Origin of the sequence: Stenotrophomonas sp. (genome assembly GCF_035634915.1) — a bacterium.
GTDB lineage: Bacteria > Pseudomonadota > Gammaproteobacteria > Xanthomonadales > Xanthomonadaceae > Stenotrophomonas.
The window spans coordinates 167,761-223,386 of the sequence record NZ_DASQCB010000002.1 but is presented as its reverse complement, the minus strand read 5'-3'; the positions used below and the strand labels follow the sequence as shown (position 1 = coordinate 223,386).

Genomic DNA, 55,626 nt, shown 5'->3' with positions numbered 1-55,626 from the left:
ACTGATGGCAGCTGCACCCCGCCAAGGCTGCGCATCACCTCTTCATCGGCGCAGAAGGCCAGGTAGGGCTCAAGATCCTGGGCCTGCGGCGGACGCAGGATCAGCCGCTCGGTTTCGATGCGCAGGTCGAAGATGCTCATGGGTTTCCTGCAGGATGCGATGGCCGACCATCATCGTCGATCAACCCGCGCAAACGAAACAGGCCGGCAAACGCCGGCCTGTCGTAAACATGCTGCAGGCAACGCGTTACTGGCGGTTGGCCGCTGCGTCACCGGCCGCAGCGGTCTGCGTGACCAGCTGGCCGTCCACCACCGGCAGGCGGTCGCTGGCCGGCTTGTTGTCCATGCGCACGGTCTTCTCGGCGCCATCGTAGCGGTAGGTCACGTTGTAGCCCTTGACCACATCGTTGGTGCCCATCGGGATGCGGGTGCCGGGCTTGCTGGCCATGCGCATCGTACCGGTGGTGCCGTCTTCGTTGCGGTAGGTCACGTTGTAACCGGTCACGCGACTCGACTCGGAGGTCGCGGTTTCAGTGTGGCACTGGCGCTCGGTACGGTTGACCACGCGGCCCCCCACGTGGCGCTTGTCCACCTGGTTGCCGATGATGCCACCGGCCACGGCGCCGGCTGCAGTGGCAGCCTTCCTGCCGTTGCCGCCGCCCACCTGGTTGCCCAGCAGGCCACCGACCACGGCGCCGACCACGGTGCCGCCGACGTTGCCGTCACGCTCGGGCAGGCGCTCCTGCACCACCACGTCCTCGCAGACTTCATGCGGGGTCTGGGTGGTGGAGGTCTCGCGCACCGGCTCGGTGCCGATGACCGTCGCGTAGGCCTTCTGCTTCTCGGTCAGCGGGTCGACCTTCAGCACGTCGGCGTATTCCAGGCCGCGCGGTGCCGAGGCATCGACCGCGTCACCGCGCGCGCCGTCATCGGCAGCGCTGCCATCGACCAGGCGCGATTCCGAAGGATTCGCGGCGCCCAGTGCATCCGGGGTCTTGTCACCGCTCTTCATGAAGGCGGCCGTTGCGATGCCACCCACCAGCAGCGCGCCTGCTGCGACCAGGACAGTTGTAGTTGTGCTTTTCATGACCTGCTCCCTGCGGACCGTCCGCAACGTTCTCGATGCAGATTGCAGCATGCGCTGCCTGAACGGAATCTCCACAATTCGTACTCACGGCCGTAACCCATTCAGCATCGGGAAATGCAGGGTCCGTGGTAGCGTTTGCACCTCGCCCACGAGGAACCCCGCCATGGCCAACCCGATGCTGCTGCCGGTCCTGCAATGGGCACGCCGGCTGCGCTACCCCACCCTGTTCAAGCTGACCGCCGGCCTGTTCGCGCTGACGCTGGTCATCCCTGATCCGCTTCCGTTCGTGGACGAACTGGTACTGGGCCTGGGCACCCTGCTGCTGGCCAACTGGAAGAACCGCAGTACGGCAACGCCACCACCGCTGGAACAGCGTTGAACATGCTGATCGACAGCCATTGCCACCTGGACGCCAGCGAATTCGACCCCGACCGCACGGCGGTGATCGAGCGCGCCCGTGCGGGCGGTGTGCAGGCCCAGATCGTGCCGGCGGTGACCGCCGCCAGCTGGCCGAAGCTGCGCGAGGTCTGCCAGCAGGCGGCCGGGCTGTACCCCGCGTACGGCCTGCACCCGATGTTCCTGGCCGACCATCGTCCTGAACACCTGGACCAGCTGCGCGACTGGATCGAGCGCGAGCGCCCGTACGCGATCGGCGAGTGCGGCCTGGATTTCTTCGTCGAGGGACTGGACGCGGAGGCGCAGCAGGACTATTTCATCGGCCAGCTGAAGCTGGCGCGCGACTTCGACCTGCCGGTGATCGTGCACGCGCGCCGCGCGGTGGACGCGGTGATCGCCGCGATCCGCCGCATCGGCGGCCTGCGCGGGGTGGTCCATAGTTTTCCCGGCAGCCCAGAACAGGCCGCGCAGCTGGACAAGCTGGGCTTCCTGCTCGGCCTCGGCGGGCCGCTGACCTATGAACGCGCGCAGCGCCTGCAGAGGCTGGTGCGCGAGATGCCACTGGAACAGCTGCTGCTGGAAACCGACGCGCCGGACCAGCCCGATGCCGGTATTCGTGGCCAGCGCAACGAGCCGGCGCGACTGTCGGTGATCGCCCGCCACGTGGCCGCGCTGCGCGGTACCGACGTGCAGACCATCGCACAGGTGACAAGCGGGAACGCCCGGCGGCTGTTCGCGCTGCCGGCCGCCTGATCGCCGTTTCGCCGGGCATGGTCCGGCGCTGCCGGTCAAACCTCGGCGGCTTCGGCCTTGACCTTCTTTGGTTCCAGCAGCATCTCCAGCGCCTTGCCCACCGCAGCGAATGCAAACGCACCGGTGATGTGGGTCGCTGCGCCCAGCCCGGCGCCACAATCCAGCTTCAGCGCTGCGTCGGCGCCCAGGTTCGGACGCAGGCCGCAGACGCTGCCATCGGCCTGCGGGTACTTCACGTTCTCCAGCGAATACACCGCCGGTACGCCGAAATAGCGTTTGGCGTTCTTCGGGAAGTTGAATTCGCTGCGCAGCTTCTTGCGGATCAGCGCCAGCATCGCGTCGTGCTCGGTGCGGGACACATCGCGGATGCGCACCAGGGTCGGATCGGTACGTCCACCGGCCGCGCCCACGGTCAGCAGCGGCAGCTTGCGGCGGCGGCACCAGGCGATGGTCTCCACTTTCACCCGGAAGCTGTCGCAGGCATCGATGACCAGGTCGAAGCCCCGGTCCAGCAGTTCGGCCATGTTGCCGGTGGTCAGGAAGGCCTGCACGGCATCGACCTCGATCTGCGGATTGATCGCGCGGCAGCGCTCGGCCATCGCCTCGGACTTGTTGCGGCCGTAGTTGCCTTCCAGCGCCGGCAGCTGCCGGTTGGTGTTGGACACGCAGATGTCATCGGCATCGATCAGGGTCAGGTGGCCGACCGCCGAACGGGCCAAGGCCTCCACCACCCACGAGCCGACGCCGCCCATGCCCACCACCGCCACGCGGCTGCCCTGCAGGCGCTCGAGCGCACCTACGCCATACAGCCGTTCAATGCCGGCGAAGCGTTGTTTGACCTGTTCGTTCATCCCGCTATTTTAACGTGCAGGCAACGGCGGCCATAGCGGGCTGCCGTGAACCCACCGTTGCACGCCAGGAGCGCACGCATGAACGCCAGCCCATCCCGCCGTCCCTCCGCCGCCCAACGCTACCTGTTCGTGCTCGGGCTGGGCCTGCTGATCGGCCTGGTCGCCACGATCATGGTCGGCCGCGCCCTGCAGGCCGGCCGCGATCCCTTCCCGCACAGCCTGATGCACGTCATGCAGCGGCAGGCGGAACTGCTGCAGCAGGCCCAGCAGCAGAACCGTTGCAGCCTGGCCGACAGCCAGCCGCGCCTGCAGTCGCTGCGGCTGCTGTCCAACGACCTCGACCTGGCGTTTCCCAAGCTGAAGGACGATACGCGCTTCCAGCAGCATGCCAGCCAGTACCGGGCCAGCCTGAATGCCGCGCTGGCCGCGCCACCCAGCGACTGTGCCGCCCTGGCCAAGGTGGTGCAGACGCTGCAGGACGATTGCCGCGCCTGCCACCAGGACTTCCGCTGATTCATCCTGCAGCCGGGGAAGATGGACGCGATTGGCACCTCGTTCACATTGAAAAGTGGACGATTCGATCACCCTGCTGCATGACGCAGTACCACCCCTTCCACCCGCCTTCACGGCCAGGAGACGCCCCATGAAGATCCAGCTCATCGCCGCCAGCGCCATCGCTACGCTTGCCCTGGCCGGCTGCGCCACCTCGCCCGGTTACGGCGGTGGTGGTTACAACAATGGCGGTTACAACAATGGCGGCTATGGCAACAACGGCTACAACCAGGGGCGTTGCGCCGACTGCGGCATCGTGACCCAGATCAATACGGTCGCCTCAGGCCGCACCGCGCCCAGCGCGACCGGTGCCATCCTCGGCGGCATCGTCGGCGCCGTGGCCGGGCATGAAATCTCCGACCACACCGGTGGCAGCCGCGGCAACAAGAATGTCGCCGCCGCCGCAGGCGCGGTCGGTGGCGCCCTCGCCGGCAACCAGATCCAGAAGAACGTAACCAGCGATACCTACGACATCACCGTGCGCATGGATGATGGCCGCACCATCGTGGTCAACCAGCGCGATCTGGCCGGCATCCGCGAAAACACCTACGTCCGCGTGGTCAACGGCCGGGTTGTCCTGCGCTGATCCGGCAGGCGCCACCGGCAATGAAAAAGGCCCGCTTGCGCGGGCCTTTTTCGTGCGATGCACTGCGGTCGGATCAGACCGGCTGCACTGCGTCGGCCTGCAGGCCCTTCTGGCCCTGCACGACGGTGAAGGTGACCTTCTGGCCTTCCTTCAGGCTCTTGAAGCCCTGGGTCTGGATGGCACGGAAATGCACGAACACGTCTTCGCCGTTTTCACGGCTGATGAAGCCGAAGCCCTTTGCATCGTTGAACCACTTGACGGTACCGGTCTCGCGATCAGACATCTCACTCACTCCCTGGTGACTCTCTCTTGTTGTTGGATACGCCTGGTTGGGCGGCTGACAAGCAAGGGGGAAGCGAGGTGCAACGATGCAGCGGATCGAAGAGATCTTGCTTCATCAGGCCACGATCCACGGTGACCTTGCCAAGCTCAGCGTCTGCAACTTAACCCGACCAAAACGAAAAAGCAACTGGCAAAATCCTTCACTGTCAACCCCAAAAAGGCCACCATACGGGACAGCATGGACCTCTCATTCATCTTGTATCTGCTAGCCGCCGTTCTGGTCCTCGTGGGAATTGCCGGCATCGTGCTCCCCGCCCTGCCCGGCGTGCCCCTGGTCTTCATCGGCCTGCTGTGCGCGGCATGGGCTGACGGCTTCGCTCATGTCGGCTGGCCGACCCTGCTGGCCCTCGGCATCCTCACCGCCCTGTCCCTGCTGGTCGATGTGCTCTCCACGGTGGTCGGCGCACAACGGGTGGGCGCCAGCCGCAAGGCCTTGTGGGGCACCTTCGTGGGCAGCATCGTCGGCCTGTTCTTCATGCCGGTGGGCCTGTTCGCTGGTCCATTGCTCGGCGCGCTGCTGGGCGAGTACTGGCACACGCGCGAACTGGGCCGTTCAACCAAGGTCGGCCTGGCGACCTGGCTGGGCATCCTGCTGGGGCTGGCACTGAAACTGGCCGTGGTGATCGCCATGCTGGGCCTGTTCGCCTTCGCCTGGTTCCTGTGATGCAGTGGCCTTCACGCCACGCGCACACCTGCGCCGGGCATAAACCGAAGGGCTGGCCGTTGCCGCGGGCAGCCGCCACACTGTGCGTCTTCCCGTATTCATTCTCTGAAGGGCCTGCTGCAATGACCCTCCCCACGCTGCTCCCCCGCTTCGCGCCCCTGGCCCTCGCCCTTGCAAGCGCGCCCCTGGCCGCGCAGGAAATCGCGCCAACGGCGACCACCACGCCGGCCGGCTGCGCCGCGATCGACACCGATGCGGCGCGCCTGTCCTGCTACGACCGCCTGTTCGGCCGCAATGCCCAGGCCACCGCAGAAGCCGATGCCGCCGCCCAGCAGGCCGCCCAGACCCTGCGTGAACAGCGCCGCGCCGCACGCCTGAGCCAGGGTGAGGAGAACCTGCGCGCACGCGTGGGCGACATCTTCCGCCCGGCACCGGATGACAGCGCCCTGGCCAATGCCGGGCGCGGTTCACTGCTGGACAGCCGCTGGGAGCTGGCTGAGGATTCCAAGCTGGGCCCGTTCCAGCTGCGCGCCTACAAGCCGGTCTACCTGCTGCCGGCATTCTGGACCAGCGACAAGAACCAGATGCCGCAGTCGCCCAACCCGGCCAACAGCGTGACCACGCCGCAGGTGCTGGACAGCACCGAACTTAAATTCCAGATCAGCTTCAAGACAAAGATTGCCGAGAATCTGTTCGGCGACAACGGTGACATCTGGGCCGGTTACACCCAAAGCTCGCGCTGGCAGGCCTACAACGCCGAAAACTCGCGTCCGTTCCGTGAAACCAATTACGAGCCGGAAGTGATGATGGTGTTCCGCAACGGCTATTCGATCGGTGGCTGGCGTGGGCGGATGACCGGCATCAGCCTCAACCACCAGTCCAACGGCCGCGCCGATCCGCTCTCGCGCAGCTGGAACCGGGTGATGCTCAACATCGGCCTGGACCGCGAGAACTGGGCACTGGTGCTGCGCCCGTGGTACCGCATTCCCGAGTCGCGCGGCGATGACAACAACCCGGATATCGAGGATTACATGGGCCGCGGCGACGCGACCCTGATCTGGAACCGCAATGGCCATGAAGTAGCGCTGATGGCACGCCATTCGCTGCGCACCGGTGACCGTTCGCACGGCGCGCTGCAGCTCGATTACGGCTTCCCGATCAGCAACCTGCTGCGCGGCCACATCCAGGTCTTCGACGGTTATGGCGAAAGCATGATCGACTACAACCACAAGGCGACCTATGTGGGCGTGGGTGTATCGCTGCTGGAGTGGTTCTGATGGCAGTGACGATCTGGCACAACCCGGCGTGCAGCAACTCGCGCGGCGCGCTGGCGCTGATCCGCGCCGCCGGGATCGAGCCGGTGCTGGTCGACTACCTGGGCACCCCGCCTGACGTAGCGACACTGCGCACAGTGCTGGGCGAATCCGGCCTGGCCGCCAGCGACCTGGTGCGCAGCAAGGAAGCCCAGTTCGCCGAACTGGGCCTGGCCGGTGCCGATGAAGCCACCCTGCTGGCCGCCATGGCCGAGCACCCACGCCTGATCAACCGCCCGATCGTGCGCACCCCCAAGGGCACGCGCCTGTGCCGGCCGCCGGAAATCGTGCTGGAACTTCTGTAACCCGCCCTGCTTGGGTAGAGCCGAGCCATGCTCGGCTGCTGTTCACGGGCACCCCATGAATGAAGCCGAGCATGGCTCGGCTCTACAGAACGGGTTACCGCCAGTCGGTGATGCCTTCGCGGCGGTAGGTCTCAGCGAAGGATGGGCGCGCCTTCAGCCGCTGCGCATGCACCTTGAGCACCGGCCAGCTGTCGGTGGGCGTGGGCATGTTGCGCGACCAGCGCATCAGCATCACCAGCATGAAGTCGACCACACTGGGCGAATCACCCAGCACGTAGGGCCCCTGGGCCTGCAGATGGTCGGCCATCTGCTGCCAGGCGGCCTCCAGACGCTGGCGGGCCATCGCCTGGGTCGCGGCCACGTTTTCCTCACCCGCGGCTTCGTGCGGGTAGAACCACGCGCGGTAGGCGGGCTGCAGGGTGTTGGCACACCAGAACATCCAGCGATAGGCGGCGCCACGTGCAGGCGTACCCGGCGCCGGCAGCAGGCCTGCTTCCGGATGGCGGTCGGCCAGGTACAGGGCAATGGCGGCCGCCTCGGTCAGCACCTGGCCATCGATCATCAGCGTCGGCACCACGCCAGCCGGGTTCAGCGCCAGGTACGGCGCGGCTTTGTGCTCATGCTTGTCGAAATCCAGCAGCACCAGCTCATGCTCGATGCCCAGTTCGATCAACAGCCAGTGAACCACCAGCGAGGCGGTGCTGACAGACCCATACAGCGTAGTGCGCATGCGACGACTCCGGTTGCGGGAAGCGCCGATTATGCGCCCAATGGCTCAGCCACCACCGCAGGACGCCATGCAGCTGTCCGCGTTCTGGCTGCAGCTGATCAGCGGCGACTGGTCCATGCAGGCCTGCGCCTGGGACATGCAGGAACGCCGCAGCTCGTCATCCTTGATCCGGTCGCACCTGCTCGCCGCCTGCGCATCGCAGGTTGAACGACGGTCCGAATCCGAACGGGCCAGGCAGGCATTGCGGTACTGCTGGCACGCCATCACGCATTGCGCGCTGGCGTTGTTGCCGGGTGCGCCGTCGTACAGATCGCCGCCGCTGCTGCAGGCGGCAAGGGAAACAACACACAACAGCGCAAGGCATCGAAACAATGACATTGGACACTCCCTGTTCACTACATCGGAAAACCCAGCGAAGCCTGGCAGTGCCGACATTACCGTGGCGTCAAACGGAAAACGGCACCTTGCGGCGCCGTTTCCCTGCAACCGGTGGGGATTACTCCACCACCACCGGAATCTTGCCGATGCGGGCCTGCCATTCGCGCGGGCCGGTCTTGTGCACCGATTCGCCGGTGGAATCGACCGCTACGGTGACCGGCATGTCCTGCACGGTGAACTCGTAGATCGCTTCCATGCCCAGATCGGCGAAGCCGACGACCTTGGCCGCCTTGATCGCCTTGGACACCAGATAGGCCGAACCACCGACAGCCATCAGGTAAGCCGACTTGTGCTTCTTGATCGCCTCGATCGCGGCCGGGCCACGCTCGGCCTTGCCGACCATGCCCAGCAGGCCGGTCTGTGCCAGCACCTGTTCGGTGAACTTGTCCATGCGGGTGGCGGTGGTCGGGCCGGCCGGGCCCACCACTTCATCGCGCACCGGATCGACCGGGCCGACGTAGTAGATGAAACGACCCTTCAGGTCGACCGGCAGTTCCTCGCCCTTGTTGAGCATGTCGACCATGCGCTTGTGGGCGGCGTCGCGGCCGGTCAGCAGCTTGCCGTTGAGCAGCAGGGTCTGGCCCGGCTTCCAGTTGGCCACGTCTTCGGGGGTGATCGTGTCCAGGTCCACGCGGGTGCCCTTGGACGCGTCGTAGGTCAGCTTCGGCCAGTCTTCCAGCGACGGCGGGTCCAGCATCACCGGGCCGCTGCCATCCAGGGTGAAGTGCGCATGGCGGGTCGCGGCGCAGTTCGGGATCATCGCCACCGGCAGGTTGGCCGCGTGGGTCGGGTAGTCGTTGATCTTGATGTCCAGCACGGTGGTCAGGCCGCCCAGGCCCTGCGCGCCGATGCCCAGCGCATTGACCTTCTCATACAGCTCCAGGCGCAGTTCTTCGATGCGGTTGGATGCACCACGCGCCTGCAGCTCGGTGATGTCGATCGGCTCCATCAGCGCTTCCTTGGCCAGCAGCATCGCCTTTTCAGCGGTACCGCCGATACCGATGCCGAGCATGCCCGGCGGGCACCAGCCAGCACCCATGGTCGGCACGGTCTTCAGCACCCAGTCGACGATCGAGTCGGACGGGTTGAGCATGGCGAACTTGGTCTTGGCTTCGGAACCACCGCCCTTGGCGGCGACGATGACGTCGACGGTGTTGCCCGGCACCACCTTGACGTTGACCACGCCCGGGGTGTTGTCCTTGGTATTGACGCGCTTGCCCGCCGGATCAGCCAGCACCGAGGCGCGCAGCTTGTTGTCCGGGTGCAGGTAGGCGCGGCGCACGCCTTCGTTGGCCATGTCTTCCACGCCCATGGTCGCGTCGTCCCAGCGCACGTCCATGCCGATTTCCAGGAACACGGTGACGATGCCGGTGTCCTGGCAGATCGGACGGTGGCCTTCGGCGCACATCCGCGAATTGATCAGGATCTGGGCCATCGCTTCCTTCGCGGCCGGCGACTCCTCGCGCTCGTAGGCGGCAGCGAGGTTCTTGATGTAATCGACCGGGTGGTAGTACGAGATGTACTGCAGCGCGTCGGCGATGGACTGGATGAGGTCTTCCTGCTTGATCGATGTCACGGCTTGCTCGCTTGCTCAAGGCTGGCGGGGGTAATCCCCCATTTTACCCCCTCCCCCACCCGCAAGGGGGGGTGGTAGTGCCGGCCGCTGGCCGGCAATCGCACGACGCACGTGTCACGCTTGCTCCCTCCCCCGGCGTCCTGGTCGACATGAACACTGAATCCGCCTTCCAGACCCACCGCCCGCGCCTGATGGCGCTGGCCTACCGCCTGCTGGGCAGCCGCAGCGATGCCGAGGACGTGGTCCAGGATGCCTGGCTGCGCTGGTCCGGCACCGATCCGGCCGCCGTGCGCGACCCCGAGGCCTGGCTGGTCACCATCACCACCCGGCTGGGCCTGGACCGGCTGCGTGCGGCCCGGCGCGAGCGGGTCCACTACGTCGGCCCGTGGCTGGCTGAACCGCTGGAGATCCGCCTGGCGGCAGAACCGGCCAGCGATCCCGCCGTGGCCCATGCCCGCACCGACGAGGTGTCGGTGGCCTTCCTCACCCTGCTGGAGCACCTGGGCCCGGAGGAACGCGCCGCCTTCCTGCTGAAGGAGGCCTTCGACCACGACTACCGGCAGATTGCCGCGCTGCTCGGCCTGAGCGAGGCCAACTGCCGCCAGCTCGTGCATCGGGCCAAACAGCGCCTGCAGGCCGGACGGCCGCGCTTCAACGCCGATAGCGGCCAGCACCGGCAGCTGCTGGCGCGCTTCATGGACGCCACCCAGCGTGGCGACAGCGAGGCCATCCAGGCGCTGCTGCATGCCAACGCGCGGCTGGTGTCCGACGGCGGCGGCGTGGTCACCGCGGCGGTGCGCCCGCTGCTGGGCGCCGAACGCATCGGCCGCCTGTTCTGGGCCATCGCACGCCGCGGCCTGGGCCAGACCGCGCAGCTGGGCTGGGTCAATGGCGAGCCGGCGATCCTGCGCTTCCTCGGCGACCAGCTGCACTCGGTGACCACCATCGAGGTGGCCGAGGGCCGCATCGCCAACGTGTACAGCGTGCTCAATCCGGAAAAACTGCGCGGGCGTGTCACGAACGCGGACGGCACGGCGTCCTTGTAGTGAAAGACGGCCACCGTGGCCGTCGTGGAGCTGAAGATGTCCGACCATGCCTCTCCCCGCGTCCCCTACACCCGCCTGGCCGCCGATGCGTTCAAGGGCCTGCTGGCCACCAGCAAGGCGGTGCATGACAGTTCGATCGACCCGACGCTGATGGAACTGCTGTTCCTGCGCGTATCCCAGCTCAATGGCTGCGGCTACTGCATGGACATGCATGCAACTACGCTGCGCAAGGGCGGCATCGAACCGCGCAAGCTGGACACCCTGCCGGCCTGGCACGAGAGCCGCTTCTTCGATGCACGCGAACGTGCCGCGCTGGGCTGGGCCGAGGCCCTGACCCGGCTGACCGAGGGCGCGCCCTCGCAGGCGGCATTCGATGCACTGGCACCGCACTTCGATGAGAAGGGCATCAGTGACCTGAGCATGGGCATCGCGGTGATCAATGCCTGGAACCGGCTGGGTGCCGGGCTGCTGCCGCCGCTGCCGTAAAGGGCCGGAACGCTGGATTGACAACTGCGCGGGTGACCGGCACCTTCGCCGGTCACCCACGGATGGAAACCACCGATGCCGCCAGGAACCGACGGCCCAATCAGCAACGCCGCCCTGAAGGCCCTGCGCCAGTACTGCAGCCGGGAGGACGCGCGCCCCGATCTGCTGGCCACGCTGGAGCAGCATGGACTGCTGTGGCCGGTAGAGACACCCGACCATGCCACGCTGCAGGCGCGCATGTTCAGCGCTTACGCACAGGCCAGCCAGTCGCACGTGGTGGACAACTTCATCCTCGGCATGGAGGAGAACCGCCCCGATCTGCGCGCCGGCTTGTCCGCGTACTCGTTCATGCAGCACTTCCCGCGCCACGACGAAGTGCCTCATCCATCGCATGCGTGCCACGTGTGCGGGCGGCAGAGCAATCAAACCTTCGACCCTACCTGGCTGAGCACGGTGACATACGTGGCAGGGGCGGTGATCGCCGGCGGGATGGACATCATCACCTTCGTGCTTGAGCACCAGAACCGTACCCCGCATCGGCGTCCCGCCTCGACCGACACGCTGGTCGCGCTGCTGCGGTTGCTGCACCACGATACGGCCCCGGATGACACCCCCACCCGCCTGCTCAAGAGGGTGCGCAGCGTGCCTGGCCTGAAGGTAACGGTGGAACAGGCCGGCCATCTGCTCGAGGTGCTGGGCCATGCCGGCTTGCTGCGCACGCCCGAGCATGCAGGTCTGGCGCAAAGCTTCGTCAACGTAGGGCTGGTGCCATCCAAGTCGCATTCCTCCAACTGGAGCTACCCGGTGGATTTCTGGACCGGCAGGCACGGCATCGATGCCGAGGCCCTGCAGCACTGGTTCGGCGGCTATCCCGAGGTCATTGGCGCGCTGGAACCCTGAAACCGTCGTTCATCGCTCCGCCACGGCGCAGCTGGGCACAATGACGGACATGCCAGCCTCCTCCGCCGCCACCAAGCCCAGCATGCGCCAGCGCTTCAAGGCGATGCGCAACCTGCCGCCGTTCCTGCGCCAGGTGTGGCAGACCAGCCCCGCGCTGACCCTGACCAGCCTTGGCCTACGCCTGATCCGGGCACTGCTGCCGGTGGCGATGCTGTACGTGGGCAAGCTCATCATCGATACCGCCCTGCACCTGAGCCAGCACGGGGCCGGCTTCCCGCCGCTGGGCGAGGCGCTGTCCAGTGGCCTGTTGAATCCGCTGCTGGGCCTGCTGGCGCTGGAATTCGGCCTGGCCATCGCCTCCGACCTGCTCGGACGGCTGGTCAGCTATGCCGATGCGCTGCTGTCGGAGCTGTTCGCCAACGCCACCAGCGTGCGCCTGATGGAACACGCCGCCACCCTGGACCTGGAGGACTTTGAAGACCCCGACCTGCAGGACAAGCTGGACCGCGCGCGGCGCCAGACCATGGGCCGGATGAATCTGATGAGCCAGCTGTTCGGCCAGGTGCAGGATGCGATCACGGTGGCCAGCCTGGCGGTCGGCCTGCTGGTCTATGCGCCGTGGCTGATCCTGCTGCTGGCGCTGGCGCTGGTGCCGGCTTTCATCGGCGAATCGCATTTCAACGCCGCCGGCTACAGCCTCAATTTCCTGTGGACGCCGGAGCGGCGCCAGCTGGACTACCTGCGCCAGCTCGGCGCCAGTGTGGAAACAGCCAAGGAAGTGAAGATCTTCAACCTGCACCGCTTCCTGGTGGACCGCTACCGGCGGCTGTCGGCGGCGCTGTTCCTGGCCAACCGGGCGCTGGCGCGGCGGCGCGCGTTCTGGGGGACGGTGCTGGCGGCGCTGGGCACGCTGGGTTACTACACCGCCTATGCCTATATCGCCTGGCGCACGGTGCGCGGTGATTTCTCGATCGGCGACCTGACCTTCCTCGCCGGCAGCTTCCTGCGCCTGCGCCAGCTGCTGGAAGGCCTGCTGATCGGCTTCTCGCAGGTGGCCAGCCAGGCGCTGTACCTGGACGATCTGTATTCGTTCTTCCAGATCGAACCGGAAATCCACTCACGCGAAGGCGCAGTTGCCGTACCGCGCCCGATCCAGCAGGGCTTCGTGTTCGAGAACGTGGGCTTCCGCTACCCCGATGCGGAGCAGTGGGCGGTGCGCCACCTCGATTTCCAGCTGCACGCCGGCGAGGTGCTGGCCCTGGTGGGCGAGAACGGTGCCGGCAAGACCACCCTGGTCAAGCTGCTGGCACGCCTGTACGAACCGGACGAGGGCCGCATCCTGCTCGATGGCCGCGACCTGCGCGACTACGACCTGGACGACCTGCGCGCCAACCTGGGCGTGATCTTCCAGGACTTCGTGCGCTACAACCTCACCGCCGGCGAGAACATCGGCGTGGGCCAGGTCGAGGCGATGGCCGACCAGGAGCGCATCGCCGACGCTGCGCGCCGCGGCATGGCCGAAGAGGTGATCGATGCCCTGCCCGGCGGCTACGGGCAGCTGATCGGCCGCCGCTTCAAGCAGGGCGTGGACCTGTCCGGCGGGCAGTGGCAGAAGATCGCCATCGCCCGCGCGTGGATGCGCGATGCGCAGGTGATGATCCTCGACGAACCCACCGCCGCGCTGGATGCCCGCGCCGAATTCGAGGTGTTCCAGCGCTTCCGCGAACTGGCCGACCAGCGTACCGCCGTGCTGATCTCGCACCGCTTTTCCTCGGTGCGCATGGCCGACCGCATCCTGGTGCTGGCCGAGGGCCGGCTGGAAGCCAGCGGCACCCACGACGAGCTGATGGCCCAGGGCGGGCGCTACGCCGAACTGTTCGAACTGCAGGCCGCCGGCTACCGCTGAACGGCCCTGAGAACGCCTCTCGTTACGGATAATGAGAACCCCTCTCATTTGAGGTAGAATGACGGGGACGACTCCATTGCCTGAATGTGCCCCCATGTCTTCCGCTTTCGGCGCCGAAACGGTGCTTGAGGTCCGCCACTGGACCGATGCCTACTTCAGCTTCACCCTCACCCGCGACAGCGGCTTCCGTTTCGAGAACGGCCAGTTCGTGATGATCGGCCTGGAGACCGAGGCGCGGCCGCTGCTGCGCGCGTACTCCATCGCCAGCGCCAACTGGGAAGAACACCTGGAGTTCTTCAGCATCAAGGTGCAGGACGGCCCGCTGACCTCGCGCCTGCAGCACATCAAGCCGGGCGACAAGGTGCTGGTCGGCAGGAAGCCCACCGGCACCCTGCTGATCAGCGATCTGCACCCGGGCAAGAACCTGTACCTGCTGGGTACCGGCACCGGCATGGCGCCGTGGCTGTCGGTCATCAAGGACCCGGAAACCTACGAGCGCTTCGAGAAGGTGATCCTCTGCCACGGCGTGCGCTACGAAAAGGACCTGGCCTACCGCGATTATTTCGAGAAGGAACTGCGTGAGCACGAGTTCCTCGGCGAGATGATCGGCGAGAAGCTGCTGTACTACCCGGCCGTGACCCGCGAACCGTTCGCCAACCAGGGCCGCCTGACCCAGCTGATGGAAAGCGGCGAGATGCAGCGCACCCTGGGCCTGCCGGAACTGAACCCGGAAAACGACCGCGCGATGATCTGCGGCAGCCCGCAGATGCTGGCCGACCTGCGCACCGTGCTCGACGCGCGTGGCTTCCAGGTGTCGCCGCGTATCGGCCAGCTCGGCCACTACGTGTTCGAACGCGCCTTCGTCGAAAAATAATCTGCAACGGTAGCGCCGGCCGCTGGCCGGCTCTCCTTTATAGTGGGCGGCCGCTGGCCGTCCGGCCGGCACCTGCCCGGAACGATGCAGATGATCAGGATGATCCGCTCCCCCCTTGCCGCCCTGCTGCTCCTGCTGGCCACCAGCATGGCCGCCGCCGCCGCGTCACCGAAAGCCGGCGAGATTCCGCCGCAGCTGCTGGGCAAGGACCGCAAAGGCGACATGGTCGACCTGTCGACCCAGCACGGCAAGGTCGTCATCGTCACGTTCTGGGCGTCCTGGTGCGGCCCGTGCCGCAAGGAACTGCCGATCCTGGCCAAGCTGCAGTCGGTCATCGGCCACGATGCGCTGCAGGTCTACGCGGTGAACTTCAAGGAACCACGCGCCGATTTCGCCGCACTGGTGCGCAACCGCAACTGGCCGGTGCTGGACTACATCCACGACGGCAAGGGCACTGTCAGCGAGCAGTACGGCATCCAGGCCATCCCACACATGTTCATCATCGGCCACGACGGCGTCATCGCCCACGTGCACCGCGGCTATTCGGAAGACAGCCTGCCGCAGATCATCGACGAGATCATGGCGGTGCTGCCCGAGGACGTGCGCACCCGCCCGGCGGGCGACCGCTCCTGACCGTTCACAGACCTGCACCGGTAGTGCCGGCCGCTGGCCGGCGCTCAGGCCGTCATGGGGTTGCCGGCCAGCGGCCGGCACTACCCGTTACAGCAGTGCTTCGATCCCGCTGCGCAGCTGTTCCGGCTTGGTGGTCGGCGCATAGCGCGCCACCACCTGGCCCTGGCGGTCGACCAGGAACTTGCTGAAGTTCCACTTGATGCGGGCAATGCCCAGCAGGCCGCGCTTCTCGTGCGACAGCCAGTGCCACAGCGGGTCGGCACCGGCGCCGTTGACCTCGATCTTCTGCGAGATCGGGAAGCTGACCGGATAATCCAGCGAACAGAACTGGCGGATCTGCGCCGCATCGCCTGGTTCCTGCCCGCCGAACTGGTTGCAGGGGAAGCCCACCACCACCAGGCCACGATCACGATAGTCCTGCCACAGCTGCTCCAGGCCGGTGTACTGCGGGGTGAAACCACAGCGGCTGGCGACGTTGACCAGCAGCAAGGGGCGGCCCTGGTACTGCGCCAGCGCCCGCGGCTGGCCGTCCAGGTCCACGAAAGCGAAGTCGAAAGCGTTGGGCATGGCGGGCGGTCCGGGTGGGAAGCCCCATGGTAATCGCAGGCCGCACCGGTGGGCGGCACCGGGCATGCCTTTTGACACAAGTGGCACCCGGGCGGGGCGGGTTACCCTCGGGCACTTGTCTGTCTTACCGGAGTACCGCCTTGACCACCCGCCTTGCCCTTGCCGTGGCCATGACCCTCGGCCTTGCCCTGCCCGCCTATTCGGCCAGCGCCGCCACCCCGGCCGCTGCCAACGCGCAGCAGGCCAATCCGTTCTTCGCCGAAAGCCCGCTGCCGCTGCACTTCCCGCAGTTCGACAGGATCAAGGACAGCGATTTCGCCCCGGCCTTCGACGCCGGCATGGCGCAGCAGCTGAAGGAAGTGGAGGCGATCGCCAACAACAAGGCCAAGCCGACCTTCGACAACACCATCATCGCCCTGGAAAAGAGCGGTGACGTACTGGACCGCGCGACCACCGTGTTCTTCAGCCTGGTCGGCGCCGACACCAACGATGCGCGCAAGAAGCTGCAGGCCGACTACTCGGCGAAGTTCGCCGCGCACAGCGATGCGATCGCGCTGAACGGCAAGCTGTTCGCCCGCATCCAGGCGCTGTATGACAGCCGTACCCAGCTGGGCCTGGACGCCGAAGGCGTGCGCCTGGTCGAGAAGTACTACGACAACTACGTGCGTGCCGGCGCCAAGCTGTCCGAGGCCGACAAGGCCACGCTGAAGACCATGAACGCCGAGCTGGCCAACCTGGGCACGAAGTTCAGCCAGAACGTGCAGTCAGAAGTGAATGCATCGGCGATCACCGTCGACGACGTCAAGCAGCTCGACGGCCTGTCCCAGGAGCAGATCGCCGCCGCCGCCGAAGCCGCCAAGGCCCGTGGCCTGGACGGCAAGTACGTCATCACCCTGCTCAACACCACCGGCCAGCCGCCGCTGACCAACCTGGCCAACCGCGAGCTGCGCCAGAAGATCTACGAAGCCTCGGTCAGCCGTGGCAGCCGTGGCGGTGAGTTCGACAACACCGCGCTGGTCTCGCGCATCATGCAGCTGCGCGCCGACAAGGCCAAGCTGATGGGCTTCCCGAACTTTGCCGCCTACAACCTGACCAACCAGACCGCCAAGACCCCCGAAGCGGTCAACGCGATGCTGGGCAAGCTGGCCCCGGCCGCCGTGGCCAACGCCAAGCGCGAAGCCGCCGACCTGCAGGCGATGATCGACAAGGAACAGAAGGCCGCCGGCAGGAAGACCTTCGCCCTGGAGCCGTGGGACTGGGCGTTCTACAGCGAGAAGGTCCGCCAGGCCAAGTACAACTTCGACGAATCCCAGCTCAAGCCGTACTTCGAGATGAAGAATGTGCTGGAGAACGGCGTGTTCTTCGCCGCCAACCAGGAATTCGGCCTGACCTTCAAGCAGCGCACCGACCTGCCGGTGTACCACGACGACGTCACCGTCTATGACGTGTTCGATGCTGACGGCAGCCAGCTGGCGATCTTCATCTTCGACCCCTACGCGCGTGCCTCCAAGCGCGGTGGTGCCTGGATGAACTCCTATGTCTCGCAGTCCAAGCTGACCGGCTTCAAGCCGGTGGTCGCCAACCACCTCAACATCCCCAAGCCGCCGGCCGGCCAGCCGACCCTGCTGACCTGGGATGAAGTGACCACCACCTTCCACGAATTCGGCCATGCCCTGCACGGCATGTTCTCCAACGTGAAGTACCCGTACTTCTCGGGTACCTCGGTGCCGCGTGACTTCGTCGAGTTCCCCTCGCAGGTCAACGAGATGTGGTCGGACAACCCGGCCATCCTGAAGAACTACGCCAAGCACTACCAGAACGGTTCGGCCATGCCGCAGGCGCTGCTGGACAAGGTGCTGGCGGCGGCCAAGTTCAACCAGGGCTTCGCCACCACCGAGTACCTGGGTGCAGCCATGCTGGACCAGCGCTGGCACCAGATCGGCGCCGACCAGGTGCCGGCCGCCAAGGACGTGATGGCGTTCGAACGCGCCGCGCTGGAAAAGGACGGCATCTACTACGCGCCGGTTCCGCCGCGCTACAGGACCCCGTACTTCAGCCACATCATGGGCGGCTACTCGGCCGGCTACTACGCCTACATCTGGTCGGAAGTGCTGGACGCCAACACCCAGAAGTGGTTCAAGGACAACGGCGGCCTGAGCCGCAGGAACGGCGACCACTTCCGCGCGACCCTGCTGTCCAAGGGCGGCAGCGTGGACGCCATGCAGCTGTTCCGCGATTTCGCCGGCCACGAGCCGCAGATCGAACCGCTGCTGGAGAAGCGTGGCCTGACCGGTGCCGGCAACTGATCGCCCGCGCGGTTGAGTGAAACGAAAACCGCCCGGGAAACCGGGCGGTTTTTTTGTTGGGGCCATCCATGCATGGCGTGGATGGACGTTCGGATCAACGCGGCGCCACATACCCACCACGCACGCCTTCCGGCGACAGCACCAGCTGCCACAGCTGCGCATGCCGGCAGCGGAAGGTGGCCATCGACCCGGCCAGGTAGAACCGCCACATGCGGCGGAAGTGCTCGTCGTAGCGGGCATCCAGCTGTGGCCACCCGGCTTCCACGTTGCGCCGCCACGCCTGCAGGGTCAGGTCATAGTCGGTGCCGAAGTTGTGCCAGTCCTCCAGCACGAAACGGCCCTCGAACGCCCGGCTGATCTGCGCCGCCGAGGGCAGCATCGAGTTGGGAAAGATGTAGCGCGCGATCCACGGATCGGTGCGGTGGCGGGAAACATTGCTGCCGATGCTGTGCAGCAGCAGCAACCCGCGCGGCGACAGGCAGCGCCGGGCCACCTCGAAGAAGCTGTCGTAGTTCTTGTCGCCCACGTGCTCGAACATGCCGATGGAAAACACCGCGTCGAATGGCTCATCCAGGTCACGGTAATCCTGCAGGCGGATCTCGATGGGCAGGCCCGCGCACAGCTCACGTGCGTAGGCGGCCTGTTCCTGCGAGATGGTCACGCCCACGCCACTGACGCCGTACCGCTCGGCGGCGAACTTCAGTGCCTCGCCCCAGCCGCAGCCGATGTCCAGCACGCGCTGGCCTGGGCGCAGGCCCAGCTTGCGGCAGACCAGGTCGAGCTTGGCCTCCTGCGCAGCGTCCAGGTCGGCGGCATTGCGCCAGTAACCGCAGCTGTAGACCAGGCGCTGGCCAAGCATGGCCTGGTAAAGATCATTGCCAAGATCGTAATGGCGACGGCCGACTTCATAGCTGCCCTGCCCGGCCTGCAGGTTGAACAGCCGCGCCTTGAGCGCATCGGCCACCTCGCGCCAGCCATGCACGCGTTCGTCCAGGTGGGCCATCATCAGGTGGACCAGGAATTCGTCGAGAACGTTGGCGTCCCACCAGCCGTCCATGTAGCTCTCGCCCAGGCCGAGCGAACCGTGGCCCATGACCCGCGCGAAGAAGCGCGGATCATGCACCTGGATGTCCTGTGGCTGGGTGCCGCCGATGCGGACCCCGGCTTCCTGGAGCAGGCCGGCAACCCGCTCCTGCAACCCTGTATCCACGCGTCCTCCGTCTGCGGTTACCCGCCTGCGAACAGCGCCACGTAATCCTTGGCCACGTGCGGCAGCAGCACCGCGGCCGGGACATCGGCCGTCTGCGTGCCATCCGAATACGGGCCCACCTGGTAGGGCGGGAACACGAAACGCAGCGCCGTGATCTGGCCCCTGTCGTCGGTCAACGGCTGGAACTGGCTGAAATTCTCAGCCTGCGGGCCGGTACCTTCGGCAATCATCCGCGAAGCATTGCGCAGCGATTCCTGCAGATCGGAAGGCTCCATGTCCTCACCGCTGAGGCGGGTGGCCACGCGCTCGCGCAGCTGGTCGGCGACGAAATCACTGATCGCCTTCCAGCCCTTGTCATCGGCCACCAGCGTGGCGGCACTGAGCATCTGCTGCTGCGGCGGCAGCCACACGAAACGCGCCACCAGCGGCTCGCCATGGGCGCCACCGGTGTAGCGGCTGCCATCGGCACTGACCACCACCAGCTGCGGGGTTTCCAGCACCTTCTCGAAACTCAGCGACAGCTCGTAGGGCATGGGCGGCTTGTCGTTGCCCAGCCCATCCAGTGCCTGCTGCAGGTCGCCCCGGGCGGAAGTGGCGTACTCCTGAAGCGCGCGTGCCAGGCCCGGGTAGCGGTCGATGCCAGCGGGATAGCTGATGCCGACCACTTCACGTTCGTTGTTCTCCACCACGTCGCGCAGGTCCAGCGGCGCCTCGGCGGGCGGCGTGGGCTCAGTCGCAGCGGCTTCAGCGGCCGGCGCCGCATCACTGGCCGGAGCCGCCTGTTCACCGCGCTGGCAACCGGCCAGCAGCAGCACGCCCATTGCCCCAGCCAGCGCGCCTGCGCGCAGCGGCTGGTTGTTTCCAGTCTTCATCGGGATCCCCTGTTCATGTTCGTACATCATCGCCTGCAATGGCTGAAGCGTGGCCCGCTGCATTCAGCCTACCAGCAGGTCGTGAAACTCCTCGTGGCGCTCCAGGAACGCCTCGGCATAGGCGCACGCCGGCACCACCTTGTACTTGTGCTCGCGGGCAAAGCGCAGTGCGACGCGGGTCAGCTCACCAGCAATGCCACGGCCGGCGATCGGCTCAGGCACTTCGGTGTGGGTGATGACCATGCGCCTGCGTTTGATCTGGTAGTCCAGCACCGCCCGGTATCCACGCACATGGGCGATGAAACGGTGGTTGGCCTGGTCGTGCTCGACCTCGTAGGCCAGACCGGGGGGCGTGACCGAAGCCATGGAACTGTCTCCTGCGACGACTGCGCGCATGGTGCGCAGCCGGGCGCCATGACGGCGTGAAGCCTGAACAGGGGCAAATCTGGTCAGTTTGCGTCAGATCCGGCCCTCAAGCTGCATCGATGGCGGCCGCTAACCCCTTCGCAGGGGTACGGCCGCACTGGCACGGCCCTTGCGAACGAAGCTATCGCACTCTGCCGTGGAGGCCTGTCATGCACCCCAACCCGTCCCCAACCGATACCGACCGCGCCCTGCTGGAAGGCCTGCTGCAGTTGGCAGTGGAAGGCCAGACCGAAGAACAGGACTTCCAGCGCATCGGCGAGGAAGTGTATTCGCGGCTGCTGGATACCTACGGCCAGACGACCAAGGCCTGACACAGGGTACTGCGGGGTCGGATCCGCCGGATCCGACCCCTGGCACGCTTCAGCCGCCCAGGCCGAAGCTGGGGTTGGACAGCTCGCGCAGGAAGTGGCCAAAGATGGCCGGCTGCATGGCCAGCATGAAGATCACACCGAACGCGGCACCGGCCAGGTGCGCGCTGTGATTGATGCGGTCGCCGCCGCGCTTGTCCATCCAGATGCTGTAGCCGACGTAGAACACGGCATAGATGATCGCCGGCGCCGGAATGAAGAACACCAGGATGATCGTCCAGGGGCTGAGCAGGATGAAGGCGAACAGCACCGCCGACACCGCGCCTGACGCGCCCAGGCTCAGGTAGTTGGGGTTCTTCTGGTTCTTCAGGTAGCTGGGCAGGATCGAGACCAGCAGCGCCCCGAGGTAGAACGCCGGGTATGTCAGCCAGCTGCCGGTCAACGACAGCATCACCTTCTCGATCTGCCCGCCGAAGAAGAACAGCGTGATCATGTTGAAGATCAGGTGCGACCAGTCGGCATGGATGAAGCCGTAGGTGATCAGGCGGTCGTACTGGCGGTGGCGATCCACCGCCGGCGGCCACAGGATCAGGCGGTCGGCCAGCTTGCGGTTGTTGAACGCCATCCACGACAGGACGGCGGTGATGGCGATCAACAGCAGATTGACGGGGGTCATGTCGGCTCAGGCTCAGGCAGTGCGGTAGTTGTCGACCATACGATAGCGTTTTGCATACCAACCGAAGGCCAACGCCGCAACGAACGCGAAACCGGCGAAGAAGAACATCAGGAACGCCGCCTCGCTGAGGCCGGTCCCGGCGATCTTCTCGGTCACCGTGTGGTTGCGCACCGCTGCATTGGACAGCAGCACCCACAGGTTGCCGATGGTGGTGGTCAGGTTCCAGAAGCTCATCACCACGCCCTTCATGGCCTGCGGCGCCTGGCTGTAGGCGAACTCCAGGCCGGTGGCCGAGACCAGCACCTCACCGAAGGTCAGCAGCGCATACGGCAGCATCTGCCAGAAGATGGACATGGCATTGCCGCCGTCCATCACCACCTGGATGCCGCCGACCACGACCCAGGCCAGGCCACTGAAGGCGATGCCGGCGGTCATCCGGCGCAGTGCGGTCGGCTCGAAGCCGAAGCGGCGCAGGGCCGGGTACAGCACCAGATTGTTGAACGGAATCAGGATCATCACCAGCAGCGGGTTCAGCGCCTGCATCTGCGAAGCGGTGAACCAGCTCGGCATCTGCATCTGCTGGCCCTGCAGCACCCAGGTCGAGGCCTTCTGGTCGAACAACGAGAAGAACGGCGTGGTCAGGGCGAAGATGACCAGCACCCGCAGCACCGAGCGCACACCTTCCACGGCCTCGGCCGGGTGCTGGGCACGGGCACGGTCCAGCTGCAGCCAGGTACCGCCACCGATGCCGGCCAGGATCAGAACCAGCGCGATGCACAGGCAGATGACGATGCCCAGGCTGCCGACCAGGCCCAGCGAGGCAACGGCCAGCACCACGCCGGCCACGGCGATGGCCAGGCCCGGACGGCCCTGCCCGGCCACGCGCGCGGTCAGCGCGGTACGCACCACGTTGGCGAACGAATGCGGGTCCTTCGGCGGCAGCGGCACCAGCACGTAGCGCCTGCGGCCCAGCCAGAACACGAAGGTGGCCACGAACATCAGGATGCCCGGGATGCCGAACGCCCACTGCGGGCCCCAGTTCTTCAGCACCAGCGGGATCAGCAGCGAAGCGAACAGCGAGCCGAAGTTGATGATCCAGTAGAAGGCGTCGAAGACGATCTTGGCCAGGTGCTTGTTGCTCTGGTCGAACTGGTCACCCATGAACGAGGCCACCAGCGGCTTGATGCCACCGGCACCCAGCGCGATCAGGCCCAGACCGAGGAAGAAGCCTTCGCGGCTGTTCTCGAACAGCGCCAGGCAGAGATGGCCGGCGCAGTAGACCAGGCTGAACCAGAGGATGGTGTGGTACTTGCCGAAGAACCTGTCGGCCAGCCAGCCGCCCAGCAGCGGGAAGAAATACACGCCGATCATGAAGCTGTGCATGATGTCCTTGGCTTCACCGGCGCGGCCTTCTGCAGTGATTTCCTGCAGCAGCAGCGAGGTGATCAGGAACTGCACCAGGATGTTGCGCATCCCGTAGAAACTGAACCGCTCGCAGGCCTCATTGCCGATGATGTAAGGAATCTGGCGCGGCATCTTTCCCTGGCCGGCGATGGGGGCGACTGCGTCGTGGCTCATCCTGTAAGGCATTCCTGCAAGGCGAAAGCGGCCAGTTTACGGAAGCAGTGCCTGCTAAGCACGCTGCAGGGCTGCATGACAGCGCCAGCGATCCATGGCAGGCGCTCGCCACCCTGCCGGAAGTCACGGCACCTGCACGGCAAAAGCGTAAACTTATCGTTATGCGCCACCTCTCCCCCGCCCCCTTCCTGCTCGGTTGCCTCGTGCTGCTGCTGGCCGTGCCCGCGTGGGCGCGACCGCAGCCAGCGCCATTGGCCGGTGCGGTCGTTGAGGAGGGCCGGCAGCTGACCGTGGCCGCGCTGGAACTGCCCAGCCGCGATGACGCGCAGTGGAAACAGCGCCGCGAACAGGTGCTGCAGCTGCTGACCGAACTGCAGCCGGACGTGATCTCCGTCCAGCAGGTACTGCAGCAGCAGGGCCGCAACCCGGCCTGCTGGCTGGCGAGCCGGCTGCGCTACAGCTGCGATTTCGTCACCGCCGACCCGCCCAGCCAGTCCCTGCGGCACGGCAACGCCATGCTGACCCGTCTGCCGGTGAGCGAGGATGGCGTGACCCTGCTGCACCCGCCCGGCACCTTCAGCGCGGCCGGCATGATGCGCCTGCGGCTGGGCGATGCCGAGCTGAATGTCTACGTGGCGCGCCTGCGCCCGGAGCCTGACGAGGCCCCGGCCCGCCAGCACCAGACCAGTGACCTGATGACCTGGATCGGCGCCACGTCCGAGGGCATGCCCAGCCTGATCGCGGGTGATTTCGCCGCGGCCACCACCGAACTGGTGCGCAGCACCCCCGGCTTCCAGCCCGCCCGGCGCAATCCGGGCGGCAAGCCCGATGCCCCGGCGGCCAGCGGTGGCGGTGCAACCGGCCATGGGCTGGACGTGCTGTTCCAGGTCAAGCACTTCGGTGGCATCCGCCAGCAGGCGATCCTGCTGCCTGCCGATGGCGACCTGCCCGGCCTGCGCCTGGGCGTGATGGCCACGCTGCGGCTGCAGGATGTGCCGGCTACCGCCGAATAGACGCACCGCTGCGCTCGCCGGGCCATGCCCGGCGGATGCGGTCGCCCGACAACAAAAAGGCCGGGGTTTCCCCCGGCCTCTTCGTTTCATCCAGTCACCGCAATCAGGCAATCGCTTCCTGGTAACGACGCTCGACTTCGTTCCAGTCGATGACGTTGAAGAAGGCGCCGATGTATTCCGGGCGACGGTTCTGGTACTTCAGGTAGTAGGCGTGTTCCCACACGTCCAGGCCCAGGATCGGCGTGTTGCCTTCCATCAGCGGGCTGTCCTGGTTGCCGGTGCTTTCCACCACGACCTTCTTGTCCGGGGTCACGCTCAGCCAGGCCCAGCCGCTGCCGAAGCGGGTCAGCGCTGCCTTGGTGAAGGCATCCTTGAAGGTGTCGAAACCACCCAGGTCCTTGTCGATGGCCTTGGCCACGTCACCGACCGGGTTGCCGCCGGCGTTGGGGGCCATCACGGTCCAGAACAGCGAATGGTTGGCGTGGCCACCACCGTTGTTGCGCACCGGACCCTGCAGGTTCTCCGGCAGCGACTTCAGCTTCTTCACCAGCTCTTCGACCGGCAGATCAGCGTACTCGGTGCCTTCCAGCGCCGCGTTGACGTTGTTGATGTAGGTCTGGTGATGCTTGGTGTGATGGATTTCCATCGTTGCCGCATCGATGTTCGGTTCCAGCGCGTCGTAGGCGTAGGACAGCTTGGGCAGGGTGTAGGCCATGATGCATCTCCTGATAGCGAGGGCACCCGACGAGGGCGTCGGGCGGTGCGCGTTGAATGATGGGGACAGAGCGCCAGATTACCAAGGGGGGTGTAAAGGAAATTGCGTCCTGCGGGTGATCGCAGTGGCAATTGTTACGCAGCGGTGACGCAGTGATCGTTCCTCATGCGCGATGCAGCGCGCAGGCGCTACAGTGCGTGTACGTCCCTCGCCCACCCCGGCCCATGCGCAATCCCCGGCTGTTGATCACCGCCATCGCCCTGCTGCTGCTCGGCCTGGTCGCCAACCATTTCCTGCAGCGGCCACCGGCCCCGCAGTTCGCTCCGGATCTGCAGGGTGCGGACAGCCGCGCCGCACCGGCAGCACGCGCCGCCGGCAATGACCACAGCGACGGACTCCCCGCGTTCCTGCCCAGCGAGGCACGCCGGACCATCGCACTCATCCAGCGCGGCGGCCCGTTCCCGCACCGCCAGGACGGCACCACCTTCGGCAACCGCGAACAGCGGCTGCCGCAACGGCCACGCGGCTATTACCGCGAATACACGGTCGACACCCCCGGCGCCTCCAACCGTGGCGCGCGCCGCATCATCACCGGCGGCGACCCGCCGCAGGCGTGGTACTACACCGACGATCACTACGATTCGTTCCGCAGCTTCACCGTACCGGCCCCGGGAGAACGCCCATGAGCCACGACGATTTCGGCCTCGGCCTGCATGACATCAACAACGCCGGCGTCTATGCCATCGATACCGGCGACATCGGCGCGCTGGCAGCGGCCATGCGCGATGCCTCGCTGAAGGTGATCCGCATCGACCTGCACGGCGTGACCGACAAGCGCACCCTGCTGGCACGGCTGGCCGCGCAGCTGGATTTCCCGGCCGGCTTCGGCGGCAACTGGGATGCGTTGGCCGACAACCTGCGCGACCTGCAGTGGCTGCCGGCGCCGGGCTATGCGCTGTTCCTGGCCGACGTGGACGCGCTGCGCGCCGGGGCTGCGAAGGAGTTCGACACGCTGCTGGACGTGATGGACGAAGCCAGCCGCGACTGGGTCGGACGTGACGTGCCGTTCTGGGTGTTCCTGTCGCAGAGCGAGTGAGCGGCGCGGCGCTTCTGCTCTGGTAGTGGCCGACCTTGGTCGGCGCTTCTGCCAACCAAGGTTGGCATCTACCAAAGCACGCTTCTGCCAACCAAGGTTGGCATCTACCAGACCCAGGCTCGGCCGTTACCGGCTGCCGTTATCTTCCTGCAGCTCTTTCTTGAACGGGATGTCCGGTGGCGGCCTTGCCACCGCCGGCTGGTCCTGCATGTTCGGGTCGGTCAGGCCACAACCACCGCCGGCCTGCAGGATGGAGATCACGCAGGAGATCTTTGTGCTGGTCCCCGGCAACGGAATCTCCATCGCCTTGACGCCCTTGCGCACCCATTCGGCCAGCAGTGATTCCTGCGGCACCCAGTACTTGTCGAACGAGGTCGGCGTGTAGTCATACGGCGGCCGCTTCAGCCAGCGCCCCGATTCGGCGATGCGTTCCTTGGTCCAGCCATCGTTGGCCCCGCCCGGCGCGCCGCGCTCGGCAGCGCCCGTGCCTTCCTGGCCGGGCACCTTGACGCTGCCGTCGGCATTGAACAGCCCCTGCCCCGCGCCCTGCGAGCTGGCCTGCGCGGCACCGCTGCGCGCACCGTCGCGGTTGCGGTCCGACGCACCCCAGTCGTCGCCCTTGGCCGGTGTGGCCCAGTTGCCCGGCGTCGGAGCGGGACGCGCGCCGGCCTGTGCCGGCGTCGCCGCGCTGGCGGCCGGGCGTGATGCACTCGCGGTGGACGGACTGGCCGTGCTGCCGGCCGAGGCCGGCGTCGCTGCAGTGCTGGCACCACTGGCAGGAGACGGCGCAGCGACCGGCGCATTGGCCACGCTGCGTTCGCGTACCTGCACGTCACGGCCGGTCGGCGCACGCACGCTGGGTTCGCGGCCAGGCACGGCCGCCATCCGCACCTGCGGGTCGACCACCGCCTGCACTTCGCGCTCACGCACCTGCACCTCGCGCTGCTGCGGCAGGCGCACCTGCACCTCGGCGCTGCGCAGCGGTTGCGGCGCGAGCGGCGCTTCCACCGTGGCGACCTCGCGCTCCTGTACCTGTATCTCGCGGACCGCAGGGGCGGGCACGGCCAGCTGCGGCGTGCGCACCTGCATCGGCACGGCAGGCGCCTGCACCGTCTGCACGCTGCGCTCGCGCACGGCAGGGGTGCTGTCACGGGGCACGATGTTCACTTCGGTGCGCGGCATGCTGACCGGCGGCACCACGAAATCGGTGGTCGCCTCAGCCACCGCAGTGGCCTGCACCGGTGGCGGCGGCGGCGCGGCCGGCGGTGCGGGTTCGCTCTGCGCCGGCGGTGGCGGCGTCACCGCGGCACTGCTCGCCTCGGCAGGCGCCGCAGCGGCAGCCGCGGCCGGTTGCGGACGCGGTGCACTGGCCTCGCCGGCCGGCTGGCCACGGGCCACCGCACCGGCTTCGGCAGCAGCGGCCGCCTCGGCGCCGGGCTGGTCGCCCCCGCCCTCCTGCGCACCGCGGCCGACAAACTCAATCTGCACGCGCTCGCCTTCGGCGCCAGCGTCATCCGGCGCGTTGGTGCGGATCACCGCCACCCACAGCAGGGCCAGGAAGAACAGCAGGTGCAGCAGCGCGCTGACCACCGCCGAGGTCCAGCGCATCCAGCGCTGGTCACGCGGGGCCGGCTCCCAGCCCTGCCACAGCAGTCGCCGCGCCGCCCCCCACGGGCCCAGCACCGGCAGCAACCCGGGCCGGCCGGGCAATGGCCTTGGCAACAGCACCGCGATCACATCGCTGGCGTGGAACGGCCGGGCGATCGGTTTCAACGAGCGCAGCCAGATCGCCCAGCCATACGGCAGGCGCGTGCGCTTTTCGAGGATGAGGGGGTGCTGCTGGCGCGCCAGCAGCAGATCGATCAGTTGCTCGGCGCTGGGCAGAGGCACGCGTTGGCGATCAGGCGGCGTTGCCGCGGGGGATGTACGGCGCGTGCCCGCTGTCATGGTCGGTCGCGTCGCGCACGGCGGTCACGCCCGGCACGCGGCCCATCAGGGTCTTTTCGATCCCCTGCTTGAGCGTGACGTCGGCCATGCCACAGCCCTGGCAGCCGCCGCCGAAGCGCAGCAGCACCACGCCGTCGGCCGACACTTCCTGCACCGCGACCTTGCCACCATGCGAAGCGAGCTGCGGGTTGACTTCGTTTTCCACCACCCAATGCACGCGCTCGACCAGCGAGGCGGCCTCGCCGGGCGCTTCGCCCTTGATGCGCGGCGCCTTGATGGTCAGCTGCTGGGTACCGGCGTTGCCCGGCACGATGTCGATCTCGGCACCGTCGAGCCAAGCCACGCTGCGCGCGTCCACATACAGAGTGAAGCCATCGCAGTCCACGGCCCACTCGTCGCCCAGCAGGTCAGAGGGTTCAGCGAACTCCAGGCGGGCGTCTGCGCGCGGGGTGCCGGGGTCGACCGCGCTCAGGCGCACGCCCATGCCGGGCACGCCCTCGCGTTCGATCAGCTTGCGGAAGTGGGTCTGGGCAGTGTCGGAGATCTGGATCATCAGGCTATTCTAGCCAAGTCAGCGCCGGTCGCTCATTCGGTTTATACACCGGCCGGCGCATTGTTCAGTCAATACGAGGTGGAGGAACCCATGTCCGACCTGATTCCGCTGGCACAGGCGCACTGCGTGCCGCGAAAGGGCAGCGACCACAAGCTGGGCGAGGCCCGCCTGGCCGAACTGCTGCCGCAGGTGCCGGGCTGGGAGGTGGCCGAAGCCGGCCAGGCGCTGGTGCGCACGTTCCGCTTCAAGGATTACTACGCGACCATGGCCTTTGTGAACGCGCTGGCCTGGATTGCCCACCACGAGGACCACCACCCGGACCTCGGCGTGCATTACGACCGCGCCGTCGTGCGCTATTCCACCCACGACGTGGGCGGGCTGAGCGAGAACGACTTCATCTGCGCGGCCAAGACATCGGCCCTCATGGAGCACGTGAAATGAATGTTCGTCTGCTGAGCCTGTCCCTGCTGACCGCCACCGGCCTGGCCGCCTGCGGTTCCTCGCAGCCGCCGGAGCCGCCGGCCGCGCCGCCCACCGAGGTGGCCGCGGTGAAGACCCCGCCGCCGCAGTACCCGATGGAACTGGCCTGCACCGGCGTGGGCGGCACCAGCACTTTCAAGGTCACCATCGGCACCGACGGCAAGCCCAGCGAAGTGCTGCTGCTGACCGGTGCTGGCAATCCGCAGCTGGACGAGCTGGCAAAAACCGCCGTGCAGGCCTGGGAATTCAAGGCGGCCACCCGCAATGGCCAGGCCGTGCCCGCCACCATCCAGGTGCCGGTCAGCTTCAACCCGCCGCAGCCGAAGCCGGACCAGTGCTTCGCCATCGAAGAGCGCATGCGCCGCGGCGGCTGAAGGCCGATGCAGTGACGAGGCCAGCCGACGCCCGCCTCGCCCCCGCCGCCCCGGCACGTTCCGGGGCGGTTGCTGAACGATCAGGATCGCGTCGGTAAATGCTGCAGATCTCCCCGGAAAATTTCTGGATCGCGCTTGCGGTCACCCTCGCCGCCGGCCTGGCAACGGCCATCGGCAGCCTGCTGGTCCTGTTCTCGCGCCGCCCCAGCCCGCGCCTGCTGGCCTTTGGCCTGGCCTTCGCCGGCGGCGCGATGGTGTACGTGTCGCTGTCGGAGATCCTCAACAAGTCGATCGCCTCGTTTGCGCTGGCCTATGGCGAGCGCAGTGGCTTCACCTGGGGCACCATCGCCTTCCTGCTGGGCGTACTGGCCATCGTGGCCATCGACCATCTGATCCCGAACCCGCACGAGACGCTGGATTCAAAGGAACCGGCGTTCCGCGACAACAACAAGGCCTATATCAAGCGGGTCGGCCTGCTCACGGCCGTGGCGATCACCGCGCACAACTTCCCGGAAGGGCTTGCGACCTTCTTCGCCACCGTGGAGAGCCCGTCGGTGGGCATGCCGCTGGCCTTCGCCATCGCCATCCACAACATTCCCGAAGGCATCGCCATCGCGGTGCCGGTGTACTTCGCCACCCAGAGCAAGCTGCACGCCTTTCTGGCCAGCCTGCTGTCGGGCCTGGCCGAGCCGGTGGGCGCGGTGCTCGGCTATTTCCTGCTGAAGGGCTCGCTGTCACATGCCACGTTCGGCTGGGTGTTCGGGCTGATTGCCGGGGTCATGGTGTTCCTGGCGCTGGATGAACTGCTGCCGGCCGCCAAGCGCTATGCCAAGGGCCACGAGACCGTGTATGGACTGGTTGCGGGCATGGGCACGCTGGCAATCAGCCTGGTGCTGTTCAAGTGGTGATCGGTTCCCGGCCAACGGGCTGAGCCCCCTCGCGGCTGGCCACCGAGGGCATTGCTCAAGGTCACGGGCGGGGCCGGCTTGCAGGGGACGCCGTGAACCCGTCCATGGGGGCTTGTCCGCGGCATCCATGCCGCAGACACCCCTGCAAGCCGACCCCGCCCGTGCCCCGTCATTTTTCCGTGCACGCCAGCCACGCGATAAAAAATTGAAAAACGAAGCGCGCGCTGCGCGCGTGAGTCGAGCGTGGCTCGACTCTAAAAGGGCTTCTTACTTCAGGCGATCCAGCGCTTCGACCAGCTCGTCGGCCAGCGGCGCGTTCAGCACGTACGGGGTCTTGCCGGCGTCCAGCGCGAACTCCAGCGAGGCCGCGTGCAGGAACAGGCGCTTCAGCCCGATCTGCTCACGAAGCCGCTTGTTGACTGCCGGATCGCCGTATTTGTCGTCACCCGCCACCGGATGACCCAGATGCTGGGCATGTACGCGGATCTGGTGGGTACGGCCGGTCTCGATGCGCACTTCGCAGTACGAATGGCCGCCCTTGCGCTCCAGCACCCGGAAGTGGCTGATCGATTCCTTGCCGATCGCGTTGACCTGTACATGCCGCTCGCCGCCCTGGCGCAGGCCGACATGCAGCGGCGCGTCGACCGTCATCACGCCGTCGGGCATGCGCCCGGCCAGCAGGGTCAGGTAACGCTTGCGGATGCCGGCACCATGGTCTTCACGCAGCAGCGCCTGCAGCTCACTCAGCGCCGAACGCTTCTTGGCCACGATCAACAGGCCTGAGGTGTCGCGATCCAACCGGTGGACCAGCTCCAGGGTCTGCCCCGGGCGCAGGGCGCGCAGGGTCTCGATGGCGCCGAAGCTGATGCCGCTGCCGCCGTGGCTGGCCACCCCGGTCGGCTTGTTCAGGGCAAGCAGGCGCGCATCCTCGAAGACGATGGCCTGCTCCAGGCGGCGCATGAAGGCCTCGGGCGGACCGGCCTTGTCTCCCTCTTCAGTGAGACGAACCGGCGGCACACGCACCTCATCGCCCGCCTCCAGCTTGCGTTCGGCCTTGGCGCGGCCGCCGTTGACGCGCACCTGGCCGCTGCGCACCAGCTTGTAGACCAGGCTGCGCGGGGCGCCCTTGAGCTGGCCCAGCAGGAAATTGTCCAGCCGCTGGCCTGCACGGTCCTCGGGAACGGTGATCATGCGCACGGAAGGCTTGTCGCCAGCGGGCTTGGTGGGGTCTGAGGCAGTCATCTGGCTGTTTATTCTGTTACACTCGGGGGGCGAGATAAGGGATTGATTTTGTTGGAAGTTACTCAGGGCCAGAAGCCCAGCTTCCGACGAATCCGGCACAGTGCGCGACCACCGCCCGCGGGGCGGCCATGTTAGCGGCTCACCGGCCTTCCCGGCCATCGCCGGATGCCTGACACGCAACCGTGCTGAACATGTCCCGTGTGGCGCTCCAGCCTGGCTGACAGCTGCCTCCGGCCCTGCAACACCCCAAAACCAGAAAAGTGAAGCGCTCCCGCGGCCTGCCGTGGTGTCGTAGCGCTGGAAACCCAAGCCGCCCTCCCCGCGCATGCGCGAATGGGCGGCGAACCGTGTCCAGAGGCGAAACCCCATGGCGTTCCGCGCGGTAGCCGCTTGCGAGGAACGCAACAATGAAGCGAATGCTGATCAACGCCACGCAGGCCGAAGAGCTGCGTGTTGCCATCGTCGATGGCCAGTCGTTGTATGACATCGATATCGAGCAGCCGTCCAAGGAACAGAAGAAGTCCAACATCTACAAGGGCCGGATCTTCCGCATCGAGCCCTCGCTGGAAGCGGCCTTCGTCGAATACGGTGGTGGCCGCCATGGCTTCCTGCCGCTGAAGGAAATTTCCCGCGACTACTTCCAGGCCGGCGTCGACCACAACAAGGCCGGCATCCGCGAGCTGCTGAAGGAAGGCCAGGAAATCGTCGTCCAGGTGGACAAGGAAGAGCGTGGCAACAAGGGCGCCGCCCTGACCACGTTCATCTCCCTGGCCGGCCGTTACATGGTGCTGATGCCGAACTCGCCGAGCGCGGGCGGTGTCTCCCGTCGCATCGAAGGCGAAGACCGGGCCGCCCTGAAGGACGCCCTGGACAAGCTGAACATCCCCGACGACATGGGCGTGATCATCCGCACCGCCGGCGTCGGCCGCGATGCCGAAGAGCTGCAGTGGGATCTGGATTACCTGCTCAACGTCTGGCGCGCCATCGCCGAAGCGGCGCTGAGCAAGCCGGCCCCGTTCCTGATCTACCAGGAATCGCGCCTGATCGTGCGCGCCCTGCGTGACTACCTGCGCGCCGACATCGGCGAGATCCTGGTGGACACCGAGGAGATGTACGAGCACGCCCGGGAGTTCATGCAGCAGGTGATGCCGCAGACCCTGCGCAAGCTGAAGCATTACAAGGACGACATCCCGCTGTTCAACCGCTTCCAGATCGAATCGCAGATCGAAGGCGCCTACGAGCGCAACGTGCGCCTGCCGTCGGGCGGCTCGATCGTGGTCGACCAGACCGAAGCGCTGACCGCCGTCGACGTCAACTCCTCGCGCGCCACCAAGGGCAGCGACATCGAGGACACGGCGTTCCAGACCAACCTGGAAGCGGCCGAGGAAGTCGCCCGCCAGCTGCGCCTGCGCGACCTGGGTGGCCTGGTGGTCATCGATTTCATCGACATGGCCTCCAACAAGCACCAGCGTGAAGTCGAAAACCGCCTGGCCAACGCGCTGAAGTACGACCGCGCGCGCGTCCAGGTCGGCCGCATCTCGCGCTTCGGCCTGCTGGAAATGAGCCGCCAGCGCCTGCGTCCGAGCCTGGGCGAATCCAGCCAGATCGTCTGCCCGCGCTGCGACGGCCACGGCCGCATGCGCAGCGTCGAGTCGCTGTCACTGTCGATCATCCGCGTGGCTGAAGAGCATGCGATGAAGGAGAACACCGGGCAGGTGCTGGTGCAGGCCCCGGTGGAGATCGCCAATTACCTGCTGAACGAGAAGCGCAGCGCCCTGCGTGAGATCGAACAGCGCCACGAAGCGCCGATCGTGATCGTCGCCGACGAACAGCTGCACACCCCGCATTACACCGTCACCCGCCTGCGCGAGAACGAACTGGGTGAGGAAAGCAGCAAGCCGAGCTACCAGCGCGGCACCCCGCGCAAGCTGCCGGTGCACGCCCTGACCAAGGGCCAGCTGAACATCCCGCCGCCGGCCGTGACCCAGGTCAAGCACACCGCACCGGCCCCGGTGCGTGCCGAAGCCGAACCGGTGGCCGCTCCGGCCCCGGCACCGGTTGCCGCTGCACCGGCACCGGCCGCCAGTGGCGGCGTGGTCGGCTGGCTCAAGCGCATCTTCGGTGGCGAGCCGGCTCCGGCGGCCGCTCCGGCCCCGGCCGCCCGCCAGCCGCAGCAGGATGGTGGCCGCAGGGACCGCAACAAGGATCGCAACAGGGACCGCAAGGAGCGTCGCGACGACAGCCGCGGCAATGGCGGCAACGGCAATGCGCAGCAGCAGAAGGATGGCGGCAACCGCAAGGACCGCGGTGAGCAGCGCAAGGACGGCCGCCAGGCCGGCGGCAACAACAATGGCAATGCCCAGCAGCAGCCGCAGCAGGGCAAGCAGAAGGACGCCCAGCAGAAGGACGGTCAGCAGCAGCCGCAGCAGCAGAAGCCGCCGCGCAATGAGCAGCAGGGCCAGAACCCGCAGCAGCAGCCGAAGCTGAAGCAGCCCAGGCAGCCGCGTCCGCAGCAGGACGGCGAGAAGCCGGCCGAGAAGCCGCAGCGCACCGCCGCCGAAGCGCCGGTCGATACTGCCACCGCTGTGGCTGCCGTGGCCGCGACGGCGGTAACCGCCAACGCGGTGACCGCGCAGGAAGGCACTGCACCGGCCGCACCGGTGGCGCCGGCTGCACCGGTCGCCGACGTGGTGGTGGCTGATGCCGCACCAGTAGCCGATGCCACGGCTGCTGCTGGCGCCGACGCCGACGCGGTTGCCGTGTCCGGCGAAGAGGCCGCGACCGACGCCGCAGGCGAACAGGCCGGCGAAGGCGCGACCCGCCGCCGTCGTGGCCGTCGCGGTGGCCGTCGCCGCCGCCGCGGTGGCGCCGAAAATGCCGCCGGTACCGATGCCCTGGGCGATGACCAGGACGACGGTGACGAAGGCGATGACAACGACAGCGCCGAACTGGCTGCCGATACTGCTGCCGAGGCTGCTCCGGTCGCCGCCGTGCAGCCGTCGCGCTCGCAGCCGGAATTCGATTTCGATGACGAAGTCGAGCCGGTGGCCGTGGAAGCTGAAAAGCCAGCCCGTGCACCGGTCGCTGTTGCTGCTGCCGCCCCGGTGGTTGCCGTAAGCAGCGCCGTGGTCGACGCCGTCGCTCCGCAGGAAGCGGCAGCCCCGGCACCGGTCATCAAGGCCGAGCCGGCCCCGCAGCCGGTGCAGACCAGCATGCTGGACCAGATCGACGCCGCAACCCCGGCCCAGCCGGCAGCACCGGTCGCTCCGGTGGCTGACGCCAAGCCGGTGGTCGAAGAGGCCGCCGTAGTGGCCGCGCCGGCACCGGTGGTCGTTGAAGCCGCTCCGGTGGTGGAAGCCGCGCCGGTCGTCGAAGCCAAGCCGGTGATTGCCGAAGCCGCCCCGGCAGCAGAAGCCGCGCCGGTCGTGGTCGATGTCGCTCCGGTGGTTGAAGCGAAGCCGGTCGTCGAGGCTGCCCCGGTGGTCGAAACCGCACCGGTCGTCGAGCAGCCAGCTGCACCGGTGGCCATCGAAGCCGCGCCGGTTGAAGCCGCCGCCCCGGTGGCTGAAGCCGTGGTGACGCCGTCGATCGACCCGGTGGCCGATGGCCACGCCGATTCGGCCAGCCAGGCTGCCGATGCCCAGGCATCGGACGAAGACGAAGAAGCCGCCAAGCGCACGCCGCCGGCGAACTGATCGTTCTTTGATCTCGTAAAGCGAAACGGCGGGGATCGATGATCCCCGCCGTTTTTGTTTGTGGGCCCCGCACGCCCCGGTAGATGCCAACCTTGGTTGGCGCCGTTCATTCAACGCACGCGGACACGCCCGTGCCAACCAAGGTTGGCACCTACCAGAGCACCGTTGATTCAACGCACGCGGGCACGCCCGTGCCAACCGAGGTTGGCACCTGCCAGAGCAGAGGCACCGCGGTGGTGGTTGGCGCCGTTGATTCAACGCACCCGGGCACGCCCGTGCCAACCAAGGTTGGCACCTACCAGGGCGGGGCATCAATCGGCCGGGGCGAACTGCAGGCGGGTCCAGACGCCGTAATGGTCTGACGCCCAGCGGCCGCTGTCATCGGGCTGGTCGAACAGGATCTTCGCTTCGCGCGCGACCATCCGGTCCTGCTGGAAGAAGATGTGGTCGATGCGCGAGGGCGCTTGGTAATAGTGCCGGTTCAACGTACTCACACCGGCCAGGTCGGTATTCACGTGCACGCTGCCGTAGCTGTCGCCGTAATGGCTGCGCAGTTCACTCAGGTCACCTGCATCGACCAGCGCATTGAAGTCGCCCGCGATCACCACCGGTGCGCCGGCCGAGGTTTCGGTGATGTAGCGCAGCAGGTCGTCCACCTGGTTGCGGCGGATGTCCTGGCCGCGCTCGTCGCTGCGCTCGTTCAGATGTGTGGCATAGACGTTCACCGGCTGCCCGTCCACGTCGATGCGCAGATGGGCCACCGTGCGATAGTCATCCAGCGGCTGCAGCAGATGCTCGCCGTGGGCCAGGATCGACCGCCGGGTCAGCAGTGCATTTCCATAGCGCTTGGGCGCACCGACCGCATCGGTGGACACGAACACGTACTGGTAGCCAAGCTTGCTGGCCAGCCACTGTGCCTGGTTGCGCACGTTGCGGCGCTGGATCACTTCCTGCAGCGCGATGGCATCGGGCTGCAGACGCTTCAGCTCGGCCAGAATGGTGCGGCGGCGGGTTGGCCAGTCCTCGCGGTCATGGTGCAGGTTGAAGGTCACCATGCCCATCCCGGGCGCGGTCGATACCTCCGCAAGGGCAGATTCACCCGCCGGCTGCGCCAGGGTCCAGCCCGGCAATGCCAGTGCAACCGCCAGCCCCAGGGCGCACACGACCGCGCGCGCCCTCCCCTGCTTCAAGGTCATGCTTACTGCCCCTTGCGTTCGGCGCGGCGCACCGTGCTCGGCACGTCGATCTCCACACGCGCGGGCAACTGGTGCACGCGCAGTTCGCCATTGCTCCATTCGGCCGGCTCGCCATTGACGGTGGCCTCGCCCGGTTCGCCGCTGTACGGCCACGGCAGTACCACGCCTCCCGGCGGCGGTACCAGGCCCGGCTGCAGGTCCAGAACCAGCTGCTTGTCGCTGCGCTGCAGGCGGTAGTTCAACTGCCCTTGCGGCGTGCGCAGCCCCTGCACGGCGATGCCATCGCCCTGCAACCAGGCGGTGGGAATGCCTGCAGCGAGCACCAGCGCCTCATCGGCATCGCGGGTGTAGGCGAACATGTCCAGCGCCGAGCGCACGAAGTCCGACGCCACCCAGGCATGCGGCAGATCGCCGACGAAGAACGGCTTGCGCGGCGTGCGCGAGACCACTTCGGCCCACTGGTTCCAGGCCTGCGGTGCACGGTCCTTGAAGAAGAACTGGGTGGCCTGCCAGGCACGATCACGCCAGCCCAGCCGCACGAACGCGGCGACATTGCGCCATTCGTACGGGGTGTAGTCCTTCCATTCGCGCTTGCCATCGCGGCGCGCGACGAACTCGGTCCAGTAGCGCTCGAAGGTCGCCTCCAGCGCCTGCTGCGGCAACCGGCCCTGCTCGCCACCGGGCGCAAGCGCGATGGTGGTGGAGGTCGCGTCGAAGTCGCCCAGCTCGGCCGAGCCGGGCAGGTAGTTGATGCTGTGCTGCTGCATGGCCGACTGCAGCGACGCCTGCAGGTCGTCGCGGAACTGGTCGCGCGACTCGCTGATCTGCATGGCTTCCAGCTTGCCCAGCTGCGCGGCCACCTGCGCGGCATCCTTGTAGCCGCGCAGTGCCCAGAAGTTGTCCCAGTACGAGTGCATCGGCTTGGCCGAATAGCCTTCATGGCTGATCGAGGCCGGCATCATCCCGTAGAAGGCGGGGTTGCGAGCACGGTTCTCTTCGGTGCGTTCACTGGCGCGCAGCTGTTCCAGGTACTGGTAGGCACCCTGCACGTGCGGCCACATCAGCTCCAGGAACGTGCCGTCGCCGGTGTAACGCCAGTACTCGGCGATGTTGTAGATCAGTTCGCCGTGGCTGTCGTTCTCAGGTACCGGGTCGCTGCCGCGGGCATCGACGCAGCACGGCACCTTGCCGTTCTCGAACTGGAATGGTGCATACCAGGTCACGTAATCGCGCACGGCATCGCTGCGACCCATGCGCAGCAGGCCTTCGGAAATCATCGCGCCATCGCGGATCCAGCTGCGCGCGTACGAGCGCGTACCCGGCTGCAGGCGCGGGCCGACCCGCGAAATCAGCATGTGCGCCACGGCGGTACGCAGGGTCTCCACCAGCGGCTGCCCCGCTGCAGGCACCTGCAGGCTGACCACGCCCAGCTTGTCGCGCCACATCGCCGCGACCTGCTGCTGCGCCTTGGCCACGTCCAGCGCCTGCGGCTTCCAGCCACCGGTCTGCGGCAGCACCACGGCCACTTCGCGGCTCTGCCCCGGCTCGAGCTTGATCGTGTACATCAGCGCGCCGGAGGCCAGGCCGGTGGAATCCTTCACCGCCGTGGTCGCCGGGAACTTGCCGGAGGCCAGGTGCATGGCATCGAGCTTGCCGTCGAAGGTGGTGGCAAAGCGCGCGTCGGGCACCTGCAGCGGGTAGATGCGCGGCTCGCCGTTGACCTTCACCAGCTGCTCGCCCACGTCCAGTGCGTCGATGCGGCTGAAGCCACCGGTGGTGTTGAGGAACTGGGTTGGCGGGTTGACCTGCCAGGGCCGGATGGCCAGCGCCAGGGTGTACTCGTGGGCGACCTTGTCCGGGTTGCTCAGGCGGTAGCGGCCGATCAGCTGAGCGCGCTCCGGCGTGCCCTGCACGAAACTGGTGACCGACAGCCCGGCCTTTTCATGCACCCAGTCGACCGTGGCGATGGGCAGGTAGCGATCCTGCAGCGATTGCGTGGCAGCGACGCTGGACCAGTCCAGCAGCTTGCCGTCCATGCGGATGAACGGCTCGATGCTGAAGCTGCCCTTGGCCGGCTCCAGCGCGCCGTCCTCGCTGATCAGCGCCTGTTCCTGGCCGCCATCCAGGCCCAGCAGGGTCCAGTACGGCTGCTCGCCCACGTAGGCGCGCGGCAGCGAACCGCGCGGCAGGTCGGCAGCCACCGAGGACAGGAAGGCATTGGGCGTGGCCGCAAAGGCCAGCGGCTTCAACGCGATGTCGCGGATCGCGTAACGCCAGTTCGGGCCGTCTTCCAGGTCGAAACGCACGTAGCGCGCGTCGGTATCCGGCAGCGCCAGCCAGTCACGGCCGCCCGCACCGCCGGTGACTTCACGCACCGTGCGCCAGTCGCGGCCATCCTCGGAAGTGCGCACCGTGTAGCGGGTCGCTTCCAGGTTGGGCAGCCAGTCGATCACCGCGCCGCCGATCTCGCGGCTCTTGTGCAGGTCCAGGCTGATGGTCTGCTGCTTGACCCCGCCGCTGACCCAGAAGGTATCGCTCTTGCCATCGACCATGCGGTCCTGCAGCGCGGTGGCCGTATCGGCGATCACCGACGGCATCAGCGCCGAGTCATCCTGCGGCGGCAGGCCCTGCAGGGTCAGCTTGTCGAAGCACACCGTGCCGCGGCCACCGACTTTGCTGTAGATGGTGAACTCGGCCGCGGCGCTGCGCGCCATCTCCTTTTCGGCCGAAGGCCCCCAGGCCTTGTCGATCTGCCGGCGGCGGTATTCCACCGGCGTCCACGCCTTGTTGAAGCTGTAGCCGGGGCGGTTGACCCACCAGACGTTGTCACCGCTGGCGTCGATCAGCTTGAACTGCAGGTCGTTGCGCGGTGAATCGCCGCGCAGCTGGAAACCGAACCGGTAGTTGACCGGGTATTCGATGTTCAGCGCGCGGCGGATCCCCACATAGCCGGAGACCTTGTGGAAATCGTAATCCAGGCACAGCGCGCGGCCGCCACCGGCACCGCTGACCGACCGCAGCGAACCGCTGACCTGGTCGGACAGCACCAGCTTCCATGCATTGATGTCATCGAAGTCATCCAGCACCTTGGGCGCCGGCAGCGCCGGTGGTGCGGCAATCGCCAGGGAGGTCCACAACAGGCCCAATCCAACGGCGATCGCACGCTTCATCCCTTGACACTCCCCAGCAACAGACCTTGGATGTAGTACCGCTGCAGGACCAGGAACAGGGCCAGCACCGGGACCACGGTGACCACCGCGCCGGCCATCATCATTTCCACGTCCATGATGTGCTCGCGCGAGAGGGTGGCCAGCGCCACCGGCAAAGTGTAGTGCTCCTGGTCGGTCAGGACGATCAACGGCCACATGAAATCGTTCCACGCGCCCATGAAGGTAAAGATCGCCAGGGTCACCAGCACCGGCTTGAGCATCGGCAGCACGATCTGGAAGAAGATGCGCAGCTCACCCGCACCGTCGATGCGGGCCGCTTCCAGCAGTTCGTCCGGGATGGAACGGGCGTACTGGCGCACCAGGAAGATGCCGAACACGCTGGCCAGCGCCGGCACGATCACGCCGCCGAAGCTGTTGACCAGGCCGAGCTGCTTCATCAGCAGGAACAGCGGCAGCATCGCCACCTGCGCCGGAATCACCAGCGCAGCCATCAGCACCTGGAACAGGCGCTCGCGGCCGACGAAGTTCAGCTTGGCGAAGGCATAGCCGGCCATGGTGTTCAGCAGCAGCGAACCGAAGGTGATCGCCACCGACACCAGCAGGCTGTTGGCGAAGTTGCCGCCCATGCCGGTGCGCGCGAACAGCTCGGTGTAGTTGTGGGTGGTGACGTGCGACGGCAGCAGCGGAGGCGTGAAATGGGTCGCCTCACCCTGCGGCATGAACGACACCGAGAGCATCCACAACAGCGGTGCCAGGCTGACCAGGGCCAGCACCAGCAACGCGCCATTGATCATCCACGGGTGCCAGCGCGACTGGCCGATTTCACGACTCATACCAACTGCCTCTTGCGGCCGAAACGCAGCATCACGGTGGTCACCGCCAGGATGATCAGGAACAGCAGGAACGCCACAGCCGAGGCGCGTCCCAGGTTCCACCACTTGAAGCCTTCCTCGAACATGAAATACAGCACGCTGACGGTGCTCTGCAGTGGGTCGCCGCGGGTCATGACGTAGGGTTCGGCGAACAGCTGGAAGTAGCCGGACACGGTAATGACGCCGACCACCAGCAGCACCGGGCCGAGCATGGGCAGGGTGATGTGCAGGAACTGCTTCCAGCGCGAGGCACCATCGATGCGCGCTGCTTCATACAGGTCATGCGGGATGGCCTGCAGGCCGGCCAGGAAGATCACCATGTTGTAGCCGAAGTTCTTCCACACGGCGAACAGCATGATGGTCGGCATCGCCCAGTTGGGGTCGCCCAGCCAGTCGATCGGACTGATGCCGAGGTGGCCCAGGCCGTAGTTCACCAGGCCATAGCTGGTATGGAACAGGTAGCGCCAGATCACCGCCACCGCCACCAGGGTGGTCACCACCGGGGCGAACAGCGCCGTGCGGAACAGCGCCTTGAAGCGTGCGGCGGGCGCATTGAGCAGCATCGCCGCGCCCAGCGACACGCTGATCGACAGCGGAACGCCGATCACCACGAAGTACGTGGTGTTCCACAGCGACTTCCAGAACATCGGGGTCTGCAGCAGGTCGATGTAGTTGCCCAGCCCGACAAAGCGCAGGTTGCTGCTGTCAGCCAGCGCGTACAGGTCGAAATCGGTCACGCTCAGGGCGAGCGCCGAGGCGACCGGCAGGCCGAAGAACACGCCCAGCACGATCAGCGAGGGGCCGGCGAAGATCCAGCCGGCGAGGGACGAACGTTTCATTGCGGGCTCCCGGCCGCGACTGCACTGGTCGAGCCCGAAGGGGCATCGCTGCGCTGCAGGCGTTGTTGTTCATGCATCCAGCGGCGCTTGGCCAGCACCTTGTCCACGCGCTGGTCCAGCTCTTCCACGGCCTTGTCCTGCGGCATTCCACCACGCACCACCTTTTCGGTGACGATGCGCATTTCCTGCACGATGCGCTCCCATTCAAGCACCTTCGGCGTCGGATTGACGCGCTCCAGCTGGTCACGGAACGCGGCCGCCAGCGGATCGTTGGCCAGTGCCGGGGCGTTCCAGGTGCTGCGGCGCGGCGGCAGGTCACCGATGATGGAATGGAAGTGGGCCTGGATTTCCGGGCGCGACAGGAACTCGATCAGCTTCCAGGAGGCTTCCTTCTGCTGCGACTTGCGGAAGATCACCAGACTGGTGCCACCGGCAATGCCCGCGCCCGGACCGTCCGGGCCCGGCAGCGCAGCGGTGCCCCACTGCCCTTCCAGTTCCCTGGGCTGCAGCTTCTTGAACTCGCGGATGTTCCAGGGGCCGGAAATGTAGAACACGTTGAAGCCGCGGAAGAATTCATCCCAGACGTTGGAGATCTGCGTCTCGGACATCTTCGGCGCCCAGCCCTGCTCGAACATGTTGCCGTAGAACGCCAGCGTGCGACGGAAGCCGGGGCTGGAGAAGTTGCCGCGGGTGTCGTCGTCGCGCAGCAGCGGATCAGGCTGCTGCAGGGCCAGCGACAGCTGCTGCTCGAACTCGTTGATCGGCATCAGCACCGCGTAGCGGTTCGGGCCCTGCATCTTCTTGATCGCGGCCATCTGCTGGTCCCACTCCGCCCAGGTGCGCGGCGGGTGGTCGAAACCGGCCTTGGCCAGCAGGTCCTTGCGGTAATAGATCAGGCGGGTATCGACGTACCACGGCACGCCGACCAGTTCGCCATGGATCACGTTGGTGTCCCAGATACCCTGGAAGTAATCCTGCGGGTCGACCACCGATGAATGCTGCACGAACGGCTGCAGCGGGGTCAGCGCATTGAGTTCGGCAAATTCGGGCACCCAGGTGTTGCCGAGCTGGCAGACATCGGGCAACCCGTCGGCGGCGAACGCCGTCAGCAGCTTCTCGTGCGCGGCCGTCCACGGGATGTTCTGTACATCCACCTTGATGCCGGGGTTCTCAGCCTCGAACTCGTGGATGAGTTCGCTGACCACTTCGGCCTCGCGGCCCATGGCCCAGAAGCGGACCGTGGTGGTGCCCTGCTCGGTGCGCGCGCAGCCGGCCATGGCCAGTGCGGCCATCGCAGGCAGTGCCCAGCGCCGCAGGCGGTCAATCCAGTCTTGCACCGTGTTACTTCCCCTGGCCCGTGTTGCGGTTGGCATTGTTCTTCTGTTCCTGCGCGGCAGCCGCGCGTGATTCTGCGATACCGACCGCGCGTGCTGCCGCGGCCTTTTCATCCTTTTCCAGTACCAGCGGCTGGAACGACCCTTCCGGGGCCAGCCAGCCACCGCTGAAACCGGCCCGTTCCAGGCCCTTGCGGATGTACGGGTTCTTCTTCATCACATCCCAGACGAAGTCATTGCGGTAGTTGGCGATCATCGTCAGGATCGGGCCCTGGTCGATGGCGATGTAATCGCTGGCCACCCAGCCACGGTCCGGCACCATGCGGCCGGTCTTGATCGGGATGTCGTAGTTGAAGCTGGGGTTGAACGAATCCAGGAAGCCGTAGCTGGAATAGATGTAGTCGCCGTAGCGCTTGTGCATCTCCAGCGTGGCCGGAATCACTTCCTCGGGGGCAAACACGATCGAGGACACCGCGGCGGTCGGGGCGATGGTGCCGTCATCGAAGTTCTCGCGCAGGCCCGCGCCGCGCGAGGAGTAATGGCGGAACTGGCGCTGCTCGCCACGGTACTCCTGCGTGGTGTTCTGCGGGCCGTCGCTGGCGGTCAGGCCCCACACGTTCTCCCCGTAGTCCTTCCACTGCATCGGGTTGGCGATGGCGTACTCGCGATGGGCCAGCGCGGCCGAGCGGCTGTTGAGGAAGTAGGTGCTGCCACGCTCGCGCATGTAGGCATCCTGGATGTCGCGGAAGTCGATCCAGACGTGGCTGTACTGGTGGCCGAACAGCGGGCCGAAGGACAGGTATTCCTGGCCCTGGTAGACGCCCCAGTCGTTGTCGTAGGTGCGCGTCCACACCGTCCACGCATCCGGGCTGACCGGGTGGCTGGGCGAGCCCAGGGCGAGGATGTAGACCATCATCGCCTCGTTGTAGCCCATCCAGTCGTGGTCGATGAAGCCGCTTTCGGGGAACCAGCCCATGGAGATGAGCGGCGCACGCTGCTGCAGCCACGGCCAGTCAACCTGCTTGTACAGCTGGTCGGCAATCTGCCGGATCTCCTTCTCGCGCGGGTCGTCGCCGTCGTAGTACGACTGGGCGAACAGCACGCCCATCATCAGCAGCGCGGTATCGACCGAGGACAGCTCGACCCAGCTGTCGTAGCGGCGGCCCTGCTGCATGTCCAGGAAGTGGTAATAGAAGCCCTTGTAGCCGGCCTTGCCGGTGCGCTGCGGGCCCATCGGCACGTCGCGGAAGAACTTCAGCGTGGTCAGGGTGCGGTCGATGGCCTGGTTGCGGCTCACCCAGCCGTTCTCGATGCCGATCGGGTAGGCGGTCAGGGCAAAGCCCACCGAGGCGATGCTGGCAAACGGACGCGACGGATAACGGTCCGGAGTCAGGCCGTTGAGTTCGTTGGTGGTGTCCCAGAAGAACTGGAAGGTGCGGCGCTCGATGTCATCGAACAGCGGCGGCAGTTCCGGCTTCATCGGCCGCGGCGGTGCGTCGGCTTCCAGCAGGATCACCTGCGGCTTCGGCTTTGCAGGCTCCTGCTGGGCCGGCTTGCAGGCGGCGATGGCCAGGGTCATCGCCGCGGCGGTCAACAGGTGGCGTGCCTGCATGGCGCGGTTCCTCCGGTGAGCTGATCGATGGAAGAGCATAACGTCCAAACACCTGAAATCGTTTACAGAACGAGCGCTTAAAAAACCACGCAAGGTGGTCGACGGAGTGCAGCCATTGTCCAGTCCCCTGCCCCGTCATCGCAACGACGCAGGGGACTGGACAATGGACCGGCCAGCAGGCCGGCCATTGCCAGATCCCGGTGCCAGCGGCGAACCACTGGCACCGGGGTGTTGCGTTACATCATTGCTTAGAAGCGGAAGCCCACTTCGGCCTTGATCTGGCGCGGAGTACCGATGATGTCGCCGGTCTCGTTGTAGCTGGCCTGCAGCTTGCCGTTGGTCTTGATGTAGTTGTAGGTGGAGAAGTTGTCGAAGTTGAACACGTTGATGATGTCGATACGCGCATACATCTCGGTGTCACCCGGCATCTTGAACGTCTTCGTCGCCTGCAGGTCGACCGAACGGTAGCCGAAGATCTTGCCACCCAGCAGGAACTTGCCGTTGGCGTTGGGCACGGCGGCCTGCGGGGTCGGCAGCGTGTAGCCGCTCGCCTGCGGGATGCCGTACCAGTCGTTGACGGCGGTCGGGGTGGCCAGGGTGATCTTGCCACCGAAGGTGATGCCCCAGAAGCCAGCGTACGAACCGGTCACCACCAGGCGGTGGCGCGGTGCACCGTTGGAACGGATGGTCGGGTAATCCTCGATCAGGCCGCGGTCGAAGGCGTACTTCTCGTTGATGTCGCGGTTGTGGCGCGCGGTCGTCCAGGTGTAGGCGATCGAGGTGCCCCAGCCGCTTTCCTTGGTGAACGGCTTCTGCGCCGACAGCAGGACCTGGGTCGCACGGGTCTTGATGCCCTGCTGGCCGATGATCAGGCTGCCGAAGCCCGGCACGTTGCAGCTCCAGGCCTGGCTCAGGCCCGGGTCGGTGCCGCCGCACAGGCGCGGGTCATCGAAGAACTGGCCGGTCGGGTAACGGTTGCCCAGGGTGAAGGCGAAGCCGTCGTAGCTCAGGGTGCGGGCGATGGTGGCGTCGGTCAGCCACTCGCCGATCTGGTTGCTCATGCCCAGGCTGAACTGATCCGAGTACGGGGCCTTCAGCTTGTTGTTGAGCAGGTCGACTTCCAGGCCGGCATTGCTGGTCGAACCGACCAGGTTCTGCAGGTTCTCGATGCCGTTGAGCAGGTTCGGGTTCCAGTCATAGCAGGCGGCCTGGCCGTTGATGCAGGTGCCGGTGGCCGGGTTGCGGAAGTAGATGGTCGGCTGCGGCAGGGCCAGCTTGGTGGTTTCCAGCTGCAGGTTGTCGAACAGGTCGCGGTCGTACGAACGGCCGGCACCACCGTGGATCACGTGCTGCTCGTCGGCGTTGATGTCATACGAGAAGCCCAGGCGCGGCTGCCAGGCATCCTTGAATGCCTTGCGGTTATGGCCGTTGCTGATGTAGTTGCTGATGTCCAGGCCGCCCAGCGCCAGCGAATCGGCGTAGGTCTGGCCGGCGGGAGCGCGCGGATCCTGCGAGTAGATCGCATCGACCACAGCCTGCGGGGTCACGAAGTCCAGGTAGGACGGGGTGACTTCGTAGTCCCAGCGCAGGCCGAGGTTGACCTGCAGGTGGTCGTTGACCTGCCAGTCGTCCTGGATGAACACGCCGTACTGCTTGGACTTCGAACGCACTTCACCGGACACGCCGTCCACGCCGGTCACCGGCTTGACGAACTGAGCCTTGTACGGGATGCCATCCGGGAAGTCCGGATCGCCCAGGGTATAGGTGAAGGTCGGGTTGATCTGCGCCGCATCGGAGGCGTACAGGTCGATCGCCTTGTACTTCACGCCCATCTTGATGGTGTGGTCGCCGGCCCACTGGATGCCATCCAGGGTCAGGTTGTCTTCGATCGACCAGCCCTTCTGGCCCTTCACCTGCGAATCCAGAGCCGAGGCGCCACCGATCTTCACCACGGTGCGGTCTTCGGTGCCGTCCGGTGCGGTGTAGGTGATGCCGTTGGCCAGGGTCAGCGGGGTCGGGTTGTTGAACGAATCTTCATGGGTGACCATCATTTCGTTGTAGAAACGCTCGCCACTGTGGTTCCAGCGCAGGGCGTAACGACGGTCGGTGTTGACCACTTCACGGCCGGCTTCCGGCGAAGTCTGGCCACTGAACTGCGACTGGGTTTCGTCGCGGTCCTGGAAGGTCAGCTCGATGCGGTCGTTGTCGGTCGGCTCGAAGTCGATCTTGCCGAAGATCAGGTCCTGCTGGAACGGCTGGCTGGCCGGGCCCAGGCCAGCAGCACCCGCCGCCGGCAGCAGGCTGGCGGCGCTGGTGACGGCGCCGTCCGGCGCGATGGTGACCGGCAGGTCGAAGCGCTTGGCTTCGTAGGTCACGAAGAAGTGCGCCTTGTCCTGGATGATCGGGCCGCCCAGGGCGAAGCCGTATTCCTTCTCGGCCGAGACCATCTTGGACTGGCCGGCCTGGCGCTCGGCCGGGGTCTTGGCGCGCATGTCTTCATCGGTGTAGCGGTAGAACGCTTCACCCTTGAACTCGTTGGTACCGGACTTGGTCGCAGCGGTCACCGCGGCGCTCGACACCTGGCCGTACTCGGCCTTGTAGTTGCCGCTGATGACCTTGTACTCGCCGATGGCCAGCTGCGGGAACGGGTTGCCGGCGCTGCCGGACTGGCCGGCCACGCCGCCGCCCTTGACGTAGCTCTTCTGGCCCACGCCGTCGATGTAGACGTTGGTGCCGTCGGCATTGGTGGCACCGCCACGCAGCGAGGTGTTGCCCTTGGCATCACGGGTGAAGATCAGGCCCGGCACCGCGTCGGCGAATTCCAGGAAGTTGCGCGACACCTGCGGGGTGGTCTGGATCTGCTGCAGGCTGACGGTCTTGCCGACTTCGGAGGTACGCACTTCCTGCAGCAGGGTCGGTGCAACGACGTTGACGGTGTCCAGGTTGGTGGCGGCCGTGTTGCCGCCGCCGCTGGCAGCGGTCGTGTCGCCAAAGTTCAGCGTCGAGGTCGAGGCGACGGTGACGGTGACCTTCTGGGTCTGGCCGTTGGCGACCACGTCATAGGTGCCCGGGTCCAGGCCCATCAGCGAGTAGCTGCCATCGGCGCGCACGGTGCCACGACGGACGGTGCCGGTGGCCACGTTGGTCGCGGTGACTTCCGAACCGGCCTGGGCGCCGGCCACCTGGCCGCGCAGGCTGGCGTTGGCCGACTGCGCCATGACGTTCGGGGCGGCGGCCAGCATCAGGCAGCTGACCAGGGCGGTGCTCAGCAGCCGGCGGGCCGGCGTACGGATCGTGGAATGCATCATCAACTCAATCTCCGGGTGGCGGTATCCGCGGATGCGGTACCTGCGATCAATCAAGAAAGAAGGAACGCCTCTGGCTTCAATGGCCCGATGGCGGAGTGGTGGAATCGCGAACGACGAGGCGGGGAACGAGCGTCTGCTTGTCACCTGCCCCTTCGGGGGTGTTGCCGTCCATCAACTGCATCAGACGCGTCATCGCCCTATCGCCCAACTCGGCGATACTGACCTGCATGGTGGTCAACGAGGGGTGTACGAACCGCGCCAGTGGAATGTCATCGAAACCCGCCAGGGCGACATCGGTGGGCACGTGGATCCCTGCCTGCGCGAAGGCATACAGGCAACCAAGGGCCATCATGTCGTTGGCGGCGAACACGGCATCGGGCAGCGCGCCGGCTGCCAGCATCTCCTGACCGGCGCGATGGCCGGAAGCTTCGTCGAAATCACCGGGCAACTCGATGCCTTCGGCGCCCTTGCCAAAAGCCGCCAGCGCGTCACGGAAGCCACGCAGGCGCTCGCGCGCGTCGAAGTTGAGGTCCGGGCCAGAAATGAACGCGATGCGGCGGTGGCCGGCATCGAGCAGGTGGCGGGTCATGGCCATGGCACCGGCGTGATCGTCGATGCTCAGGACCGGGTGATCCTGCCCCGGCAGATAGGTGTTGATCAGGACCGTGGGCAGCGACTGCGGCAGGTTGTCGGTGAGGAAGCCGGGGCTCTCGGCATAGGGCGAGAGCACCAGCAGGCCATCGACGCGGCCGCGCATGGCACGCAGGGCCGCGCCCTGCTGTACCTGGTCGCCGTGGTAGCTGGACACCAGCAGGTGCTGGCGACGGTTGCGGGCAACGTTGTCGATGCCGCGCATCAGCTCGGAGAAGAATTCGCCATACAGATCGGGCAGCACCACGCCCACCGTATTGGTACGGCGGCTGCTCAGGCTGCGTGCGGCGGCGTGCGGGGTGTAACGCAGCCTCGCGGCGACCTCCAGCACAAGCTGGCGGACCGGTTCGGCGACATTCTCATGCCCGTTCAGCGCGCGGGAAACCGTGGCCACGGAGACCCGGGCTTCTCGAGCGACGTCTTTGATTGTTATGGCTGCCTTGTTCACGAAGCCGCCCTCCACGGCTTGGACCTACCAGCTTGGCGCGGAATGTAAGCGTTTCCATCCGCGCTTGTAAACACTCCGTTAGACGAATGTCCCCGGATGGACACAAAAATATGACGTGGACAGGTCTGTTCCTGGACCTGGCAGGACTTTGCGGGACAGGCCATCAGCCCTGCTCGGACAGGGTGTATGCGCGGATGGACAGCGCATGGATATCGGTCTCCATCAGCCCGCCCAGCGCGGCATACACGGCGCGATGGCGCGCCAACGGGGCCATGCCGGCGAACTGTTCACTGACCACCAGCACGTTGAAATGGCCGCGTCCGTCGCGTGCGCCGGCATGGCCGGCATGGCGATGGCTGTCATCTTCGATCTCCAGCGTGCTCGGCGCCAGCGCCTGCTGCAATGCAACACGTATTAGATCGATGCGCTGCGCACTCATGGCAGCACCTTGCGGAAGGGCCGGACCTCGACGCGGGTGTAGACGCCGGCGGCGACATACGGGTCGGCATCGGCCCATTGGCGGGCCTGCGCCAGCGAGTCGAACGCGGCAATCACCACCGAGCCACTGAACCCGGCCGGACCCGGATCCTCGCTGTCGATCGCCGGGCACGGCCCGGCCAGCAGCAGGCGCCCCTCGTCGCGCAGCGCGTGCAGGCGCGCCAGGTGCTCGGGCCGGGCCTGCAGCCGCTGCGCCAGCACATCCTGGCCGTCGTAACCTTCAATCACATAGAACACGGGCATTCCTCGTTCATGTTGCGGTGCGTCGATTCTAGCCAATGGGCCGCCGCCACCGTCCCGGCTGGACACTGGCGCGGCAAAGCCGTACCCTAGGCACCATTGCACGTGGCTTGATGCAGCAGCCCGTCGGTTTTTGCGGCCAACGCAGCCCCCGACGACCGTCCCGCTGCTTCGAACCGGACCAACCGGCCGGGTCACGTAGACGACCTCCCCGTAGTTCCGTCGCCGCCGTTCCCTGCGGCGCGTCCTGCTGTTTGATATGTGTGGAATCGCGCCGATCCCGGCGTGTCTGGTGCCTGGCGCGCCGCGACTGGTCCGTTGCAATCCTGATGTCCATTAGATGACTTCCGAACTCGCGCTCGACGCGAACCCGCCAACCCGGCCGCCCGCCCCCCAGCAGCAGGAAATGCCGCTGGCCGTGGTGCATGGGCAACCGGTCCTGCAGATTCCGCAGGACCTGTACATCCCGCCGGACGCGCTGGAAGTCATCCTGGACGCCTTTGAAGGTCCACTGGACCTGCTGCTGTACCTGATCCGCCGGCAGAACCTGGACGTGCTGGACATTCCCGTGGCCGAGATCACCCGGCAGTACGTGGAATACATCACTGTGATGCGCGAGCTGCGTTTCGAGCTGGCCGCCGAGTACCTGGTGATGGCTGCCATCCTGGCCGAGGTGAAGTCGCGCATGCTGCTGCCGCGCCCGGTCAGCGAGGACGGCGACGAGGCCGACCCGCGCGCCGAGCTGGTGCGCCGGCTGCAGGAGTACGAACGTTTCAAGCAGGCCGCCGAGGATATCGACGCCCTGCCCCGCCAGGACCGCGACACCACGGTGGCGCACGCCTTCATGCCCGAGCGCGCCGCGGTGAAGCTGCCGCCGCCGGTGGACCTGAAGGAAATGCTGCTGGCCCTGCACGACGTGCTCAAGCGCGCCGAGCTGTTCAGCGGCCACGCCATCAAGCGCGAGGCCCTGAGCGTTCGGCAGCGCATGGGCGAAGTCCTGGGCCGGCTGGAAGACGGGAAGTTCTACCGTTTTGAAGGGCTGTTCACCGCCGAAGAAGGCAAGCTGGGCGTGCTGGTCACGTTCCTGGCGGTGCTGGAACTGGCCAAGGAACAGCTGCTGGACATCGTCCAGGAAGAACCGCTGGCGCCGATCTACGTCAAGTCCCTGGCCGCCGGCAACACCAACGCCCCGCTGCAGTTCAGCAGCGAGTTCGACGACAACGACGCCGCCAACGAGAACGAGTGAGCGCTGAACTGCCGATGGACCAAACGCTGATCAACCGCATTGTCGAAGGTGCCCTGCTGGCCTCCAGCCAGCCGCTCACCCTGACCCAGCTCAAGGATCTGTTCCCGGAAGAGGAACCGGCACCGCCGGGCAGCATCGAACGTGCGCTGGAGCGCCTGCGCGAAGGCTGCGAAGGCCGCGGCGTGGAACTGGTCGAGGTCGCCTCCGGCTTCCGCTACCAGGTGACCGGCGAAGTGCACGGCTGGATCAGCCGGCTGTGGACCGAACGCAAGACCCGTTACACCCGTGCCACCCTGGAAACCCTGGCGCTGATCGCCTACCGGCAGCCGATCACCCGTGGCGAGATCGAGCAGGTGCGCGGCGTGGCGGTCAGCAGCAACATCATCCAGGCACTGGAAGAACGCGAATGGATCCGCGTGGTCGGCCACCGCGACGTGCCCGGCAAGCCGGCCCTGTTCGGTACCACCAAGGGCTTCCTGGACTACTTCGGCCTGAAGCGCCTGGATGAACTGCCGCCGCTGTCGGAACTGAAAGACCTGGGCGAGCTGGAACCACAGCTGGCGCTGGACCGTGATGGTCCCGCCGTTGCCGGTGCCGCCGGCCCGGACATCAGCGCCGACCCCGATGCGGCCGCCAATGATGATGCCGGCCTGCAGGGCGGCGATGGCCACACCGAGAATTCCGCCGACGCGGCAACTGCTGCGCCGGCCACCGATGAGCAAGCACCTTCGCCCCACGATGATGGGCACCCCGATTCCGCGCCGGGCGAGCGCGCGGTGCCAGTGAACGAACGCGAAGACAACGCCGTCGCGACGACGACCGTGGCTGTTGACCAAGCCGATTCCGAACCAGAGGCCGACCTCGAAACCGTCGGCCGGAGCAAAACTGATGAGTGACACCCCCCGTAACAAGCTCTCGCTGAAGCGCGAAGCCACCTCCGAACAGTTCAAGCTGGAAGAGCGCCTGCACAAGGTGCTGGCCCAGGCCGGCCTCGGCTCGCGCCGTGCGCTGGAACAGCGCATTGCCGAAGGCCTGGTCAAGGTCAACGGCGAAGTCGCGCAGACCGGCATGTCGGTCAAGAGCGGCGACAAGATCGAGCTGGATGGCCGTGGCTTCGTCGCCACCGCCCTGGCCGAGCCGTCGCGCGTGCTGGTCTACAACAAGCCGGAAGGCGAAGTGACCACCCGCGAAGATCCCGAAGGCCGCCCGACCGTGTTCGAATCCCTGCCGCCGCTGAAGGGCGCGCGCTGGATCGCCATCGGCCGCCTGGACATCAACACCACCGGCCTGCTGCTGGCCACCACCGACGGTGAACTGGCCAACGCCATGATGCACCCGTCGTTCGAGGTCGAGCGCGAATACGTGGTGCGCGTGCGCGCCCCGGAAGGCGAAGAAAAGGTCTCCGACGCCATCGTCGACCGCCTCGCCCGTGGCGTGGCGCTGGAAGACGGCCCGGCCAAGTTCGACGAGATCGAACGCATCGGCGGTACCGATTCGCACGACTGGTTCCGCGTCGTGGTGAAGGAAGGCCGCAACCGCGAAGTGCGCCGCCTGTGGGAATCGCAGGGCTGCCAGGTCAGCCGCCTCAAGCGCACCCGCTACGGCAAGGTCAGCCTGCCGCGCGAACTGGTGCGTGGCCACTCGGTGGAACTGCCCACCGCCCAGGTCGAAGCCCTGCGCGCGCAGCTGAAGCTGGAAGAAGGCGCGCCGTCGGCACTGACCCTGCAGCCGGTGATCGGCCAGCGTCGCGCCGCCAAGACCACCGTGCGCGTGCGCGAAGGCGGTCGTGGCAATGCCTACGTCAACGGCCACAGCACCGCCGATGAAGGCCGCGAACTGCGTCGCTTCGACAACGTGCGCGAAGATCGCGGCCGTGGTCGCGGCGGCAAGGGTGGCGGCTTCAAGGGCGGCCTGACCGTCAGCGGTGAAGCGGCGGCCAAGCAGTCGCAGAAGCCGTTCAAGCAGCGCGCACCGAAGAATGACCGTTCGCTGCCGGAAGGCAACCCGGCCGCATTCCGTACCTGGTACGTGCCGGATGGCGTCAGCACCGGCCCGAGCGGCCACCGCAACGCCGGTCCGGGCGCACGTGGCCCGGGCGCCCGTGGTCCGGGTGCAGGCGGCCAGGGCCGTCCGTACGGCAAGCCGAAGGGTCCGGGCGCAGGCGCAGGCGGCGGCCAGGGCCGCGGCGGCTTCGGCGGTGAAGGCCGTGGTGGCGCCGGTGGTGGCCAGGGTCGTCCGGCCGGTGCGGGCAACCGCTCGCAGGGCCAGGGCAACAAGCATCCGTACGGCCATCCGGGCAACGCCCCGAGCTTCCCGTCCGACCACGCCAACCCGGGCTTCAACCCGTACGGCAGTGCGCGTCCGGCCGGCAACGGTCGTCCGGGCGGCAATCGCGGTCCGGGCGGCAACCGTGGCCCGGGTGGTCCCGGTGGCAACCGTGGTTCCGGCGGCCCGGGTGGCAACCGTGGCCCGGGCGGCCCCGGCGGCAACCGCGGTCCGGGTGGCCCGCGCCGCAGCGGCCCGCGCGGCGGCTGATCCAACCCAACCAGGACGGAACGATCGATGACACGGATGTTGTCCCCGGGCGCCCGCCTCGGCGCCCTGCTGGTCCTGATGCTGGTGGTGGGCGGTTGCCAACGCGCCGCCGACCGCCTCAAGCAGGAGCTGGCCGCTTCGCAGAACCCGTGGCCGAAGTCCTCCCCGCTGCACGCGCCGACCGACCGACTGGTACGCCGGCTGATCGTCGACCCGCGCTACATGGAACGCATCAAGCAGGCGGGCAGCAAGGAAAAGGCCATCCAGGCCGGCGCACAGTTGAGCCTCGATGGCATCGCGCGCCTGCCGCCGCAGCGCCTGGAGCAGCGCGCCAGGGTCATGGCCGCGATCCTGCACGCCATGCCGGTGAAGGACTGCGCGCAGATCTCACGTGCGACCAGCGCTGTCGAAGTGGCGCGACTGAGCACGGTGTTCTTTGCCCAGCTGGAAAAGCTCCCGCCCGCAGACATCGACGCCTGGTTCGAGATGAGCTACCAGGCCAGCCTCGCCGAGCTGGAGCAGCGCCCGCCCAGCAAGGTCAGTGAAGCGCAGATCCAGGCGGCATCGGAGGCGTTCATGGCCAGCCTGCCGAACGACGCCGCGCGCGCCCGCGCCGTGGCCGTGCTGCCACACATGGAAACCGCCCCACCGGCTGACGCCTGCTGGGCATCGCGCACGATGTTCGACGCAGTGGCGACCCTGCCCAAACCGCACCGCGGCACGCTTGCCTGGCTGTTGGCGCAGCAGTAGACCGCGCACCTTGCAGCCTTGAAAAAAAGGGGACGGAGGGGATCAAGTCGTTTGTGCACAAACGACTTGATCCCCTCCGTCCCCTTTTTTGTGGTCAACGGCGGCTGATGGTGAAGGCGGTGCCGTCCACGCCCAGGTCCCAGCCCTTGCCGGTGCCGGACAGGGCCAGCGAGACGTCGCCCTTGGTCATCACCTGTGCGTTGCTCGACTTGACCGCGCCTGCGTGCGCGCCCACCGAGGCATAGGTGCCCAACAGCTCGTTGATGCCCACTGCACCGGTGAAGCTGCCGCGGCCATTGGTGATCTTCGACTTGCCCACGGTCAGGCCGCCGCCCTTGAGCTCGATGCGCACCGGCATGCTGGCGCCGTTGCTGCACTGGAGGGTGCCGTTGCCCGACGCGGTCTTGTAGATCAACGACCAGCCGGACAGGTTGTAGCGCAGATGGCAATCGAGGTTGCCACCGGCGTGTGCAGCCGGGGCGAGCGAGGCTGCGGCCAGCGCCAGCAGCAGGACAAAGGGCTTGTTCATCGGCAGGACTTCCACTTCAGGTCGGACTGGCCGCGAATCTAGCAGCGCGCGCGTGCACGGTGGATGCAGGCGCGCGAGGCGGTGTGGCAAGCGTTCAGCCGCCACACCGGGGCCGGTCTCAGGCCCGTTCGTCCAGGTGGAACGCATCGGCATCGAGCATCGCCGGGAAGCGCGCGCGGTGCGCGGCCAGAGCCTCGGCCGAGATGGTCGTGGTGACCACCTGCTCGCGTTCGCGGATCTCCACCTGCGGCTGGCCGAGGAAGTCGATCACCGCGCTGTCGCCGGCGTAGTTCAGCTGGTTGCCGTCCACGCCGATGCGATTGACCGCTGCCACGAAGCACAGGTTCTCGATCGCCCGTGCGCGCAGCAGGGTCTTCCACGCGTAGGCACGCGCCGACGGCCAGTTGGCCACGAAGATCTGCAGGTCGAAATCCATCTGCCCTGCCCGCTCCACATTGTAGCGGTTGCGGCAGAACACCGGGAAACGCAGGTCGTAGCAGACCTGCGGATTGATCCGCCAGCCCCTCCATTCCACGCTCAGGCGGTCGCGGCCGGCGGCGTAACGCTCGTGCTCGCCGCCGTAACGGAACAGGTGGCGCTTGTCGTAGTGCTGCAGCGCGCCGTCCGGCGTGGCGAACAGCAGGCGGTTGTACACGCCTTCACCATCGCGCAGTTGCACGCTGCCGATCACTGCCGCGTCGAGCGCCTTGGCCTGCTCACGCACCCAGGCCACGGTCGGGCCGTCCATGCCTTCGGCCTGGGCGATGGCATGGTTGGAGAAACCACTGGTGAAGGTCTCCGGCAGGATCACCAGGTCGGTGCTGCCAGCCAGCGGTGCCAGCAGCGCGCCGTAGTACCCTCGGTTGCCCGCCGGGTCATGCCAGCGGGTGTCGCCCTGGACGAGGGAAATGCGCAGGTCCTGCATGGTCGTCACGTCCTCAGAGCAGGCGCAGGCGTTCGATCGCCGCGTCCAGGGTCGCTTCGTTCTTGGCGAA

The 55,626-nt window shown here is 66.7% G+C and carries 56 protein-coding genes (2 of these 56 cut by a window edge); 26 read left to right on the top strand and 30 right to left on the bottom strand.

The window, feature by feature from the left end; genetic code table 11:
• Together VER16_RS02320 and VER16_RS02315 are read right to left on the bottom strand one after the other, a co-directional pair.
• Positions 1-140, bottom strand: partial view of a GNAT family N-acetyltransferase gene (locus VER16_RS02320; RefSeq protein ID WP_324805264.1) — the 5' portion only. It extends 403 nt beyond the left edge of the window; 140 of the gene's 543 nt are visible here — the first part of the coding sequence; it begins with the start codon at positions 138-140; the stop codon falls past the left edge of the window.
• Between the two features lie 106 nt (positions 141-246).
• Complete coding sequence (locus tag VER16_RS02315) at positions 247-1,086, bottom strand: glycine zipper 2TM domain-containing protein (RefSeq protein WP_324805263.1); 840 nt, start codon at positions 1,084-1,086, stop codon at positions 247-249.
• A gap of 163 nt (positions 1,087-1,249) precedes the next feature.
• Between VER16_RS02315 and VER16_RS02310 the strand changes: the two genes are divergently transcribed.
• Both VER16_RS02310 and VER16_RS02305 read left to right on the top strand, forming a co-directional pair.
• Positions 1,250-1,465, top strand: a complete 216-nt coding sequence (locus VER16_RS02310) for a DUF6116 family protein (RefSeq protein WP_324805262.1) — start codon at positions 1,250-1,252, stop codon at positions 1,463-1,465.
• Complete coding sequence (locus VER16_RS02305) at positions 1,462-2,235, top strand: TatD family hydrolase (RefSeq protein WP_324805260.1); 774 nt, start codon at positions 1,462-1,464, stop codon at positions 2,233-2,235. The genes VER16_RS02310 and VER16_RS02305 overlap by 4 nt, the downstream gene beginning before the upstream one ends.
• Before the next feature lie 35 nt (positions 2,236-2,270).
• Here VER16_RS02305 and VER16_RS02300 read toward each other — a convergent pair whose 3' ends face one another.
• Positions 2,271-3,086: a tRNA threonylcarbamoyladenosine dehydratase gene (locus VER16_RS02300; protein WP_324805259.1), complete on the bottom strand. Its 816-nt coding sequence runs from the start codon at positions 3,084-3,086 to the stop codon at positions 2,271-2,273.
• A 78-nt stretch (positions 3,087-3,164) separates the two neighbouring features.
• Between VER16_RS02300 and VER16_RS02295 the strand changes: the two genes are divergently transcribed.
• Positions 3,165-3,599 (top strand): hypothetical protein, encoded by a 435-nt coding sequence (locus VER16_RS02295; RefSeq protein ID WP_324805258.1) that lies wholly within the window; start codon positions 3,165-3,167, stop codon positions 3,597-3,599.
• A gap of 130 nt (positions 3,600-3,729) precedes the next feature.
• Entirely contained in the window at positions 3,730-4,224 is a 495-nt protein-coding gene (locus VER16_RS02290) for a glycine zipper 2TM domain-containing protein (protein ID WP_324805257.1), read from the top strand.
• A gap of 73 nt (positions 4,225-4,297) precedes the next feature.
• Here the strand turns inward: VER16_RS02290 and VER16_RS02285 are convergent, their stop codons facing one another.
• Positions 4,298-4,507, bottom strand: coding sequence for a cold-shock protein (locus VER16_RS02285; RefSeq protein WP_108765608.1), 210 nt, complete (start codon positions 4,505-4,507; stop codon positions 4,298-4,300).
• Positions 4,508-4,744: 237 nt separating this feature from the next.
• Here VER16_RS02285 and VER16_RS02280 point away from each other — a divergent pair, with 237 nt between their 5' ends.
• The 3 genes from VER16_RS02280 to arsC all read left to right on the top strand — a co-directional run bounded on the left by VER16_RS02280 (position 4,745) and on the right by arsC (position 6,848).
• The gene (locus VER16_RS02280) at positions 4,745-5,230 is read left to right on the top strand and encodes a DUF456 domain-containing protein (protein WP_324805254.1); all 486 of its coding nucleotides are present in this window, start codon (positions 4,745-4,747) and stop codon (positions 5,228-5,230) included.
• 122 nt (positions 5,231-5,352) lie between these two features.
• Positions 5,353-6,507: a phospholipase A gene (locus VER16_RS02275; RefSeq protein ID WP_324805253.1), complete on the top strand. Its 1,155-nt coding sequence runs from the start codon at positions 5,353-5,355 to the stop codon at positions 6,505-6,507.
• Positions 6,507-6,848, top strand: a complete 342-nt coding sequence (gene arsC / locus VER16_RS02270) for an arsenate reductase (glutaredoxin) (protein WP_324805251.1) — start codon at positions 6,507-6,509, stop codon at positions 6,846-6,848. Before VER16_RS02275 ends, arsC begins: the two co-directional genes overlap by 1 nt.
• 94 nt (positions 6,849-6,942) lie before the next feature.
• Here the strand turns inward: arsC and VER16_RS02265 are convergent, their stop codons facing one another.
• The 3 genes from VER16_RS02265 to VER16_RS02255 all read right to left on the bottom strand — a co-directional run bounded on the left by VER16_RS02265 (position 6,943) and on the right by VER16_RS02255 (position 9,592).
• Positions 6,943-7,578 carry a glutathione S-transferase family protein gene (locus VER16_RS02265; RefSeq protein ID WP_324805249.1) on the bottom strand — a complete coding sequence of 212 codons (636 nt, stop codon included), beginning with the start codon at positions 7,576-7,578 and terminating at the stop codon, positions 6,943-6,945.
• Positions 7,579-7,623: 45 nt separating this feature from the next.
• Positions 7,624-7,956: a hypothetical protein gene (locus tag VER16_RS02260; RefSeq protein ID WP_324805247.1), complete on the bottom strand. Its 333-nt coding sequence runs from the start codon at positions 7,954-7,956 to the stop codon at positions 7,624-7,626.
• Positions 7,957-8,074: 118 nt separating this feature from the next.
• Positions 8,075-9,592 carry a fumarate hydratase gene (locus VER16_RS02255; RefSeq protein WP_200732169.1) on the bottom strand — a complete coding sequence of 506 codons (1,518 nt, stop codon included), beginning with the start codon at positions 9,590-9,592 and terminating at the stop codon, positions 8,075-8,077.
• 149 nt (positions 9,593-9,741) lie between these two features.
• Here VER16_RS02255 and VER16_RS02250 point away from each other — a divergent pair, with 149 nt between their 5' ends.
• The 6 genes from VER16_RS02250 (at position 9,742) to VER16_RS02225 (ending at position 15,437) form a co-directional block, all read left to right on the top strand.
• The gene (locus VER16_RS02250; protein WP_324805246.1) at positions 9,742-10,638 is read left to right on the top strand and encodes an RNA polymerase sigma-70 factor; all 897 of its coding nucleotides are present in this window, start codon (positions 9,742-9,744) and stop codon (positions 10,636-10,638) included.
• A gap of 36 nt (positions 10,639-10,674) precedes the next feature.
• The gene (locus tag VER16_RS02245; RefSeq protein WP_324805245.1) at positions 10,675-11,124 is read left to right on the top strand and encodes a carboxymuconolactone decarboxylase family protein; all 450 of its coding nucleotides are present in this window, start codon (positions 10,675-10,677) and stop codon (positions 11,122-11,124) included.
• Between the two features lie 75 nt (positions 11,125-11,199).
• Positions 11,200-12,024, top strand: a complete 825-nt coding sequence (locus VER16_RS02240) for a hypothetical protein (RefSeq protein WP_324805244.1) — start codon at positions 11,200-11,202, stop codon at positions 12,022-12,024.
• A 49-nt stretch (positions 12,025-12,073) separates the two neighbouring features.
• A complete protein-coding gene (locus tag VER16_RS02235; RefSeq protein WP_324805242.1) occupies positions 12,074-13,930 on the top strand; it encodes an ABC transporter ATP-binding protein in 1,857 nt (618 codons plus the stop codon).
• 94 nt (positions 13,931-14,024) lie between these two features.
• A complete protein-coding gene (locus VER16_RS02230; protein ID WP_324805241.1) occupies positions 14,025-14,804 on the top strand; it encodes a ferredoxin--NADP reductase in 780 nt (259 codons plus the stop codon).
• 99 nt (positions 14,805-14,903) lie between these two features.
• Positions 14,904-15,437 carry a TlpA disulfide reductase family protein gene (locus tag VER16_RS02225; protein ID WP_324805240.1) on the top strand — a complete coding sequence of 178 codons (534 nt, stop codon included), beginning with the start codon at positions 14,904-14,906 and terminating at the stop codon, positions 15,435-15,437.
• 87 nt (positions 15,438-15,524) lie between these two features.
• Here the strand turns inward: VER16_RS02225 and VER16_RS02220 are convergent, their stop codons facing one another.
• Entirely contained in the window at positions 15,525-16,004 is a 480-nt protein-coding gene (locus VER16_RS02220) for a glutathione peroxidase (RefSeq protein ID WP_324805239.1), read from the bottom strand.
• A gap of 140 nt (positions 16,005-16,144) precedes the next feature.
• On the opposite strand from VER16_RS02220, the gene VER16_RS02215 reads away from it, so the two are divergent.
• Positions 16,145-18,310 carry a M3 family metallopeptidase gene (locus tag VER16_RS02215; protein ID WP_324805238.1) on the top strand — a complete coding sequence of 722 codons (2,166 nt, stop codon included), beginning with the start codon at positions 16,145-16,147 and terminating at the stop codon, positions 18,308-18,310.
• A gap of 94 nt (positions 18,311-18,404) precedes the next feature.
• Here the strand turns inward: VER16_RS02215 and cfa are convergent, their stop codons facing one another.
• The 3 genes from cfa to VER16_RS02200 form a co-directional block, all read right to left on the bottom strand.
• Positions 18,405-19,520: a cyclopropane fatty acyl phospholipid synthase gene (gene cfa / locus VER16_RS02210; RefSeq protein WP_324805236.1), complete on the bottom strand. Its 1,116-nt coding sequence runs from the start codon at positions 19,518-19,520 to the stop codon at positions 18,405-18,407.
• A gap of 17 nt (positions 19,521-19,537) precedes the next feature.
• Positions 19,538-20,392 carry a DUF3298 and DUF4163 domain-containing protein gene (locus tag VER16_RS02205; RefSeq protein WP_324805234.1) on the bottom strand — a complete coding sequence of 285 codons (855 nt, stop codon included), beginning with the start codon at positions 20,390-20,392 and terminating at the stop codon, positions 19,538-19,540.
• Between the two features lie 63 nt (positions 20,393-20,455).
• A complete protein-coding gene (locus VER16_RS02200; RefSeq protein WP_324805233.1) occupies positions 20,456-20,758 on the bottom strand; it encodes a GNAT family N-acetyltransferase in 303 nt (100 codons plus the stop codon).
• Positions 20,759-20,967: 209 nt separating this feature from the next.
• Between VER16_RS02200 and VER16_RS02195 the strand changes: the two genes are divergently transcribed.
• On the top strand, positions 20,968-21,129 hold the full coding sequence (locus VER16_RS02195; RefSeq protein WP_324805232.1) for a hypothetical protein: 162 nt from the start codon (positions 20,968-20,970) through the stop codon (positions 21,127-21,129).
• A gap of 49 nt (positions 21,130-21,178) precedes the next feature.
• Here the strand turns inward: VER16_RS02195 and VER16_RS02190 are convergent, their stop codons facing one another.
• Both VER16_RS02190 and VER16_RS02185 read right to left on the bottom strand, forming a co-directional pair.
• Positions 21,179-21,802: a rhomboid family intramembrane serine protease gene (locus VER16_RS02190; RefSeq protein ID WP_324805231.1), complete on the bottom strand. Its 624-nt coding sequence runs from the start codon at positions 21,800-21,802 to the stop codon at positions 21,179-21,181.
• A gap of 12 nt (positions 21,803-21,814) precedes the next feature.
• A complete protein-coding gene (locus VER16_RS02185) occupies positions 21,815-23,380 on the bottom strand; it encodes an oligopeptide:H+ symporter (protein WP_324805229.1) in 1,566 nt (521 codons plus the stop codon).
• Positions 23,381-23,541: 161 nt separating this feature from the next.
• Between VER16_RS02185 and VER16_RS02180 the strand changes: the two genes are divergently transcribed.
• Entirely contained in the window at positions 23,542-24,393 is an 852-nt protein-coding gene (locus tag VER16_RS02180; protein WP_324805228.1) for an endonuclease/exonuclease/phosphatase family protein, read from the top strand.
• A 103-nt stretch (positions 24,394-24,496) separates the two neighbouring features.
• On the opposite strand, the gene VER16_RS02175 is transcribed toward VER16_RS02180, so the two are convergent.
• Positions 24,497-25,108: a superoxide dismutase gene (locus tag VER16_RS02175; RefSeq protein WP_108765626.1), complete on the bottom strand. Its 612-nt coding sequence runs from the start codon at positions 25,106-25,108 to the stop codon at positions 24,497-24,499.
• A 224-nt stretch (positions 25,109-25,332) separates the two neighbouring features.
• On the opposite strand from VER16_RS02175, the gene VER16_RS02170 reads away from it, so the two are divergent.
• Together VER16_RS02170 and VER16_RS02165 are read left to right on the top strand one after the other, a co-directional pair.
• Complete coding sequence (locus tag VER16_RS02170) at positions 25,333-25,794, top strand: ribonuclease domain-containing protein (RefSeq protein ID WP_324805226.1); 462 nt, start codon at positions 25,333-25,335, stop codon at positions 25,792-25,794.
• Positions 25,791-26,204 carry a barstar family protein gene (locus tag VER16_RS02165; RefSeq protein ID WP_324805225.1) on the top strand — a complete coding sequence of 138 codons (414 nt, stop codon included), beginning with the start codon at positions 25,791-25,793 and terminating at the stop codon, positions 26,202-26,204. Before VER16_RS02170 ends, VER16_RS02165 begins: the two co-directional genes overlap by 4 nt.
• 126 nt (positions 26,205-26,330) lie before the next feature.
• On the opposite strand, the gene VER16_RS02160 is transcribed toward VER16_RS02165, so the two are convergent.
• Both VER16_RS02160 and VER16_RS02155 read right to left on the bottom strand, forming a co-directional pair.
• Positions 26,331-28,094 (bottom strand): hypothetical protein, encoded by a 1,764-nt coding sequence (locus VER16_RS02160; protein WP_324805224.1) that lies wholly within the window; start codon positions 28,092-28,094, stop codon positions 26,331-26,333.
• A gap of 10 nt (positions 28,095-28,104) precedes the next feature.
• Entirely contained in the window at positions 28,105-28,704 is a 600-nt protein-coding gene (locus tag VER16_RS02155; protein WP_108765630.1) for an NfuA family Fe-S biogenesis protein, read from the bottom strand.
• Between the two features lie 90 nt (positions 28,705-28,794).
• Between VER16_RS02155 and VER16_RS02150 the strand changes: the two genes are divergently transcribed.
• The 3 genes from VER16_RS02150 to zupT all read left to right on the top strand — a co-directional run bounded on the left by VER16_RS02150 (position 28,795) and on the right by zupT (position 30,466).
• Positions 28,795-29,145, top strand: coding sequence for a 4a-hydroxytetrahydrobiopterin dehydratase (locus VER16_RS02150; protein ID WP_324805223.1), 351 nt, complete (start codon positions 28,795-28,797; stop codon positions 29,143-29,145).
• Positions 29,142-29,558: an energy transducer TonB gene (locus VER16_RS02145; protein ID WP_324805222.1), complete on the top strand. Its 417-nt coding sequence runs from the start codon at positions 29,142-29,144 to the stop codon at positions 29,556-29,558. The genes VER16_RS02150 and VER16_RS02145 overlap by 4 nt, the downstream gene beginning before the upstream one ends.
• A gap of 98 nt (positions 29,559-29,656) precedes the next feature.
• Positions 29,657-30,466 carry a zinc transporter ZupT gene (gene zupT, locus VER16_RS02140; RefSeq protein ID WP_324805221.1) on the top strand — a complete coding sequence of 270 codons (810 nt, stop codon included), beginning with the start codon at positions 29,657-29,659 and terminating at the stop codon, positions 30,464-30,466.
• Between the two features lie 267 nt (positions 30,467-30,733).
• Here the strand turns inward: zupT and VER16_RS02135 are convergent, their stop codons facing one another.
• On the bottom strand, positions 30,734-31,708 hold the full coding sequence (locus VER16_RS02135; protein ID WP_324805219.1) for an RluA family pseudouridine synthase: 975 nt from the start codon (positions 31,706-31,708) through the stop codon (positions 30,734-30,736).
• A 407-nt stretch (positions 31,709-32,115) separates the two neighbouring features.
• On the opposite strand from VER16_RS02135, the gene VER16_RS02130 reads away from it, so the two are divergent.
• Positions 32,116-35,403, top strand: a complete 3,288-nt coding sequence (locus tag VER16_RS02130) for an Rne/Rng family ribonuclease (RefSeq protein WP_324805218.1) — start codon at positions 32,116-32,118, stop codon at positions 35,401-35,403.
• A 311-nt stretch (positions 35,404-35,714) separates the two neighbouring features.
• Here VER16_RS02130 and VER16_RS02125 read toward each other — a convergent pair whose 3' ends face one another.
• From VER16_RS02125 to VER16_RS02080, 10 genes are all read right to left on the bottom strand, one after another.
• Positions 35,715-36,599, bottom strand: coding sequence for an endonuclease/exonuclease/phosphatase family protein (locus tag VER16_RS02125; protein ID WP_324805217.1), 885 nt, complete (start codon positions 36,597-36,599; stop codon positions 35,715-35,717).
• 2 nt (positions 36,600-36,601) lie between these two features.
• Positions 36,602-39,769, bottom strand: coding sequence for a discoidin domain-containing protein (locus VER16_RS02120; RefSeq protein WP_324805216.1), 3,168 nt, complete (start codon positions 39,767-39,769; stop codon positions 36,602-36,604).
• Entirely contained in the window at positions 39,766-40,602 is an 837-nt protein-coding gene (locus VER16_RS02115) for a carbohydrate ABC transporter permease (protein ID WP_324805215.1), read from the bottom strand. The genes VER16_RS02120 and VER16_RS02115 overlap by 4 nt, the downstream gene beginning before the upstream one ends.
• Positions 40,599-41,480 (bottom strand): sugar ABC transporter permease, encoded by an 882-nt coding sequence (locus VER16_RS02110; protein ID WP_324805214.1) that lies wholly within the window; start codon positions 41,478-41,480, stop codon positions 40,599-40,601. Before VER16_RS02110 ends, VER16_RS02115 begins: the two co-directional genes overlap by 4 nt.
• On the bottom strand, positions 41,477-42,817 hold the full coding sequence (locus tag VER16_RS02105; RefSeq protein WP_324805213.1) for a sugar ABC transporter substrate-binding protein: 1,341 nt from the start codon (positions 42,815-42,817) through the stop codon (positions 41,477-41,479). The genes VER16_RS02110 and VER16_RS02105 overlap by 4 nt, the downstream gene beginning before the upstream one ends.
• Positions 42,818-42,821: 4 nt before the next feature.
• Complete coding sequence (locus VER16_RS02100) at positions 42,822-44,426, bottom strand: glucoamylase family protein (protein ID WP_414716005.1); 1,605 nt, start codon at positions 44,424-44,426, stop codon at positions 42,822-42,824.
• 248 nt (positions 44,427-44,674) lie between these two features.
• Positions 44,675-47,734, bottom strand: coding sequence for a TonB-dependent receptor (locus tag VER16_RS02095; protein WP_324805212.1), 3,060 nt, complete (start codon positions 47,732-47,734; stop codon positions 44,675-44,677).
• Between the two features lie 76 nt (positions 47,735-47,810).
• Positions 47,811-48,848, bottom strand: coding sequence for a LacI family DNA-binding transcriptional regulator (locus VER16_RS02090; protein ID WP_324805211.1), 1,038 nt, complete (start codon positions 48,846-48,848; stop codon positions 47,811-47,813).
• A gap of 148 nt (positions 48,849-48,996) precedes the next feature.
• On the bottom strand, positions 48,997-49,272 hold the full coding sequence (locus VER16_RS02085) for a BolA family protein (RefSeq protein WP_164075146.1): 276 nt from the start codon (positions 49,270-49,272) through the stop codon (positions 48,997-48,999).
• Positions 49,269-49,568, bottom strand: a complete 300-nt coding sequence (locus tag VER16_RS02080; RefSeq protein ID WP_108765645.1) for a YciI family protein — start codon at positions 49,566-49,568, stop codon at positions 49,269-49,271. The genes VER16_RS02085 and VER16_RS02080 overlap by 4 nt, the downstream gene beginning before the upstream one ends.
• A gap of 343 nt (positions 49,569-49,911) precedes the next feature.
• On the opposite strand from VER16_RS02080, the gene VER16_RS02075 reads away from it, so the two are divergent.
• The 4 genes from VER16_RS02075 to VER16_RS02060 are packed head-to-tail and all read left to right on the top strand — an operon-like array spanning position 49,912 to position 54,102.
• Positions 49,912-50,817, top strand: a complete 906-nt coding sequence (locus VER16_RS02075) for a ScpA family protein (protein ID WP_324805208.1) — start codon at positions 49,912-49,914, stop codon at positions 50,815-50,817.
• A gap of 14 nt (positions 50,818-50,831) precedes the next feature.
• Positions 50,832-51,713, top strand: coding sequence for an SMC-Scp complex subunit ScpB (gene scpB / locus VER16_RS02070; RefSeq protein ID WP_324805402.1), 882 nt, complete (start codon positions 50,832-50,834; stop codon positions 51,711-51,713).
• A complete protein-coding gene (locus tag VER16_RS02065) occupies positions 51,706-53,352 on the top strand; it encodes a pseudouridine synthase (protein WP_324805207.1) in 1,647 nt (548 codons plus the stop codon). Before scpB ends, VER16_RS02065 begins: the two co-directional genes overlap by 8 nt.
• Positions 53,353-53,379: 27 nt before the next feature.
• Positions 53,380-54,102, top strand: coding sequence for a hypothetical protein (locus tag VER16_RS02060; protein WP_324805206.1), 723 nt, complete (start codon positions 53,380-53,382; stop codon positions 54,100-54,102).
• 94 nt (positions 54,103-54,196) lie between these two features.
• On the opposite strand, the gene VER16_RS02055 is transcribed toward VER16_RS02060, so the two are convergent.
• The 3 genes from VER16_RS02055 to VER16_RS02045 form a co-directional block, all read right to left on the bottom strand.
• Positions 54,197-54,631: a hypothetical protein gene (locus VER16_RS02055; RefSeq protein WP_324805205.1), complete on the bottom strand. Its 435-nt coding sequence runs from the start codon at positions 54,629-54,631 to the stop codon at positions 54,197-54,199.
• 118 nt (positions 54,632-54,749) lie between these two features.
• On the bottom strand, positions 54,750-55,556 hold the full coding sequence (locus VER16_RS02050) for an amidohydrolase (protein WP_324805203.1): 807 nt from the start codon (positions 55,554-55,556) through the stop codon (positions 54,750-54,752).
• A gap of 13 nt (positions 55,557-55,569) precedes the next feature.
• Positions 55,570-55,626 carry the 3' end of a pyridoxal phosphate-dependent aminotransferase gene (locus VER16_RS02045; protein ID WP_324805201.1) on the bottom strand. Its footprint extends 1,092 nt past the window's final position, so the window shows 57 of its 1,149 coding nt (coding positions 1,093-1,149); its start codon lies beyond the right edge, outside the window; its stop codon occupies positions 55,570-55,572.

Coding starts and splice junctions, on each gene's coding strand:
- VER16_RS02315 (WP_324805263.1), bottom strand. CDS start 1,086: ATGAAAAGCACAACTACAACTGTCCTGGTCGCAGCAGGCGCGCTGCTG.
- VER16_RS02310 (WP_324805262.1), top strand. CDS start 1,250: ATGGCCAACCCGATGCTGCTGCCGGTCCTGCAATGGGCACGCCGGCTG.
- VER16_RS02300 (WP_324805259.1), bottom strand. CDS start 3,086: ATGAACGAACAGGTCAAACAACGCTTCGCCGGCATTGAACGGCTGTAT.
- VER16_RS02295 (WP_324805258.1), top strand. CDS start 3,165: ATGAACGCCAGCCCATCCCGCCGTCCCTCCGCCGCCCAACGCTACCTG.
- VER16_RS02290 (WP_324805257.1), top strand. CDS start 3,730: ATGAAGATCCAGCTCATCGCCGCCAGCGCCATCGCTACGCTTGCCCTG.
- VER16_RS02285 (WP_108765608.1), bottom strand. CDS start 4,507: ATGTCTGATCGCGAGACCGGTACCGTCAAGTGGTTCAACGATGCAAAG.
- VER16_RS02280 (WP_324805254.1), top strand. CDS start 4,745: ATGGACCTCTCATTCATCTTGTATCTGCTAGCCGCCGTTCTGGTCCTC.
- VER16_RS02275 (WP_324805253.1), top strand. CDS start 5,353: ATGACCCTCCCCACGCTGCTCCCCCGCTTCGCGCCCCTGGCCCTCGCC.
- arsC (WP_324805251.1), top strand. CDS start 6,507: ATGGCAGTGACGATCTGGCACAACCCGGCGTGCAGCAACTCGCGCGGC.
- VER16_RS02265 (WP_324805249.1), bottom strand. CDS start 7,578: ATGCGCACTACGCTGTATGGGTCTGTCAGCACCGCCTCGCTGGTGGTT.
- VER16_RS02260 (WP_324805247.1), bottom strand. CDS start 7,956: ATGTCATTGTTTCGATGCCTTGCGCTGTTGTGTGTTGTTTCCCTTGCC.
- VER16_RS02250 (WP_324805246.1), top strand. CDS start 9,742: ATGAACACTGAATCCGCCTTCCAGACCCACCGCCCGCGCCTGATGGCG.
- VER16_RS02245 (WP_324805245.1), top strand. CDS start 10,675: ATGTCCGACCATGCCTCTCCCCGCGTCCCCTACACCCGCCTGGCCGCC.
- VER16_RS02240 (WP_324805244.1), top strand. CDS start 11,200: ATGCCGCCAGGAACCGACGGCCCAATCAGCAACGCCGCCCTGAAGGCC.
- VER16_RS02235 (WP_324805242.1), top strand. CDS start 12,074: ATGCCAGCCTCCTCCGCCGCCACCAAGCCCAGCATGCGCCAGCGCTTC.
- VER16_RS02230 (WP_324805241.1), top strand. CDS start 14,025: ATGTCTTCCGCTTTCGGCGCCGAAACGGTGCTTGAGGTCCGCCACTGG.
- VER16_RS02225 (WP_324805240.1), top strand. CDS start 14,904: ATGATCCGCTCCCCCCTTGCCGCCCTGCTGCTCCTGCTGGCCACCAGC.
- VER16_RS02220 (WP_324805239.1), bottom strand. CDS start 16,004: ATGCCCAACGCTTTCGACTTCGCTTTCGTGGACCTGGACGGCCAGCCG.
- VER16_RS02205 (WP_324805234.1), bottom strand. CDS start 20,392: ATGAAGACTGGAAACAACCAGCCGCTGCGCGCAGGCGCGCTGGCTGGG.
- VER16_RS02200 (WP_324805233.1), bottom strand. CDS start 20,758: ATGGCTTCGGTCACGCCCCCCGGTCTGGCCTACGAGGTCGAGCACGAC.
- VER16_RS02195 (WP_324805232.1), top strand. CDS start 20,968: ATGCACCCCAACCCGTCCCCAACCGATACCGACCGCGCCCTGCTGGAA.
- VER16_RS02190 (WP_324805231.1), bottom strand. CDS start 21,802: ATGACCCCCGTCAATCTGCTGTTGATCGCCATCACCGCCGTCCTGTCG.
- VER16_RS02185 (WP_324805229.1), bottom strand. CDS start 23,380: ATGAGCCACGACGCAGTCGCCCCCATCGCCGGCCAGGGAAAGATGCCG.
- VER16_RS02180 (WP_324805228.1), top strand. CDS start 23,542: ATGCGCCACCTCTCCCCCGCCCCCTTCCTGCTCGGTTGCCTCGTGCTG.
- VER16_RS02175 (WP_108765626.1), bottom strand. CDS start 25,108: ATGGCCTACACCCTGCCCAAGCTGTCCTACGCCTACGACGCGCTGGAA.
- VER16_RS02170 (WP_324805226.1), top strand. CDS start 25,333: ATGCGCAATCCCCGGCTGTTGATCACCGCCATCGCCCTGCTGCTGCTC.
- VER16_RS02165 (WP_324805225.1), top strand. CDS start 25,791: ATGAGCCACGACGATTTCGGCCTCGGCCTGCATGACATCAACAACGCC.
- VER16_RS02155 (WP_108765630.1), bottom strand. CDS start 28,704: ATGATCCAGATCTCCGACACTGCCCAGACCCACTTCCGCAAGCTGATC.
- VER16_RS02150 (WP_324805223.1), top strand. CDS start 28,795: ATGTCCGACCTGATTCCGCTGGCACAGGCGCACTGCGTGCCGCGAAAG.
- VER16_RS02145 (WP_324805222.1), top strand. CDS start 29,142: ATGAATGTTCGTCTGCTGAGCCTGTCCCTGCTGACCGCCACCGGCCTG.
- zupT (WP_324805221.1), top strand. CDS start 29,657: ATGCTGCAGATCTCCCCGGAAAATTTCTGGATCGCGCTTGCGGTCACC.
- VER16_RS02135 (WP_324805219.1), bottom strand. CDS start 31,708: ATGACTGCCTCAGACCCCACCAAGCCCGCTGGCGACAAGCCTTCCGTG.
- VER16_RS02130 (WP_324805218.1), top strand. CDS start 32,116: ATGAAGCGAATGCTGATCAACGCCACGCAGGCCGAAGAGCTGCGTGTT.
- VER16_RS02125 (WP_324805217.1), bottom strand. CDS start 36,599: ATGACCTTGAAGCAGGGGAGGGCGCGCGCGGTCGTGTGCGCCCTGGGG.
- VER16_RS02120 (WP_324805216.1), bottom strand. CDS start 39,769: ATGAAGCGTGCGATCGCCGTTGGATTGGGCCTGTTGTGGACCTCCCTG.
- VER16_RS02115 (WP_324805215.1), bottom strand. CDS start 40,602: ATGAGTCGTGAAATCGGCCAGTCGCGCTGGCACCCGTGGATGATCAAT.
- VER16_RS02110 (WP_324805214.1), bottom strand. CDS start 41,480: ATGAAACGTTCGTCCCTCGCCGGCTGGATCTTCGCCGGCCCCTCGCTG.
- VER16_RS02100 (WP_414716005.1), bottom strand. CDS start 44,426: ATGCAGGCACGCCACCTGTTGACCGCCGCGGCGATGACCCTGGCCATC.
- VER16_RS02095 (WP_324805212.1), bottom strand. CDS start 47,734: ATGATGCATTCCACGATCCGTACGCCGGCCCGCCGGCTGCTGAGCACC.
- VER16_RS02085 (WP_164075146.1), bottom strand. CDS start 49,272: ATGAGTGCGCAGCGCATCGATCTAATACGTGTTGCATTGCAGCAGGCG.
- VER16_RS02075 (WP_324805208.1), top strand. CDS start 49,912: ATGACTTCCGAACTCGCGCTCGACGCGAACCCGCCAACCCGGCCGCCC.
- scpB (WP_324805402.1), top strand. CDS start 50,832: ATGGACCAAACGCTGATCAACCGCATTGTCGAAGGTGCCCTGCTGGCC.
- VER16_RS02065 (WP_324805207.1), top strand. CDS start 51,706: ATGAGTGACACCCCCCGTAACAAGCTCTCGCTGAAGCGCGAAGCCACC.
- VER16_RS02060 (WP_324805206.1), top strand. CDS start 53,380: ATGACACGGATGTTGTCCCCGGGCGCCCGCCTCGGCGCCCTGCTGGTC.
- VER16_RS02055 (WP_324805205.1), bottom strand. CDS start 54,631: ATGAACAAGCCCTTTGTCCTGCTGCTGGCGCTGGCCGCAGCCTCGCTC.
- VER16_RS02050 (WP_324805203.1), bottom strand. CDS start 55,556: ATGCAGGACCTGCGCATTTCCCTCGTCCAGGGCGACACCCGCTGGCAT.